Source organism: Acinetobacter thutiue, from assembly GCF_030385805.1.
GTDB lineage: Bacteria > Pseudomonadota > Gammaproteobacteria > Pseudomonadales > Moraxellaceae > Acinetobacter > Acinetobacter corruptisaponis.
Genome location: NZ_JAUDZE010000015.1, coordinates 1 through 46,515 on the forward strand (window position 1 = coordinate 1; position 46,515 = coordinate 46,515).

Below are 46,515 nucleotides of genomic sequence, written 5' to 3' on the forward strand. Positions count from 1 at the left end.
TCGGAGTCGCTGTCTGAGTCAGAGTCACTGTCAGAGTCTGAATCACTGTCGCTGTCAGAGTCTGAGTCGCTGTCGGAGTCTGAATCGCTGTCGGAATCGGAGTCGCTGTCAGAGTCGCTGTCGCTGTCTGAATCGGAGTCGCTGTCTGAGTCAGAGTCACTGTCAGAATCGGAGTCGCTGTCTGAGTCAGAGTCGCTGTCGGAATCGGAGTCGCTATCAGAGTCACTGTCAGAGTCGGAGTCACTGTCAGAATCGGAGTCGCTATCGGAATCGCTGTCTGAGTCTGAGTCGCTATCTGAGTCTGAATCACTGTCAGAATCGGAGTCACTGTCAGAATCGGAGTCACTGTCTGAGTCAGAGTCGCTGTCGCTATCTGAATCGCTGTCAGAGTCAGAGTCGCTGTCGGAATCGGAGTCACTGTCAGAATCGGAATCACTGTCGGAGTCTGAATCACTGTCGGTATCGGAGTCACTGTCGGAGTCTGAGTCACTGTCGGAGTCTGAGTCACTGTCGGAGTCGGAGTCGCTGTCAGAGTCGGAGTCACTGTCGGAATCGGAGTCGCTATCAGAGTCACTGTCAGAATCGGAGTCGCTGTCTGAGTCTGAATCACTGTCGCTATCTGAGTCAGAGTCACTGTCAGAATCGGAATCGCTGTCAGAGTCAGAGTCGCTGTCTGAATCGGAATCGCTGTCGGAGTCGGAATCACTGTCAGAGTCGGAGTCGCTGTCGGAGTCTGAATCACTGTCTGAATCAGAGTCACTGTCGGAGTCGCTGTCGCTGTCTGAATCGCTGTCTGAGTCTGAATCTGAATCACTGTCGGAATCTGAGTCGCTGTCAGAGTCTGAGTCACTGTCGGAGTCGGAATCACTGTCAGAGTCGGAGTCACTGTCGCTGTCTGAATCGGAGTCGCTGTCGGAATCAGAGTCACTGTCTGAATCGGAGTCGCTGTCAGAATCGGAGTCGCTGTCGGAATCGGAGTCACTGTCAGAGTCGGAATCTGAGTCTGAATCAGAGTCGCTGTCGCTATCTGAGTCTGAATCACTGTCAGAATCGGAGTCACTGTCAGAATCGGAGTCGCTGTCGGAGTCACTGTCAGAGTCGGAGTCGCTGTCGGAGTCAGAATCACTGTCGGAGTCAGAATCACTGTCGGAGTCACTGTCGCTGTCGGAGTCACTGTCGCTGTCGGAATCAGAGTCGCTATCTGAGTCAGAGTCGCTATCTGAGTCGGAGTCACTGTCGGAGTCTGAGTCGCTATCTGAATCAGAGTCACTGTCGGAGTCTGAGTCGCTGTCGGAATCGGAGTCACTGTCGGAATCGGAGTCGCTGTCAGAATCTGAATCACTGTCTGAGTCGGAGTCACTGTCAGAGTCTGAGTCACTGTCTGAATCGGAGTCACTGTCTGAATCGGAGTCACTGTCTGAATCTGAGTCACTGTCGCTATCTGAATCTGAGTCGCTATCAGAGTCACTGTCTGAGTCGGAGTCACTGTCGGAATCTGAATCACTGTCTGAATCGGAGTCGCTATCTGAGTCACTGTCTGAATCTGAGTCACTGTCTGAGTCGGAGTCACTGTCAGAATCGGAATCGCTGTCGGAGTCAGAGTCACTGTCTGAGTCGGAGTCGCTGTCGGAATCAGAGTCACTGTCTGAGTCAGAGTCACTGTCGCTGTCGCTGTCGCTGTCAGAGTCTGAATCGCTGTCGGAGTCTGAATCACTGTCAGAGTCTGAGTCACTGTCGGAATCTGAATCGGAATCACTGTCAGAGTCAGAATCGGAGTCGCTATCTGAGTCGGAGTCGCTGTCGCTATCGGAATCACTGTCAGAATCGGAGTCGCTGTCTGAGTCGGAGTCGCTGTCGGAATCAGAGTCACTGTCGGAATCGGAGTCGCTGTCTGAGTCAGAGTCACTGTCGCTATCTGAGTCAGAGTCACTGTCGGAATCAGAGTCACTGTCTGAGTCAGAGTCACTGTCGGAGTCAGAGTCACTGTCGCTATCTGAGTCAGAGTCGCTGTCTGAGTCGGAGTCGCTGTCGGAATCGGAGTCACTGTCGGAGTCTGAATCACTGTCAGAGTCGCTGTCTGAGTCGGAGTCACTGTCGCTATCTGAGTCAGAGTCGCTGTCGGAATCGGAGTCGCTGTCTGAGTCGGAGTCGCTGTCGCTATCTGAATCAGAGTCGCTGTCGCTATCTGAATCAGAGTCGCTGTCGGAATCTGAATCACTGTCAGAGTCGCTATCGGAATCTGAATCGGAGTCACTGTCAGAATCGGAGTCGCTGTCGGAGTCACTGTCGGAATCTGAATCGCTGTCGGAATCGGAGTCGCTGTCGCTATCTGAGTCGGAGTCGCTGTCGGAATCTGAATCACTGTCAGAGTCGCTATCGGAATCTGAGTCGGAGTCACTGTCTGAATCTGAGTCACTGTCTGAGTCAGAATCGGAGTCGCTATCTGAATCGGAGTCACTGTCAGAGTCGGAGTCACTGTCAGAATCGGAGTCGCTGTCTGAGTCCGAATCGCTGTCTGAGTCGCTGTCGGAATCAGAGTCGTTATCATTTGTTGGGACAGTGGCTGTTGCACTATCACCAATACCAGCATTACCTGTTAGATCAGTAAAACTACCATCTGGAATACTGACTGTTACACTGCCAGTGGTCCCTGGATTTCCGTTAGCAACCACGGTACCTGTCCAGCTACCGTCAGGTTGTTGAGTCAAGCCTGTAATTGTGCCGCCTGTTACCACCACATCACTTGGATCAAATCCCTGTACAGGCTCACTAAATGTAATCGTAACTTTACCTGTGGCTTCATCAATCGTAATGTTTGCGACTGGAGGTGTCGTGTCGGCTTCATTGTTATTATTAGATCCCGAACCACCTCCACCAGCGGCGGCAATCGCACCACCCGCAACCAGTGCCCCTCCCCACAATGCAGCGGAACTTAACCCCGCCGATGCTGCGGCACCTGTCAATGCTGGTGCTACGGCTGCTATTGGTTGCAATACCGCAGACTCAGCCAAAGCAGGCACAATCGCTGGAAGTTCTTCTAGAAAAACCGCATTTTCATCATCAAAATTATCTGCCGCCACATCGGAGTCTGCATCTGCATCCGCGTCGGCATCTGCGTCAGCATCCGCATCGGCCTCATTTTCTAAATCCTTAAACTGGGCCCATAATAATTGATTATCGTCACCCTGAAGTACAAGACTATTTTCCGTTGCTCCACCATTATCAAAGAAATTTTGAATAACAATAATTTCTCCATTTTTTAATAGTACAACCGCGTTTGAACCATCTCTTTTTACTTGAGCGATATCGTTAATCTCTACTTTTAGTAATACAACGACTGGTTCAGACGAGGATAGTTTAGTAATGTTATCCGTTGTATTTAAAAGCGTTTTATGGTTTTCCTTGGAAATAATTTGTATCTCAGACATGATATTATTCCTCATTATAATTTATTTGTTTTCAACCGTTTATCAATCATTTTATTGAGTTTTGGTTTGAGTTATTCTGTTTTTGCTTGTGATAGAGTTATCAACTCCACTCTAAAACAATTCAAAAAAATGTTAAATACATCACATAAAATCAAAATAATGTGCAAAAAACACATTGTAAAAAATGAGATTTAATTTTATGTTTTTAAATAATTTTTTTATTATCCAAATTATTATTTATTTTTTTTAGTTACATTTATACAGCAATAGTAATAAAAACAGTATTAAATCAAATTAAAAAAGCACCCAATTAAATGGATGCTTAATTTAAAGATATAATGAGCAAACATACATAATGATATTTACTCAACAGAGAATATAATATTAAAAATTATCAGGATTTTCTAAACGTTTCACTTCTTCACGTTTATTAGGATGATGTACAGTTGCCACACCATCATCCGATTTCTTATCCAGTAAAATTTCAGGATTATAAATCGTCAATGTTTCCCGACCCAAGGCATCCTCACCCACAATATATTTAAACCCACGGCGGTTCATCTTATTACATAGGCGTTGATAAACACCTTTAAGTCCTTGAGTTTCTTCATTTGGATTAAAATAAAATGCATTCATTACAGCGGGTAAACCCAATCCACAAACAACACCTGAAAGCAGTACACTAATAAAGGTATAACCAATCAGGATACTACTATAGGGACTCAACTGAGGAACATTTGCAACAGCAAGGATTAATGCCAGGGAGATCCCACCACGTACCCCACCCCATGAGAGAATGGTTAAACTGCCGTTGTAGCTTTTTTTGCGGAAAGATGGGAATAATGCAAAAGCTGAGAAGTTTGCTGCGAAACGAGATAAGTGCAGGATTAAAAAGGCAATAATACCGCCAATAATTAAATTGGCACTTAAATCCAGAATAAACAATTCCAAACCAATTAAGGTAAACAAGAAAGAGTTAATAATCCCTTCAACGGTATGCCAAAAATGATTAACTTCCTGAATCTCCTGCTCTTCCCTAAATTCCTGCCATTTATTACCGACGATCAAACCTCCAATAACACAGGCGATCGGAGCGGAGGCATGGGCGAATAAAGCCACCAAATATGAACCACTAGCCAATAATGCAGTGGTTAAAATGAGTGACTCCATCTCATGTTTACCACGTAATAAACGCAAGATTGCCAAACCAAAGCCAAAACCAATAATAACCGCGACAAGAATTTCATATAACAAGGTTTCAATTGTTGAAATCAGTGAAAAATGAGCACCTTGTAGAACCTTTAATAAGGTCATGAATAATGCAATACACATCGCATCATTAAATAGAGATTCACCCTCCAGTTTTACCATTAAGTGATGTGGTGCTTTAATCGAACTTAATACCCCCTTAACACCAATTGGGTCAGTTGCACCTAAAGCCGCGCCTAATAATAATAAAACTTCAATTGGTACTGGATATCCAACAGCCCATTGAAATAAATACAGTAATCCCGCATAAAATCCAGCACATAACACCAAGGCGATTGTTGCCAGAATACCAATTGGCTTCCAGTAGTTGCGTAAATCAGAAATCTTAAACTTTAATGCAGAGGAGGTTAGAATGAAACAAATGACACCATTGATTAAAAAGTCATAAAAATCAATTTCACGGACAGCAGATTCAATATTGTGAATATTAATGGTAATAAACTGGTTACCATTGAGTAAGCTTGCACCCCATTGCAAGATAAAAACGAAAATTGCCGAAACAATCGGTACCCCTATCGCCTGTGGAAAGCCAAGTATTCGTTTATTAAAAATGGTGGTGGCGATGGAAAGTGCAAAAATAACGGTTAATGCTTGCAGAAGAAAGAAATTGCCCATAACACCTCTTTATTTATATCAATCGCATACACGAAAGTATCTCGTTCAAAATTTATAACTTAAATTCAATTATGTATTTCAAGCTGCCAAGTCAGTCATAATAACTGAATTTTGAAAGGATTTTATCTATAAGTTTTTCATTTTATTCATATCACAATACAAACATATCAACACACTTGCCTAAAGTCTCTAACAATGACCCAACCCCATTCATTTACAATTTATCTTTTTAAATAAGGATGAAATACCTTTAAGCTACTTAAAGGTATCACACTGATTGATATCCCCCGATTTCAGTCCCAACTGGAACCAATGCATACGCTGCTCACTGGTACCATGTGTGAAACTGTCAGGAACAACCTGTCCTGTGGCACGTTTCTGCAAATAGTCATCACCAATCTTTTGGGCAGCATCCATCGCTTCCTCGATATCACCCTGCTCTAGAAATTGTGTACGCTGCTGGTTCTGATGTGCCCAGATTCCTGCAAAACAATCCGCCTGCAATTCCAAACGTACTGAAAGCTGGTTGCCCTGTGTCTGACTCATTTGTGAACGTGCCTGCTGCACCTGAGAGGAAATGCCCAACAGATTTTGAATATGATGTCCAACTTCATGTGCAATCACATAGGCCTGAGCAAAGTCACCCGCCTGATCCTGACGGGAAAGTTCTGTTTGGTTCTGTTCTCCAGAGATGCCCATTTGCTGGCGCATTTCTTTAAAGAATGAGGTATCAATATAGACTTTTTGGTCTGCTGGACAATAAAACGGTCCCATTGCAGCCTGGGCCGTACCGCAACCAGAGCGCACCACACCATTAAACAGCACCAATCTTGGTGGCTTATAGGACATGCCCAACTGTTGAAAGATAGGAGTCCAGGTATCTTCTGTATCTGCCAGAATAGTTCCGACAAAATTGCTGGCTTCTTTCTGGTCGGCAGTCAGGCTTTGTGGCGCACTGCCCTGTGAGGATTGCGCACTGGTCACAGCCTGGGTCGCCTGATAAGCCTGTTGGGGGTCAACCCCAAAAAACTTCCATGCAACAAAAGCAACAATAAGCCCCAGTATACTGATGCCGCCTGCTTTTGCCCCGCCACCACGACGGTCTTCAACATTGGTACTGATTCGACGACCTTTCCAGCGCATAGTGACCTCACATGATTATATTGTCCAAGATTTAAGCCGAAGCCTTTGACCACACTTTTTGAATCAGCCCAACAATGATCAGTACAATGGCACCTGCAACCAGACCAATACCCAAATTAATCAAGGTCGGTGTCAATGCGCCCATAATTGAACCAACGCTTGGAATCAGTTCCAAATGGTCTACCGTTTCTTCAGTAAAATGATGCAGCAATGGAATGGTATGGCTAATAATGCCACCACCAACCAAGAACATTGCAACCGTTCCAACAATGGAGAGTGTTTTCATCAACACAGGGGCAAAGGCCAGCAAACCACGCCCAATCTTATTTTTAAATTCAGATGCCTGTTGTGTTAAATATAACCCTAGATCATCAATCTTGACGATCATGGCAACAAAGCCATATACGCCAATGGTCATCACAATGGCAATGATACTTAATACAGTCACTTTAGTCATAAATGCTGCTGTTGCAACTGTACCTAACGAAATTACCACAATTTCAGCGGATAAAATAAAATCGGTACGAATCGCACCTTTCACTTTTTCTTTTTCAAACTTGACCAGATCAACTTCAACCTGTTGCAGGTTTTCACTCGCCTCTTCGGCTGTCTTGGCTTTTTTGTGGTACAGCATATGCACAACTTTTTCTACACCCTCATAACACAGGAATAGGCCACCAATCATCAGCAATGGATTAATCAACCACGGCGCAACCACACTGATTAAAAGTGCCAGTGGAACAAGAATCAACTTATTCACAAAAGAGCCTTTGGCGACACTCCAGACCACTGGCAATTCACGGTCAGAACGCACCCCACTTACTTGCTGGGCATTCAACGCCAGGTCATCCCCCAATACCCCAGCAGTTTTTTTGGCTGCCATTTTACTCATCACAGCAACATCATCTAAAACTGTCGCAATATCATCCAGCAGTAATAATAAACCACTCGCCATTTTTATGTCCTAGTTTGTATTTATGCGGCTATTGTAAAGTGGATTAAAGCCATTTTTATATTTATCTATTGAAAATTCTTTGCGTATTTTTTGTAGGCATGTTTTACAGAGATTACCCGCATTCCCGCAATATACCGTACAATATGCTGCATTAAATATTTATCAAATGACTGAATCTTGGAACATATCATGAGCAATGCTGATCAACGTCCAATAATTTTGACAGGCGACCGCCCTACTGGACAACTTCATCTTGGACACTTTGTTGGTTCATTACGCTCTCGTGTAGGCCTACAGGACAGCCATCATCAGCATCTTTTACTGGCCGATGCACAGGCCCTGACTGACAATGCCGATAATCCAGATAAAGTTCGCAACAACATCCTACAAGTGGCACTCGATTATCTGGCAGTGGGTATTGATCCAACCAAAACAACCATTTGTGTGCAGTCCTGTTTGCCTGCCCTGAACGAACTCACCATGCTTTACCTTAACTTTGTCACTGTGGCACGTCTGGAACGTAATCCAACGATCAAGTCAGAAATCCAGATGCGTGGTTTTGAACGTGACATCCCAGCAGGTTTCCTATGTTATCCAGTAGCTCAGGCGGCAGACATCACCGCATTCAAGGCAACTGTGGTGCCTGTGGGTGAAGACCAGATTCCAATGATTGAACAAACCAATGAAATCGTGCGCCGTATCAACCGTCAAATCGGACAGGATTTATTACCTGAATGTAAGGCGCTGTTATCCAATATGGGACGTTTGCCAGGTTTTGATGGCAAAGCCAAAATGTCTAAGTCATTGGGCAACACCATTGTCTTAAACGCTTCAGATAAAGACATCAAGAAAGCGGTCAATGCCATGTATACCGACCCAAATCACTTGCGTATTGAAGACCCAGGTCAGGTTGAGGGTAATATTGTATTTACCTATCTGGATGCCTTTGATCCAAACAAGGAAGAGGTTGAGGAACTCAAGGCGCATTACCGTCGTGGCGGTTTAGGTGATGGAACAGTTAAAAAACGTTTGGAGGGTGTGTTGAAAGAATTGATTACTCCTATTCGTGAACGTCGTGCAGAACTGGAAAAAGACCCTGACTACATCATGGACATACTCAAGCAAGGCACTGAGAAATGCCGTGACATTACCCAACAAACTTTGGATGAAGTAAAAGCGGGCTTGGGTTTATTTAAATTTTAATTTACGTTACTTTTACCATAAAAAAGCCCATATTTCTGGGCTTTTTATGATAAACTACTGATTTAAGTCTAATTTAGGAACTACTCAATAAAATTCACACCTAACAATTTTCGTCACTTATTAACATCTATTAACAGTAGGTAACATGAATACCTATGAACTTAGTCAAGTTTTTTTATATTATAGCTACGTAGATTAGAGAAAACTAATCTTATGACATTTCTCCTTTTCATCGGAACTGTTTTTTAACAGATTCGTTGTTCAACGCAATGACAACCCCAATCATTGCGTTTTTTTTCGCCTAAAAAATCCTACCTTTTTACAGGAATATACTCCACAGTGAAATAATCCCCATAAGGCTGAATTGGCATGAATTTAGGTTGAATTTAATACTCATTACATTTACTCTTATAACTGATTTATTTTTATAAAAATTTTATTAATTATCTCCACAAGAAATAAGAGTAATAGTGATGATATGGGATTTATTAACACATCCTTCAAATATTGTTTTTAGCATTTCGTTAATGCTATGCCTGTTTATTGGCGTACTTGAATTCATCTTGCTGCTGTTTGGGGGTAGCTCAAGTTTTCTCGAACAGTTTTTACCAGATAGCCTCACCGATGTAGACCATGCCGATGTCGGAGTGGATCATCCAGAGAATCTCTTTACCCAGTTATTGGAATGGCTGTATTTAGGCAAGGTTCCCTTACTGATCTGGCTCATTATTTTCTTAACTGTATATGCACTAACGGGCCTGATCATTCAGGATATCTTCTTCCACCTAACCGAACATTACCTGTCTGCATGGATTATTGCACCTGCCTGTGTGTTTCTGTGTATGCCTGTCGTACGTATCAGTGCTGCACTCATCGCCAGGATTATTCCCAAAGATGAAACCACGGTTATTTATAGTGAAGACCTGATCGGTAGGACAGCCCAAATCATTTTAGGGGATGCCAAACCCAACTCCCCTGCACAGGCCAAAGTGAAAGACCAGTTTGGTCAAACCCATTATGTTTTGGTTGAACCAGAACTCGACATTGTTTTTCAGCAAGGACAAGAGGTTATTTTGACGCAGAGAACCAAGATTGGTTTTCAGGCAATTTCGATTTAATTTTTATATTGATGATACGAGGGCATTTAAATGTTTAATTCAGCATTGACTGAAATTTTAATTATTACAGGTGTTATTTTTGCGGCACTGATTTTTATAGGGATTATTATTGCTCGCCTGTACACACGTTCCAGTAAGGAAGTGTCTTTTGTACGTACAGGTTTTGGTGGGGAGAAAGTGATTTTAAATGGCGGGGCAATTGTTCTGCCTGTATTGCATGAAATTATTCCTGTAAACATGAACACCTTGCGTCTGGAAGTCAAACGCGCTGCTGACCAGGCGCTGATTACCCGTGACCGTATGCGGGTGGATGTCATGGCTGAATTCTATGTTCGGGTAAAACCAACAGGTGAATCCATTGCAACTGCGGCACAAACGCTAGGTCGTAAAACCATGTCACCCCAAGAGTTGAAAGACTTGGTTGAAGGTAAGTTTGTTGACTCCCTACGTGCTGTTGCTGCTGAAATGGCGATGGAAGAACTGCATGAAAAACGTGTTGATTTCGTGCAGAAAGTTCAACAGGTGGTGTCAGAAGATTTGTCTAAAAATGGTCTGGAACTTGAAACGGTGTCATTGACTGGTTTGGATCAAACCAGCTTTAAATTTTTTAACCCACAAAATGCCTTTGATGCTGAAGGTTTAACCAAGCTGACCGAAACCATTGAAGACCGCCGTAAAAAGCGTAACGACATTGAACAGGATGCTGATCTGGCGATTCGTGCGAAGAATCTGCAAGCTGAACAGGCAAGACTACAAATTTCTCGTGAAGAGGAATATGCCAAGCTACAACAGGAACGTGAAATTTCAATTCGTAAAGCCGAACAAAGTGCTGAAATTGCAGCGCAGGAAGCAGCTAAAAAACGTGAAGCAGAAGAAGCCCGTATTGCTGCTGAACGTGAAGTTGAACTGAAACGGATTGCTTCCGCACGTGATGTGGAAAATGAGAATATCCAGAAAGCTCAGCTCATTCAAAAAGCGCAGGTTGAGCAGAAGAAAACCATTGAGCTTGCAGAGCAGGATCGTGCCATTGCGATTGCAGAAAAGTCCCGCGCTGAATCAGAAGCCAAAGCCCAAGCAGATAAAGCCCGTGCCGAAGCAGTAAAAGCCGAAGAAGAAGTTGTGACTGTGCGTGAAACACAACGTGCGGAACGTCAAAAAGCGGTTGAACTGGTTGCTGCTAAACAAACCGCTGAAAAAGAAGCAATTGCCATTACTGTTGCTGCCGATGCAGGTAAAAAAGCGGCTGCTGATGAAGCCGAGGCAATACGAATTGGTGCAGAAGCCGAGGCTGAAAAAGTACGTTTAAAAGCCAAAGGTGAAGCGGATGCTAAAATCCTGCTTGCTCAGGCGTTGGAGAAACAATATCAAGTCGATGCAGAGGGTGCCCGTGCAGTGAATGAGGCGGCCAATACCCTTTCTGCTGAACAGGTAGAAATGCAAATTCGTTTAGCCTTGCTCAAACACTTACCTGAAATTATCCGTGAAAGCGTTAAACCAATGGAAAATATTGATGATATCAAGATTTTACAGGTGAATGGTTTAAATGGTTTTGCAGGTGGTTCTGTATCAGGTGAAACAGTTGAAAATACCCAAACCTCTTTGTCTGATCAGGTTGTGAATAGCGCCCTACGCTACCGTTCACAAGCACCGTTAATTGATAGCTTAATGAATGAATTGGGCTTACAGGGTGGTGATATTAATGGTTTAACTCAAGGGTTGAAACCAAAAGCGGAGTAAGTGTTTAATATCCTCAAACTGAGATTTATTAAATGACAATAAAAAACCCCAATGACTTCATTGGGGTTTTTTAAGATTAAAATCTAACGTATTACGCCAAACCTTTCTCTTTTAAAACTTGTAGCATGGTTGAACCAAGCTCCGCAGGGCTACGAGTATAAGCCATGCCTGCTTTCTCAAATGCAGCGAATTTCTCTTCAGCAGTACCTTTACCACCAGAAATGATCGCACCCGCGTGACCCATACGCTTACCTTTAGGCGCAGTTACACCAGCGATATAACCTACAACTGGTTTAGTTACGTTAGATTTGATGAATTCAGCAGCTTCTTCTTCCGCTGTACCACCAATCTCACCGATCATAATGATTGCATCAGTGTCTGGATCGTCCTGGAACAATTGAAGCGCTTCAATCTGGTTCATACCTGGGATTGGGTCACCACCGATACCGATACAAGTAGACTGACCTAAACCAAGCTTGGTTGTTTGAGCAACAGCTTCATAAGTCAATGTACCAGAACGTGAGATAATACCAATACGACCTGGTTGGTGGATGTGACCAGGCATAATACCAATCTTACATTCACCTGGAGTGATCACGCCTGGGCAGTTAGGGCCAACTAAACGAGTACCGTTACCGTTAGTTTCCAAGTAGCGTTTTGCTTTTAGCATGTCGATGGTTGGAACACCTTCAGTAATCACAACGATTAGGCCAACACCTGAATCAACCGCTTCAACGATAGAGTCTAAAACGAATGGCGCTGGTACATAGATGACAGATGCATCAGCATTTGTTTCACGTACAGCATCTTTCATAGTGTTAAATACTGGCAAGTCAAGGTGAGTTGTACCACCTTTCCCTGGAGTCACACCACCCACAACTTTTGTACCGTAATCCAAAGCTTGTGCAGAGTGGAAAGTACCGTTTTTACCAGTAAAACCCTGTACCAATACTTTAGTGTCTTTATTAATTAATACGCTCATGATTGATACTCCCCTTACGCCTTAACTGCAGCTACAACTTTTTCTGCGGCATCAGATAAACCATTCGCAGAAATTAATTTCAAACCAGATTCATCAAGTAATTTCGCACCTAACTCAGCGTTGTTCCCTTCTAAACGAACAACCACTGGTACAGTGACGTTTACTTCCTGAACCGCTGCAATAATCGCTTCAGCAATCATGTCACAACGTACGATACCACCGAAGATGTTAATTAAAACACCTTGTACAGACGTATCAGCAAGGATGATTTTGAACGCTTCGATTACGCGTTCTTTGGTTGCACCGCCACCAACGTCAAGGAAGTTTGCAGGCTGACCACCATAAAGTTTGATGATGTCCATGGTTGCCATTGCAAGACCAGCACCGTTCACCATACAACCGATGTTACCTTCTAAAGCAACATAGTTAAGGTCAAATTCAGATGCTTTTAATTCACGCTCATTCTCTTGCGATTTGTCACGTAAAGCAGCAACTTCAGGTAAGCGATAAAGCGCATTAGAGTCGATACCAACTTTTGCATCTACACATAAAATCTCGCCATTTTCACGAACTGAAAGTGGATTAATTTCAAATAATGCAAAATCATTTTCTACGAATGCCTGGTAAGCAGCAGACATGATTTTTACAAATTGACCGATTTGCTTGTCTTTCAAACCTAAAGCAAACGCAACTTCACGTGCCTGGAATGGTTGTAAGCCAACGAGTGGATCAACTTCAACCTTGATAATTTTTTCTGGTGTTTCTTCTGCAACTTTCTCGATTTCTACACCGCCTTCGGTAGAAGCCATGAAAGTGATACGACGGCTAGAACGGTCTACAACCGCACCCAGGTAAAGCTCACGCTCAACTGGGTAAACGTCTTCAGCAACAATGATGCTGTTCACTGGCTGGCCATTTGCATCTGTTTGATACGTTACAAGACGAGTACCAATGATGTTGTTTGCAAATTCGATTACATCTTCTTTTGATTTTGCAACTTTAACACCACCAGCCTTACCACGACCACCAGCATGAACTTGCGCTTTCATTACAGCGAATTTACCACCAAGCTGTTCAAATGCAGCAACTGCCTCATCTGCATTTGTTGCCAAAATACCTTCTTGTACTGGCATGCCATATTTTTTTAATAACGCTTTAGCTTGATACTCATGTAAGTTCATTTAGTTACCTACTATGTTGTTTATTGTGATACAGCCTTAATATTCTTAAAACCAGACTGCTACATATTGAGTAAATGATTGCCTTATAAAACCAATCATCATCATTCAAAAAAAGTGTGGCGAACCACACTCAGAGGGTCGGTTGACATTTCAACCATGCTTGCGTTATCGGCTAAAACGACACAAGCAAGGCAGGAAACGCAGGCAATGGCGACTCCCTTGTCAAGTTTCATAACGAAGCTTGTGGATGTTTTAGCCATAACCCTTTGGGACAGTGACATTTTTTGCTGCTACTGCGTTATGTTTTACTTACTTAGATTACTAAGCTTCGCAAAACATGCCTTGTATCATCTAAAAAATGTCCTCTGTCGCAAGCATCTGTGAAATATCAACCGCCCCTCATTACTTACGCTTACGTTGAATGGCGTGGATTGCACGACCATCGACAGAAAGCGCTGCTTCATGTACAACTTCAGAGAATGTTGGGTGACCAAAAGTCATCAATTGTAAATCTTCAACAGAAGATACAAACTCAAGTGCGATCATACCTTGGTGTACGATATCAGATGCATTTGGACCTACAACGTGCATACCTAAAAGACGATCAGTTTTTGCATCGGCAACGAATTTAACAAAACCAGCCGTATCACCAGCAGCCAATGCACGACCATTTACCGCAAATGGGAACTGACCTGCTTTAACTTCGTGACCTTTTTCTTTAGCCTGTTCTTCAGTTAAACCGACCCAAGCCGCTTCTGGATGCGTGTAAATAACACTAATAATCGTATCATAATTCACTTGAGCAGCATGACCGTGAATACGCTCAACTGCCATTACGCCCTCTTCCATTGCCTTATGCGCAAGCATTGGACCGCGTACCAAGTCACCAATCGCATAAACACCTTCAACAGATGTTTGGCACTGATCATTAACATCAACCAAACCACGTTCAGTCAATTTAATGCCAGAATCTTCTGCCAATAAACCTTCCGCATACGCTTTACGGCCAACACAAACGATTAATTTATCAAAAACCTGTTCTTTGTCTTCGCCAGCTTGGTTATATTTAACCGTAACTTCGCGACCATTGGTTTCAGCACCAGAAACTTTGGCACCGATACGGATATCCAAACCTTGTTTCTTCAAGATTTTTTGATATTCCTTCGCCAATGCTTTATCAGCCATTGGTAAGAACGCATCTAATGCTTCAAACACAACAACTTCTGAACCAAGACGACGCCATACTGAACCAAGTTCTAGACCGATCACACCTGCACCGATCACACCAAGACGCTTAGGAACTTCTGCGAATTTCAACGCGCCAGTCGAATCAACAATTAAGTCTTCATCAACAGGAGCGACTGGAATATTGACAGGTACAGAACCCGTTGCAAGGATCACGTACTTCGGTTCTAAAACCTGTACATCACCTTCAAACGGTGTGAATTCTACTTTTTTACCTGCAAGTAATTTTCCAGTACCTTGTAACCACTCGATACCATTACCTTTCAGTAATTGAGCAACACCACCCGTCAATTGATCTACAACCTTGTCTTTACGTGCCAACAAAGTGTCTAGATCAAATTTAACTTCACCTGTGGTGATACCATGTTCAGCAAGTTCGTGAACGGTTGCTTCATAGCGGTGGGAAGAGTCAAGCAGTGCTTTAGATGGGATACAGCCCACATTTAGACAGGTACCACCTAAAGATGGCTTACCGTTGTGGATACGTTTTTCGATACAAGCGACTTTGAAACCAAGTTGTGCAGCACGGATCGCTGCCTCATAACCACCAGGTCCACCGCCAATGACAACAAGATCAAACTGTTGAGACATTTTTATCTCCAAAGTCCCATATAAAGGATCACTTTATATGGGAGATATATTTCTAGTATTAAAGGTCAAGAATGAGTTTAGCTGGTTCTTCCAACAATTCCTTGATCGTCACCAAGAAACCGACAGCTTCTTTACCATCGATTAAACGGTGGTCATAAGAAAGCGCTAAATACATCATTGGCAAGATTTCAACTTGCCCATTCACCGCCATAGGACGTTCCTGGATTTTATGCATACCCAAAATCGCAGTTTGTGGCTGGTTTAAAATAGGAGTTGAAAGCAATGAACCGAACGTACCACCATTGGTAATCGTGAATGTACCACCAGTCATTTCTTCAATTGACAACTTGCCTTCACGCGCTTTCGCAGCATAACCAGCAATGCCATTCTCAACTTCGGCATAGTTCATACGGTCAGTATCACGGAGAATTGGCACAACCAGACCGCGGTCAGAAGAAACTGCTACACCAATGTCGTAGAAACCGTGATAAACAATATCATCACCATCAATCGATGCATTTACCGCTGGGTAGCGTTTTAATGCTTCAGTCGCCGCCTTAACAAAGAAAGACATAAAGCCTAAACGCGCACCATGACGCTTTTCAAAAGCATCTTTATATTGCTTGCGCATTTCCATGATTGGCTTCATGTTCACTTCATTGAATGTTGTCAACATTGCTGTTTGCTGTGTAGCCGCCAATAAACGCTCAGCAACACGCTTACGCAAACGTGTCATTGGAACACGTTTTTCGATACGCTCGCCTACCGCCACGCTTAATGGCTGAACTGATGCAGCTGGTTTCGCCTGATGGCTTGCAACATCCTCTTTGGTGATGCGGCCACCACGACCTGTACCCTGTACATCAGCCGCATTAATACCTGTTTCTGACAATGCCTTACGAACAGCAGGAGCCTGATCCTGCACTGGCACAACTGGTGCTGCGCCCGCTTCAGTGTTTGCAACAGCCTGCTCCACCTGAGCAGGCGCTGCACTTTGCACGGCTTGAGTATCGGCAGCACCAGAAACAGCACCCGCCTCAAACTGTGCGATCACTTCGTCAGATAAAACGGTGTCACCTTCATTTTTGATGATTGCAACTAAACTACCGTCAGCTGGAGCAACCACTTCTAAAACAACTTTATCGGTTTCAATGTCACAGATCACTTCATCACGTGATACAGGTTCACCTACTTTCTTGTGCCAGGTTGCAATCGTACCGTCAGCAACTGACTCTGGAAATACCGGTGCTTTAATTTCGGTTGCCATTATTTAGAATCTCCTGATTGTTCAGCTTCAATTGCCAGTGCGTCATTGACGAGCTGAGCTTGTTGTTTTGCATGCAAGTATGGTGAGCCACAGGCAGGTGCGGCAGATGCTTCACGACCTGCATAGCTAATGCGAATTTGTTTACCAGATTTAAGAACATCTTCGTATAGACGAGGAACGATAAATAACCAGGCGCCCTGATTCTTCGGTTCTTCCTGTGCCCAGACAAGTTCCTGGATGTTTGGATACTGAGCCATCACTTCAGCCAAACGCTGTTCTGGGTATGGATACAACTGTTCGATACGAACAATCGCAATATGGTTTAAACCAAGCTCACGACGTTTTTCGAGTAAATCGTAATAAACCTTACCACCACACAGCACCAGACGGGTCACATCGGCCTTGTTGACTTGATCAATTTCATCAATCACGGTCTGGAATGAACCGTTTGCCAACTCATCCAAAGTTGAAGTCGCAAGCTTATGACGTAATAACGACTTTGGTGACATTACGATCATTGGCTTACGGATAGGACGAACCGCCTGACGGCGTAACGCATGGAAAATCTGTGCTGGGGTTGTCGGTGTCATCACCTGCATGTTGTCTTCAGCACATAACTGTAGGAAACGTTCCAAACGTGCAGATGAATGCTCTGGACCCTGACCTTCATAACCGTGTGGCAACAACATGGTGAGACCACAGACACGCTCCCACTTGGTTTCACCCGAAGCGATAAACTGGTCAATCACAACCTGTGCACAGTTTGCGAAGTCACCAAACTGGGCTTCCCAAACGATCAGGCTTTTTGGCAAGGTGGTTGAATAACCATATTCAAATGCAAGCACCGCCTCTTCTGACAATAAAGAATCATAAACCGCTGTACGTGGCTGGTTTTCCTTAATGTGGCAAAGTGGGATATAAACCGAACCATCCGCCTGATTGTGCAGTTTGGCATGACGGTGTGAGAATGTGCCACGACCAACGTCTTCACCCGTGATACGCACAAGGAAGCCATCATCCAGCAAGGTTGCATAAGCCAGAACCTCAGCCGCACCCCAGTTGAGTGGCATTTCACCCGTTTGCATTTTCAAACGGTCATCAATCACTTTCTGGACCTGACGCTGCAATACAAAACCTTCAGGTAATGTATTCATGATTCTGCCAAGTTCTTTTAAGCGGTCAATACTGACTGTGGTATCCCAAACATCAGTATATTCATGGCCCAGATAAGGAGACCAATCCACAAACATTTTCTTGTTTGGCTCAGTCACCAACGCGTTCGCCACATGGTTACCCGCTTCAAGGTCAGCACGGTAATCTTCAACCATTCTGTCCGCACTTGCGCGATCAAGAATTTGCTGCTGAACCAGTTGATCTGCATACAGCGTACGGGTGGTCGCTTTTTTATTAATGATCTGGTACATCAATGGCTGTGTTGCAGATGGTTCATCCGCCTCGTTATGGCCACGACGACGGTAACAGAACAAGTCAATCACAACATCTTTACGGAACTCATGACGGAAGTCATGTGCAATCTGGGTGGCAAAAATTACCGCTTCAGGATCATCTCCATTGACATGGAAAATCGGTGCCTGAATCATTTTTGCAATATCGGTACAATATTCAGTAGAGCGGGCATCACGTGGGTCTGATGTGGTAAAACCAACCTGGTTGTTCACGATAATATGAACAGTACCACCAACGGTATAACCACGGGTCTGTGACATCTGGAAAGTTTCCATGTTCACACCCTGACCAGCAAATGCCGCATCACCATGAACAATGAGTGGCAGCACATCATCACCGCCCACATCTTTACGGCGAACCTGACGCGCACGCACCGAACCTTCAACAACAGGTCCCACAATTTCAAGATGTGATGGGTTAAATGCCAACGCCAAATGCACTTCACCACCTGGTGTCATCACATTTGAAGAGAAGCCTTGGTGATACTTCACATCACCAGAACCTTTTTTGTGCAGGCTTTTGCCTTCAAACTCACCAAAAAGGTCGGCAGGGTTTTTACCCATAATGTTGACAAGCAGGTTAAGACGGCCACGGTGTGGCATCCCAATCACAACTTCTTTACAGCCCACACTACCTGCACGCTGAATGATTTCGTTGACCATTGGAATGAAAGACTCACCGCCTTCCACACCAAAACGCTTCGCGCCAACAAATTTATTACCTAAATATTTTTCTAGCCCCTCAGCAGCCGTTAAACGCTCAAGAAAACCTTTCTTCTGCTCGGCAGTGAAGTTGAATTTACCGCGTGCACCCTCTAAACGTTGTTGAATCCAGCGTTTTTCCTTGGTGTCAACGATGTGCATATACTCTGCACCAATTGATCCACAGTAGGTTGCCTCCATTGCCTCAACCATTTCAGACAATGTCGCTTCCGCTTTACCAATGGCAAGGTTACCCGTATTGAAAACCGTATCTAAATCAGACTTCGTTAAACCGTGGGCAGACAAATCCAAGTCTGGAACTTCTTCTCGTTTCGCAAGACCTAATGGATCAAGTTTGGCTTTTTGATGACCGCGGTTGCGGTAAGCGGCGATGAGTTGTAATACAGCAATCTGGCGACGCTCGTGTTCCGTGCTAACAGCACTTTGTACGACGGGTTGAACTCGGCTTGCATTACGGCCTAAGAGGAGGAATTGCTCGCGCACATTGCTATGTGGTTGATCACCTTTAGGGTATTTATCAAAATATTCACGCCAGTCCTCTGACACTGAGGTTGGGGACGTTAAGTACTGTTCGTAAAGCTCTTCAATATACGCTGCACTATCAGCGGAAAGTTCAGTGTCAAGACGCAATGCGTCAGCAACTTCTTGCATTTTTGGACCCATTTCCTATTGCAAAAAATAATACAGGTTGCCTTTTAAGCACACCCATGATTCATAGCGTCAAATTGGTAACAAGACACTACTACCCAAGATCATCCAACCTTGAGACATTATTACTACACATCAGGAGTATTCCCTTTGATGTAACAAATGAGCCATGCACCTTCAATTCAAAGCACATAACTCATTCTCATACTCGATAAAATCGAGCAATTTTTTGCAAATCATTTTAGAAAAATTAAATAAGTTTTTAACTTTTCTAAATTGACTTTACTCAAAGAAAACTGCATAAATTCACTGGATATTATCTAAAGATAACGTCAGGAATATGCTTATTTTTTGCTTTCCTTTGCTGGCTGAAATCCTATCATGTAATCAAGCTTGAATTGATTTTTTTGACACATACCATTCATAAACCAGCGAAATACACGTATTCAATTATATTCTAATATACCGCCCTTTTTCTAAAAATTGCACTTATATCGACCAAAGTTAAAGATTCTCTACAAATCTCGCACAAACACCACGCAGAGTGCCTAAAAATAAAGCAAATACCCGATTTATATTTATTTTTATTATTTGACTTAATCATAAATTTTATAAGAATCCCTCATATAGCTGGCAGCGGTTATTTAAGATTCATACAAATATCACTCCCCTATGTTTCCAACTTTATAAACAGCCGTATCCAAAATAAAAAACGGAAGCCTCTTTCGAAGCTTCCGTTTTTTGGTCAGAAAAGCGATTAGCCCGCCTGATCCAACAGCATGTTACGAATGTGACCAATTGCCTTGGTTGGGTTTAAACCTTTCGGGCAAACAGATACACAGTTCATGATGCCTTTACAGCGGAACAATGAGAATGGGTCATCTAAACGAGCCAAACGTTCCTGAGTTGCCGTATCACGAGAGTCAATGATAAAGCGGTATGCATTTAACAATGCAGATGGTCCAAGGAACTTGTCAGGGTTCCACCAGAATGATGGGCATGAAGTTGAACAACATGCACAAAGAATACATTCATATAGACCATCAAGATGTTCACGCTCTGCCTGAGACTGCAAACGCTCTTTTGGTGGCGCTGGCTGATTGTTAATCAGGAATGGCTGAATCTTGTTGTACTGGTCATAGAACTGGTTCATGTCTACAACCAAGTCTTTTACCACTGGCAAGCCAGGTAAAGGACGGATCACAATCTTCTCTGGCAAGTCGTTCAGGTTCCACAAACAAGCCAAGCCATTTTTACCATTGATGTTGACACCATCAGAACCACAGATGCCCTCACGGCATGAACGGCGGAACGTTAATGTCTCATCCTGTACTTTCAACGCAAGCAACGCATCAAGCAACATACGGTGCTTGTCGGTTAACTCAAGTTTAAACGTTTGCATGTACGGCGCTTTATCCTTATCAGGATCGTAGCGGTAGATTTCGAATGTACGAGTGCCTCTACTCATCTTTGTTCTCCCGATTAGAATGTACGTGGCTTAGGTTCGATTGCTTCAACCGTTAATGGGCTGAAACGAACTGGCTTATATTCAAGACGGTTGTCTGATGAATACCATAAAGTATGCTTCATCCACTCATCATCACGGCGGCCGTATGAATATGTTGGGTGATCAGGTGCCAACTCATAGTCAACCACTGTATGCGCACCACGACATTCCTTACGTGCAGCAGCAGAGATTAAGGTCGCTTTTGCAACTTCATACAAGTTTTCAACTTCCAATGCCTCAACACGTGCAGTGTTAAAGACTTTAGACTTGTCTTTCAAGTGAATGTTGCGAACACGTGGCTCAATCGCAAGAATCTCTTTTACACCTTTATCAAGCAATGCCTGAGTACGGAATACACCTGCGTGGTCTTGTACGATGTCACGGATTGCGTCTGCAACTTCCTGAGCATTTTCACCAGAAGTTGAGTCATCCAGCTTACGGATACGCGCCAAGGTTTTTTCCAACACATCATTTGGTAACGGTTGATAATCATCACCATGATGTTTAGTCACATAGTCAATGATCGTCTCACCCGCTGCTTTACCAAATACCACAAGGTCAAGCAATGAGTTGGTACCTAAACGGTTTGCACCATGTACAGATACGCAAGAACACTCACCAATCGCATAGAACCCTTTCACAGGTTTTACATAATCACGTGTACCTTTATAGGTATATTCTTTGGTGTCCTTGTCATAGTGAGCAGAGAATTCACCCTCTTCCACACCATGCGGCACAACAACTTGACCGTGCATATTGGTCGGAATACCGCCCATTTGATAATGGATGGTTGGTACAACAGGAATTGGCTCTTTGGTACAGTCAACGTTTGCGAACTTCTTACCAATCTCAAATACAGATGGCAGACGTTTCATAATTGTGTCAGCCCCCAAATGCGTCATATCCAACAGGATATGATCCGCTTTAGGACCACAACCACGCCCTTCCTTAATTTCCTGGTCCATAGAACGTGATACGAAATCACGCGGTGCCAAGTCTTTTAAAGTTGGTGCATAACGTTCCATGAACGGTTCGCCGTCTTTGTTACGAAGGATACCACCCTCACCACGACAACCTTCAGTCAACAATACACCTGCGCCCGCAACACCTGTTGGGTGGAATTGCCAGAACTCCATATCCTGTAATGGGATACCTGCACGGGCAGCCATACCAAGACCATCACCCGTGTTGATATAGGCATTGGTAGATGCACGGTAAACACGACCCGCACCACCAGTAGCAAACAATGTCGCTTTTGCCTGGAATACTGCAATGTTACCCGTTTCCTGATCGTATGCAGTCACACCGAGGACATCACCTTCTTCGTTACGGATCAAGTCAAGTGCAATCCATTCAACGAAGAACTCAGTCCCCATTTTCACATTGCTTTGATACAAGGTATGAAGCAATGCATGGCCCGTACGGTCAGCAGCAGCACAGGCACGTGGAACTGCTTTTTCACCATAGTTTGCAGAGTGACCACCGAATGGACGCTGATAGATCGTACCATCTTCATTACGGTCAAACGGCATGCCCAGATGTTCAAGTTCATACACGACTTTTGGTGCTTCACGACACATGAATTCACATGCATCCTGGTCACTTAACCAGTCACCACCTTTTACGGTATCGTAAAAGTGATAGTGCCAGTTATCTTCCTGCATATTACCTAACGACGCACCGATACCACCTTGAGCAGCAACGGTATGCGAGCGTGTTGGGAATACCTTGGTCAGTACCGCAACTTTTAAACCTGCTTGGGCAAGTTGGTAAGAAGCACGCATACCTGAACCACCACCACCTACGATCACTGCATCGAAAGTGAGGGTTTGAATATTTAAATAATTTTCTTTAGGGGTTGCCATGATCTGTTCCTATCAATTTGCCCAGAAAATCTGGATACCCCAGATTGCGTACACGAACACTGAAATAATGACGGCAGAAGTCAATACAAGGCGTAAACCTGAAGCTGATGGACCCATCTGACGAGTCGTTACATAATCAGTAAAGACTTGCCACATACCAATCCAGGCATGTGCAACCAGCGACAACACCGCCAACAAAGAAAAAATCTTCATTGGCAGAGTCAGCATAAAGCCAGCCCACTGTTCATAGCCAAATCCGCTGTTGCAGAGAATCCAGCCAAACAGAACAACAGTATAGGCAGCCAATACAACCGCACTCACACGCTGGATATACCAATCGCGAGAACCTGAACCTGTTAAACCTGTAGCACTTTTCATCAGAACATAATCCATACAAAGGCTGCGATAATACCAACCGCAGACAAGATCAATGCGATTGTAGCTGCGATGCGACCGCTCTGTAATTCTTCAGCAAAACCGAGGTCGGCAAGTAAATGCTTGATTCCTGCGATAAAGTGGAAAATTAATCCAGCTACAAATACCCATACGATGAAACGTACAATGATATTTCCGAAAACGACATTTTTAACGTAGTCAAATCCTTCTGGTGAAGATAAAGATTTATCCAAAATCCATAAAAGAACTGCGACCAATAAGAAAACGATCACACCTGATAAACGGTGCAGAATTGATGCAATAGCCACGGGTGATTTTAAGTTTACAGCTAAAACTTGACCCATGGACAAATTGACAGGTCTGTTGCTTTTCACAGCGGGCATCCTGTAAGTAGAAACTCCAACTGGAGTTTGTTTGAATTAATTCAAAGGAAAGCTGGCATTGTTAGGCAAGCACAGCTCATGCCTAACCTATAACGACACCGAATTATAAAACGTGAAATATCAAAATACAAACAATCAGCTTTCGCTTTAGTCGAAAAAAATAATAAATAAGAATCATTCACATACACAATATTTCCCAGATAAATTAAATTTTTGTCCAAATTCTTTTATCCAATTGTTTTATAAAAACAAAAATACAAAACTTTTTTTTATGAATAGTTCCAAGCTGGAAAAAATGCTTATTATTTATTTCAAAAAAAATATGTTTTTCTCAGTAAAACCCCATTAAATGAGTCGGCTTTAAGCATAGTCATAAATAATACCCCTCATTTATATATTAAATATAATTAACCACTAATCTATTATTCAGGCCTAATCCATATAAATACATCGATTTATTTTTAATCAATCAATCGCACCATAATGAACCACTTATGCCGTTATATATCAGCCTTTAAACTGTTTTTTGAACTATTATTTAACGCGAGACCATGAGATATATAGGGTTTTGGTGAGCTAAGCCCTTAATTTTACAGGCACCAAAATATCACCAGAGTAAAAATTTACTTACAATTGTACTGGTGCTTCATTTTTTTTATGCACCTGAAACATGATTTGACATATTATACTCGACCGATGCTGTGAATTTACTCAATTTTTTCTTTGATACTGAATGACTAATTGACTGTAGCAATGTCATTTTTTATCCCTAAGTATAATTGACAAAATTTTAGTAGCCACTAATCTTATAGCAAATTTTGACACCGTCTGATTCGCACATGACAAGATTAGGATTTCGAGTCAGATAATCATTCACCAGGACAGGAGATCTATTGAATGTCTGCAGCAACTGGCAAAAAAGCCGTATTACAGCTTGATGGCAAAGAAATTGAATTACCAATTTACAGCGGCACATTGGGCCCAGATGTAATTGACGTTAAAGATGTATTGGCATCGGGTCATTTTACTTTCGATCCTGGTTTTATGGCGACAGCTGCTTGCGAATCTAAGATCACATTCATTGATGGTGACAAAGGTGTATTATTGCACCGTGGTTATCCAATTGATCAATTAGCGACTCAAGCAGACTACCTCGAAACTTGCTATTTACTGTTAAATGGCGAGCTTCCAAATGCTGAACAAAAAGCGGAATTTGACGCTAAAGTACGCAACCACACCATGGTTCACGATCAGGTAAGCCGTTTCTTCAATGGTTTCCGTCGTGATGCGCATCCAATGGCTATAATGGTTGGTGTTGTTGGTGCGTTGTCTGCGTTCTATCACAATGGTTTGGATATCGAAGATATCAACCACCGTGAAATCACTGCAATTCGTCTTATCGCGAAAATTCCTACGCTTGCGGCGTGGAGCTACAAATACACGATTGGACAACCATTCATTTACCCACGTAACGACCTAAACTATGCAGAAAACTTCCTGCATATGATGTTTGCTACGCCTGCGGATCGTGACTATAAAGTTAATCCGATTTTGTCTAAAGCAATGGACCGTATCTTCACGCTTCATGCTGACCACGAACAAAATGCGTCTACATCTACTGTACGTCTTGCTGGTTCTACTGGTGCAAACCCATATGCATGTATCTCTTCAGGTATTTCTGCACTTTGGGGACCATCACACGGCGGTGCAAACGAAGCTGTACTGAAAATGTTGGCTGAAATCGGTAGCGTTGAAAACGTTGCTGAATTTATGGAAAAAGTAAAACGCAAAGAAGCGAAGCTTATGGGCTTTGGTCACCGTGTTTACAAAAACTTTGACCCACGTGCCAAAGTAATGAAAGAAACCTGTGATGAAGTGCTTGGTGCATTAGGTATCAATGACCCTCAACTTGCGCTTGCAATGGAACTTGAGCGTATCGCGCTTAGCGACCCATACTTCATTGAACGTAAACTTTATCCAAACGTGGACTTCTACTCAGGTATCATCCTAAAAGCGATTGGTATCCCTGTTGATATGTTTACGGTTATTTTTGCATTAGGCCGTACTGTTGGCTGGATCAGCCACTGGTTAGAAATGCACGCTTCCCCATATAAAATTGGCCGTCCTCGCCAACTTTATACAGGTGAAAAACAACGTGACATCAAACGTTAATTTTTAAGAAATTAATGTGAAAAAGCTGCCAAATGGCAGCTTTTTTTATTGCTTTCTAAAGCTCATCCTCTTCTAGGGCACGCAATAGGTTTGTACTGATCCCATCGGCACGCAGCCAGGCTAGTTCATAGCTTGCCTTGGCTAAAGCCAAGACACGTCGTTCAAACTCATCCCAGACCAGCTTTACCTGTGGGTGGGAAATTCCAAGTCCACTTTCCTGTGCCAAATGCTTATTTTTCTCACAGACTTTTAAAGCATGATACAGCTTACGTCCAGCACTTGCGCTTTCCAGAATACGAATATGCTTGCCGTGGATAAAACCCTCGACATGCTGGAGGCTAGCATTGGGCAACAATGGCACCAGAATCTGGTCAAGTTGTGCATCCAAACGCTTCCAGACCACCAACCGCTGTTCAGGCGTATAGGTGTTCCACTGGATCACCTCATGATTAAAACGGCGACATCCACGACACACCAGATCACCAAATACCGTTGAACAACGCCCTGCGCATGGGGTCAGTGATGGGATTCGACGATCATTACTCAAAACTTATTCCTCTAAAACCATATTAATTTTATGGTTTTCTCGCTTATTTTCAAATTTCACGCTAAAATATGCGCCTTGTTTTTCCTATCTTAATACATTTGGAGTTATCCATGAACGCTACTGTAGAACAGCTTGCACCTGTAGAACAGCAAGCGACCAATAATTGGGTTGTTGCGGCACTATATCAATTTAAAGAAGTTGCGGATGCAGCCGATCTGCAAAAACGTCTTCTGGACTTAGTGAATGGCATCAATTTATGTGGAACTCTGATTGTCGCTTCTGAAGGAATTAATGGTACCGTTGCTGGCGACCGTGCAGCAATTGACACGGTTCATCAATTCCTGTTAAACGAAGGCTTTGCCGCAATGGAATATAAGGAGTCTGCCAGCTCTGAAAAACCATTCCGCAAGATGAAGATTAAACTGAAGAATGAAATTGTTACCCTCGGTGTTGAGGTTAAGCCACGTGACCTGGTTGGTCATTATCTTGATCCAAAGGAATGGAACGAGCTGATTACCCGCGATGATGTGATTCTGGTGGATACCCGCAACGACTACGAATATAAGGCAGGTACATTCAAGGGCGCAATTGATCCTAAAACAGAAACATTCCGTGAATTTCCTGAATATGTAAAACAAAACCTTGAGCAGCACAAAGACAAGAAAATTGCCATGTTCTGTACAGGGGGTATCCGCTGTGAAAAATCCACTTCCCTCTTGTTACAGGAAGGCTTTAGTGAGGTTTACCACCTAAAGGGCGGTATCCTTAAATATCTGGAAGAAACACCTGCCGAGGAAAGCCTTTGGGAAGGTGAATGTTTTGTATTTGATGGCCGTACTGCCGTGACACACGGGGTTGAGGAAGGCGAGAATATCAAGTGTCATGCATGCGGCTGGCCTTTAACCAAAGAAGAAGCGGAATTGCCAAGCTATGAACACGGGGTTTCCTGTGTTTTCTGTATTGATAAAACCACAGAGAAACAGAAAGAGGGTTTCCGTATGCGTCAATCGCAAATTGCAGCGGCAAAACGTAAACGTCTATAAAAATTAAAAAAAACTGAAAGCCATAGTTCCACTATGGCTTTTTTATGATAATAATAAAATGATGTAACGATTAGACAATTGAGCATCATGATTAACCATTCTATGCTAAAAACAATAATCAAATGAACTATATAAGGGTATTATGGGACTTGAAGAATGGGTCTTGTCAGTCATGGAGAAGCTTGGATATTTAGGCATCGCTTTTTTGATGTTTCTGGATAACATTTTTCCTCCTATTCCTTCTGAAATTATTATGCCCTCTGCGGGTTATACCGCCTCCAAGGGGGATTTGAGCTTAATTGGCGTTATCATTGCTGGAAGCGCAGGCTCACTGATTGCGGCAATGATCCTTTATTGGATTGGCCGTAAAATTCCTGAACAGCGCTTATTCAGTTTTATAGAACATTACGGCAAATTCCTTAGAATCAAGGTTACTGACCTTGAAAAGGCCTTGGGCTGGTTTAACCAGCATGGGCATAAAATCGTTTTCTTTGGCCGTATGATTCCAGCGGTACGCTCGCTGATTAGTATCCCCGCAGGAATGAGCAAGATGCCTTTTGGCAAGTTCATGACTTACAGTGCCTTGGGAACGATCATCTGGACAACATTCCTGGCATTTTTAGGCTATCACTTCAGTGAAAACCAGGCCCTGATGTCTTTAATTATGCAGCGTGTTGGCTATATTATTTTGGCAGTTGTCATACTTTATATCATTTGGAAAATGGCTAAAAAACTTGGGCAGAAATCATAAAAAGACAAAAATTTCTCCTTTATTATTTATTCATTTCAGTTAAGGAAAAACCATGCAGCATGAGTTTTGGCATCAAAAATGGCAAAAAAATGAGATTGGCTTTCATCTCAACCAGCCTCACCCACTACTGGTTAAATATATGGGTTCCTTAAACCTCTCTCCAAACAGCCGTATTTTTATCCCACTCTGCGGTAAAAGTTTAGACATACATTGGCTTTTAGGTCAGGGCTATCATGTAGTGGGAATTGACCTGAGTCCAATTGCGATTCAGGACTTAATCTCAACGCTTGGCCTTTCCTTTACCGAAACACAGTCTGGAAATCTTAGCCACTTCCACCATCCACAAATTGACCTGTTTGTCAGTGATGTACTTGAATTGACAGTTGAACAGACAGGAAAGATTGATGCGATTTATGATCGGGCAGCCTTAGTCGCCCTGCCAGAAGAAATGCGAAGCCAATATGTCCAGCATCTCATTCAGATTGGTGGTGATGCGTCACAATTAGTGATTAGCTTTGAGTATGATCAATCCATGATGGCTGGTCCGCCTTTTTCCATTTCCACCCAACAGCTTCAAGACTACTATTCCAGTGAATATGACATAGAGCTACTCGATAGCCAAACTGAACTGCTCAAAGGAAAAGTGAATGCCCAGGAAAAAATTTGGCTGCTAAAGAAATAGCCTCATCTCAAAATAAAAAACGTCCATAAGGACGTTTAAATACTTAACCTGGCGTATATATGAGCCGCTATCATTACGGCGTCAAACCTGTCATCAAGCTGGTGTATGGTACATGAGATAAATCTCATTGAGGTTATCTGGAATTTCCTCAGCCAATTCATCCATCAACTGACCATTGCGACGGAAAGACTCCATTTGCGGATCTTCCTCATCAATGCCACTAAACACCATGATCGGCAAAGTCAAATCAACCAGTTGTTCTTCATATTCTGGCGTAAACCAGGCATCTTCGTTCAGGAACATGGCATCAACGAAACCGACACTCCAGTCACCTAAACTTGAATCCACATCGGCCTCTTCAATTTCAAATGGAAACTCAATTCCATTTTCATTAGCCAAATCCTGACGAATTGATTCCAGCCAGACTTTAATCTGTTCGATGATCTCACTCGGAACTTTCTTTTGATTGCTCTCGAACAGCTCATCCAGCCAACGGTCAAACTTTGGGCCAACAGCGATAGCACACAAAAAGCCATGAGTCGCCGCAAAATCTAAACCATATTCGTTTTGGTCACCGTCAAGATAATTACTTAACAAGTCTAAATCCAGGGTACTCATTTTTTATCCAGCTCTAAAGTTACATTTTCGACAGCATAACATTTTCAGACGCAAATTCTCAGCAATTTTGCCTAGTCTTCGTCATCAAGGTCATCATCGTCGAAATCGTAGTCAAAATCTTTTAATTCTCGTTCCAAACGACGCTGAGCCAACAGATCATCAATCAAACGGCGTTTTTCCAATGATTCCTTGGCACTGATTTTTCCTGATGATTCATCAAAACCAACATCATCATCGCCGTAGTTATCATCATCTAATTCAAAATCTGTAGAAGACACTAAGTACCTCTTATACGAAAAATATAAATGGGTCTAGCCGCTATTTATCTGTCTTAAACCACCTTGTCAAGTTTTATTTTATTTTTTTGCTATAAATCGGTGATTTGTACTTTTTTTCGGCGGTTTTTTTGTGTAATTATAATCCCAGGACAATACCAATCAAAAAAGTTCTGCAAAAAGGATGGACTGCTTGAAAAATTATGAATTAACCCCATATTCAAGAAACAGACGTGAAATCAATACTATTTTTTATTTAAAGCCAACGGATCAAATCCAGAACATTCTCCGTGAACTGTGCTATCATGCACGGTTTTTCACCGCCACAGATTCAACAAAAGAGTAAGCAAAGATGAGCGATATGAATTCCCCTACTTCGCAAGTAGCGGCTCTGATTAGCCGAGGCAAAGAACAAGGTTACTTAACTTACGCTGAGGTTAACGATCATCTACCAGACTCAATTACGGAAAGTGAGCAGATTGAAGACATCATCCAGATGCTTCAGGACGTTGGTATTCCTGTGCATGAACGTGCGCCTGAAACCGATGACACCATGTTTGGTGAATCTACCGAGGCTGCCGATGAGGTTGCCGAGGAAGAGGCTGCTGCCGTACTGGCATCGGTTGAAAGTGAACCAGGCCGTACCACAGACCCTGTACGCATGTACATGCGTGAAATGGGCACGGTTGAACTTCTTACGCGTGAAGGCGAGATCAGTATTGCAAAACGCATCGAGGAAGGTATCCGTGACGTTTTACACTCAATCGCTTACTGGCCAAATGCCGTGGAAGTCGTTTTAAAAGAATATAATGATTTTTTAACTGGCGAGCGTCGCCTTGCCGATATTCTTTCAGGCTATTTAGATCCTGAAACCGATGAGGATATTCCTGAAGTTCTTGAAGAAGAAGCGGAGCTTGAGGAAGATGAAAACGCGACTTCCACCACTAAGGAAGTCAAGCTTGATGATGATGACGAAGAGGAAGAGTCTGAGGGTGATGATGATTCTGAAGGTGATTCAGGTCCAGACCCTGAAGTGGCCAAAGTTCGTTTCTCGGAATTGGAAACTGCCTGGAACCAAACCAAATCTGTCATTGAAAAACATGGTCGCAATAGTGACGAGGCAAAAGCTGCACTAGAGTCTTTGGCTGCCGTGTTTATGATGTTCAAATTTACACCTCGCCTGTTTGACATCATTTCAGAAATGATTCGTGGTACCCATGACCAAATCCGTGCAAATGAACGTGAAATCATGCGTTATGCGGTGCGTCGTGGTCGTATGGATCGCAACCAGTTCCGTATGACGTTCCCAGAACAGGAATCAAACCCAGCCTGGCTGGATGAGCAGATTGCCAAGGCACCTGCTGAAATCAAGGGCCATCTGGAAAAAGTACGCCCTGACGTGTTGGCATTCCAGCAAAAGATTGCTGACATTGAAAAAGAACTGGATTTAAACGTTAAGGATATCAAGGATATTTCTAAACGTATGGCTGTTGGTGAAGCGAAAGCCCGCCGTGCCAAGAAAGAGATGGTTGAGGCCAACCTACGTTTGGTTATCTCGATTGCGAAGAAATATACCAACCGTGGCTTGCAGTTCCTTGACCTGATTCAGGAAGGCAACATCGGTTTGATGAAAGCGGTGGACAAGTTTGAATACCGTCGTGGTTACAAGTTCTCAACCTATGCAACCTGGTGGATTCGTCAGGCGATCACCCGTTCGATTGCGGATCAGGCGCGTACCATTCGTATTCCAGTACACATGATTGAAACCATTAACAAGATCAATCGTGTTTCCCGCCAGTTGCTTCAGGAAATGGGCCGTGAACCAACTCCTGAAGAGTTGGGCGAACGTCTGGAAATGGATGAGGTTAAAGTCCGTAAGGTGCTGAAAATCGCCAAAGAACCGATTTCGATGGAAACACCGATTGGTGATGATGAAGATTCGCATCTTGGTGACTTCATTGAGGACTCCAACATCACTTCTCCAGTAGATGCCGCAACCTCTGAAGGCTTAAAGGAAGCGACCCGCGAAGTGCTTGAGAACCTGACTGAACGTGAAGCGAAAGTGTTGAAAATGCGTTTTGGTATTGATATGCCAACTGACCATACCTTAGAGGAAGTGGGCAAGCAGTTTGACGTGACGCGTGAGCGTATTCGTCAGATTGAGGCGAAAGCACTGCGTAAACTACGTCACCCATCTCGTTCAGAGCACCTACGTTCATTCCTTGAAAATGACTAATGACTAGGGACAACCTGTATCAAGAGCAAAGCCATGCTCTTGTGCAGGGCTTGAAGTTAAACACTTCATCCCCATTTACTTAGTTAGATCATAAGCGCCTGCACTGATGCAGGCGTTTCAAATTAAGAGGTTACTCATGGTAGACCGCACTCCATCTCGCGAATTGCAAGAACATCTTTGGGTTTTCCCGATGGACTATCCAATCAAGTTGATTGGTCATGCTGGGGATGAACTTCGAGTGGCTGTTGTAGATATTTTGCAAAAGCACTTTCCTGAATTTGATGGTGACTCAGTCAAGGTACAGCCATCACGTACAGGAAAATACCACTCTTTAACCGCGCAGCTGCGCTTTGAAGAACTGGAACAGGTTCATGCCCTGTATGCTGATCTTGCCGCCTGTCCTTTAATCAAGACAGCACTGTAAATAGAAATCCAAAATACGAAAGTGTTTTGGATTTTTCTTTTAAGGAAATAAAAATGCAACACGTTGATGATGAGTTTTATGAACGGGCTGACCAGCACATTCAATTATCCAATGAACAAATCACTGATCAAATTGGTAAAGGTAAAGTCAGTGCTTCCATGCTTTATGCTACCTCACGCTTTAATGCGTGGATCAGTGCCTGTGGATGGAATACAGGTACAGAGTTAGAACAAGCAAAAGAAGAAACCATCCAATATTTTCTAGCCGAATATAGAAAAATGCTTGAAGAAAATCTGGATGATTATATTGAAAATTTTGATGAATATATGTCTATTGCTCCAGAATCTGAAAACATCAATTAGTTATACCAATCCTCATAAATAAATTAAATTTTTACATTTCCAAGAAGACGAACACAGTTCGTCCCTACACATATATCAGATTGAATTGTAGGGGAAAACTGTGTTTTCCTTTTCTAATAATTTTTTAATTTAATTTTACAGGTTGGTATTATTTCTATAACTAAAACCTCAAAGGAAGTTTATTGTGACGAGCCCTAGTAAACCCTCCTTAATTATCCGCTGTTTCAAAGATCTACAAGACTACAGCTCGCGCTTTGAAGCCATGAAAGACTTTACGGCGAATCGCGACGAAAGCACACCTGACGAGGTTTGGCTATTACAGCATCAGGATGTACTTACACAGGGTCAAGCAGGCAAGGCAGAACATATTCTCGTACAGAGCAACCTCCCTATCGTTCAAACAGACCGTGGAGGGCAAGTGACATGGCATGGACAGGGACAACTGGTCGCCTACTTCCTGTTTGATTTAAACCGCCTGAAATGGCATGTACGCACCTTGGTCAGCTTTGCTGAAAAGGCCATGATTGACCTGCTTCAACAATACAATATCCAGGCCTATGCAAAGCCTGATGCACCTGGCGTCTATGTGGACGGGCGTAAGATCGGCTCTCTTGGTTTTAAAATCCGTCGGGGACGCAGCTACCACGGTTTGGCCCTGAATGTTGACTGTGATCTGACAGGCTTCCAAACCATTAATCCTTGTGGATACGCAGGGTTGGAAATGGTACGCTTGCAAGACCTGCTTGAAGATTACCCAAGCTTTGAGCAACTCTGTCATGATTTTGTTTGTTATTTAAAAAATACGAATTTCTTTCATGACCCTGAAGTCAAATCTGAATAAACTACTTTTCAATTTTAGAGAAATAAATTAGAGTAATTACTCTAAATTTGCTTTTGCATAATTTTAACAAGGGATACGCAAGTGATTTCGACCAAAGCAGTGAAGCCCACTTTGCAATTTGCCTACGTAAAACTCATGATGGATGTTGTTGGTCGTGGTTTAGTAATGGCAAGCCAAGTGGACGATGAAGTACAACAGGAAGTTTCCAAGTTTCCTGTTGGCTTTATACTTTCAATGAATGTTTTTCCAAATGGACCTGCATTTGTTGCGCGAGTAACAGAAGAAAAACAGTTAGAGCTTCTCTCTAACTATAAAGGCAAGCCTGACTTAACCATCACGTTCAAGCATCTTACCCATGCATTTCTGGTTTTCTCGTTTCAGGAGAGCACTGCCCAGGCATTTGCCAATGACCGCATGATTGCCGATGGTGATGTATCCAGTGCAATCCGTCTTGTGCGTTGCCTGAACAAGATGGAAGCGTTGATCCTGCCTAAGCTGATCGCCAACCTTGCAGTCAAGCGCTATCCAGCTGAATTAACATTAAAAGAAAAATTCACTGGCGCAAAAAATATCTACCTCAAAGTCGCACAATCATATTTCAAACGGAGCGCATAACATGGCTAAGCCTTATTACGAATTTTTCTGTCCTGTAAAGGTAATTGCTGGTAATGCCGCGCTAGAGCATATCCCGTTTGAGCTTGCAACTTTAGGCGCAAAACGCCCAATGATCATTACCGATAAAGGTGTGCGCGCCAACGGTTTACTTGGTCCAATCGAGGCGGCATTCAGCACCACTGATGCCGTGATTGGCGCAATCTTTGATGATGTTCCACCAGATTCAAGCCTGGAAGTGGTACGTCAGGCAGCGGAACTTTACCGTAAGCAAAACTGTGATGCGATTATTGCGATTGGTGGCGGTTCAGTGATTGACACCTCTAAGGCAACCAACATCCTTGTGTCTGAGGGTGGCAATGACCTGCTTCAATACTCTGGTGCGCATAATCTTCCAAAACCATTAAAGCCATTCTTCGTAATTCCAACCACGTCTGGTACAGGCTCTGAAGTCACCATGGTTGCCGTGGTATCAGATACCCAGCGTAATGTGAAGCTGGCATTTGCATCCTACTACTTGATGCCTCATGCTGCGATTCTTGACCCACGCATGACCTTGACTTTGCCACCACACTTAACCGCAATGACTGGAATGGATGCACTCACGCACTGTGTTGAGGCATACACCTGTTTAGCAGCGAATCCATTAAGTGATGCCTATGCAAGTGCAGGAATCAAGAAGATCAGTGAAAACCTGTTCAAGGTGCTGGACAACCCTAGTGATGCCCAAGGCCGTTTAGAGTTGGCACAGGCTTCGACCATGGCGGGTATTGCGTTCTCCAACTCAATGGTTGGTCTGGTTCACTCACTTGGCCATGCCCTAGGTGCGGTGGCTCACCTGCCCCACGGTTTATGCATGAACCTATTCCTGCCATATGTGCTTGAATATAACAAAGAGATCAATGGCGATAAAATTGGTGAATTATTACTGCCACTTGCAGGTGCAGACATTTATGCACAAACACCTGCCAGCCAGCGTGCGGATAAGGCGATTGCAACCATTTTAACCATGCGTGACCGCCTATTCAGCCTCACCAAGCTACCACGTACCCTGCGTGAAACAGGTAAGGTAACTGAAGCGCAGTTGGATGAAGTGGCTGAGAAAGCATTAAATGATGGTTCTATCATTTACAATCCGAAAGAGGCAAGTTTGCAGGATCTACGTGCAATTCTACAAAAAGCTTGGTAATTCATTTATTTAGATAAAAAATTATCATGTATGGGCCCTGATCTGAACCAATGATCGGGGCTTTTTTCATTTCAATGAATTTTTATTCATCTGTTTCTCTGCACAACTGGCAAAAAAATTGCTAAAAAAAGCGTAAAAGTACTGACAATGTTCATCAATTTACGATAGATTGGCGAACTTCTTTTTTTCTATAGGGGGGATCGTTTTCGTCTCAAACGATCCTTAAACCATAGCTGATCCTTGATCAACGATTATGAGGATAACGCCGTTGACAAATATCTCTGGGACTCCATCGGTAGCTAAGCTGCAAAAAACGCTAGGTCTCTGGCACATTATCATTATTGGCTTAGCCTACATTCAACCCATGACTTTGTTTGACACTTTCGGACTGGTATCGGAAGAAAGTCATCATCATGTTCCGACCTCCTATATTGTTGCCCTAATTGCAATTTTATTCACGTCGATCAGTTATGGTCACATGATTCGTCGTTACCCATCATCAGGGTCGGCTTATACCTATGCACAAAAATCCATCCATCCCAATGTGGGCTTTATGGTGGGCTGGTCATCATGGCTGGACTATCTGCTGTCACCAATGGTCAATATCATTCTGGCAGGCATCTATCTTGACGCATTATTCCCGAATGTAAACCACTGGGTCTGGGTGATTGTTCTGACCGCCTTTATGACTGGCATCAACCTACGTGGTGCACGTTTTGTGGCGAACTTTAACAGCCTGATTGTCCTCGTCCAGCTTATCGTGATTGCTGTATTCACCTATCTGGTCTATAGCAAACTACAGATGGGATATAATGCTGAAGGTCCAATTACCGCAGAAACCCGTTACCAGCTCTGGAGCCTGGAACCATTCTGGAATGACCTGACTTCTGTAGGGGCATTGATTACAGGTGCAACCCTGCTGTGCTTCTCGTTTACGGGCTTTGACTCGCTCAGCTCACTGGCAGAAGAAACCAAGGACACTGAAAAGACGCTGCCTAAAGCGATTTTCCTGACCGCATTATTTGCAGGTATTGTGTTTATTATCAGTACCTACTTTATGCAAATCTACTTCCCGAATGATCCTAAAACTTATTTTGAGGACGTCGCCGCAACCCAACCTGACATCCTGTTACTGGTGGGTGGCTCGTTATTCCAGTCCTATGTGCTTGCCTTTGCGATTGTGACGGTCATGGCATCAGGGATTTCTGCCCATGCAGGTGTATCACGCTTAATGTATGTGATGGGTCGGGACGGTGTCATCAACAAGAAAATCTTTGGCCATATCAGCCCTAAAACCTTTACGCCATCCTATAACATTCTGATTGTTGGATTGGTGGCATTAAGTGCGGGTTTCATGAGTCTGGATGTGGTGATTTCCATGATCAGTTTTGGTGCCCTGATTGCGTTCACATTTGTGAACCTGTCCGTGATTTCACGTTATGCCTTACGTGATGGCCGTACCAAGAACTTCAAGGACATTGTGAGCTTTGTGATTATTCCGCTCTTGGGCTTTCTCAGCGTTTTTGCTATGTGGCTTGAAATTGAAGACACGGCATTGAAATATGGCTTATGGTGGGCAATGTTCGGTATTTTATACCTTGGTTATAAAACCAAAGGCTTTAAATACAATGCCCCTCAGCATAATGAGTTTGATGACCGTTAAACTGGTTAAAATAGAAAAGGCGCTCAATGCGCCTTTTTTACCGCCTTAAAAAAGCTTAGCCATGTAGCTTTTCAACAATTGATTTCACCCGTTGTGCGTATAGCTTGGCAGTTTCCAAATCCCCTGCTGGAATTTCATCGACGCCTGCATCTGATGGGGACTGAACCAATAACCCCACTGAACCACCCAAGTTGTTTATATCTTCACGTGTAGCAGCCTTGGTGTTGGCTGGAAGCAAACCCAAACTTACCCAGATCCCCCCATGCTGTGAAGCCAGAGTTTGCAATTGAATAAGGGTAACCTGCTTGTCTCCATTCAGGCTTGCACTATTGGTGAAACCTGCAAACACCTTGTCCTGCCAGCCACGTGTAAACCAGATTTTTGAGGACGCATCGGCAAACTTCTTAAACTGCCAAGGTGTGGCAGCCATGTAGGTTGGTGCCCCAAAGACAATGCCCTGCACATCATTTAAGGTTTGCCAGTCCTGCTCTGCAATATCACCATTTTGGTCAATTTCGATTAAAGATGCCTCAATGGTTTGAGCAAAGGTTTCAGCAATGACTTTGGTGTGACCATAACCAGAAAAGTAAACAACTGCGATTTTTGACATGGGAATATCCTAAATTTTTCAAAACTTCGATTTAATGATATATTTTAGAAACTAGGTGTCAATTAGTTACCAATTGGTAACTAGGGTTATAAAATGGGAAATTTGAGGATTCCAGACATGAATCAGGCATTAAAATATGATATTTATCAGCAACATTGTCCTGCCAGATTATTTTTTGAAAAAATTGCGGACAAGTGGGTATTGTTGATCATCAATACCCTTTCCCAGGAAACCCAGCACTTCAATTTATTGAAAAAGAACATTCAGGGGATTTCCCCCAAAGTCCTTTCACAAAAACTGAAAATGCTTGAACGCGATGGCTTTATTGAAAGGCGGGTACAAAACACCTCTCCCATCCGTGTCGATTATTCATTAACCTTGTTAGGGATTGAAGTGGCGAAAATGGCATATCAACTGAAAGACTGGGCGGAAAGCAATATTGAGCAGGTGATCTCGGCCCAGCAACGTTTTGATGCCACACAACAACAAGAAATGTGAGGTTCAATATGTATCCACAGCCTTTAATTGCCGTTGCAGATGTTGAAAAAACCAGTCAGTGGTATCAAACAATACTCGGCTTGCAAAGCGGTCACGGCGGCAAGGAATATGAACAGTTGCTGTTTGAACAACGCATGGTGCTACAGCTACACCAATGGCAGGCACATGAGCATCCGCATATTGGCAAGCCTGAACGAATTGTTGGAAATGGTGTGTTGTTGTGGTTTGAGAGTGCTCACTTTGATCAGCTTGTTGATAAATTACAAGCCCATCAAGTCGAGATTTTAGAGGGGCCTAAATACAATCCCAATGCAAATCATCGGGAGATTTGGTTTAAAGATCCAAACGGTTATACCCTAGTTGTGGCAAGTCCCTATGGTGATATATAAAAACTTTTGGCAATCAGGTCAGTGCATTAAACCCCTGCTGCCGCCAAGCTTCATAGACGATCACCGCGGTTGCGTTGGAAAGGTTCAGGCTTCTTGAATTTTCAGCCATTGGTAAACGAATCCAGTTTTCCTGCGGGAACATCAGCCGCACCTGTTCAGGCAAGCCACGGGTTTCAGGTCCCATCAGCAAGGCGACAGGACGATTTAAATCCACTGTATGTGGTGTGGCAGAACCTTTGGTGGTCAATGGAAAAATATCATTGATGCCAATACCCTTTGCCTTTAAATCGGCGAGGCAAAGTTCGATGTTGTCCCAAATCTGCATTCTTGCCCATTCGTGATAATCTAGGCCTGCACGTTTCAGTTTCTTATCATCCAGTTCAAAGCCCAAAGGCTTGATCAAATGGAGTTGCGCACCTGTATTGGCACATAAACGAATGATATTGCCTGTGTTGGCAGGAATTTCAGGTTCGTATAGGACAACATGAATCACTTGTTTCTCTCACTTTGTCAGGGCGCAATCATGCACCCTACAACCATTGTAACTGTTCACGCAGACTCACCACTTCACCAATAATGGTTAAAGTTGGTGCCACGATATGATGTTCAGACACTTTGGCTGCAATATCCGCCAATGTACCCACCAGCACTTTCTGCTCAGGCGTTGTACCTTTGGAAATCAGGGCAACAGGCATACTTGGACGTTGACCATGAGCAATCAGTTGCTCACAAATCCGTTCCAAGCCCACCAAGCCCATGTACAACACCAAGGTCTGATTTTCATACACCAGTTCATTCCAGGGTAATTCTGGTGAACCCTCTTTTAAGTGCCCAGTCAGGAAACGAACACTTTGTGCATAATCACGATGGGTCAGCGGAATCCCTGCATATGCAGAACAACCTGATGCGGCGGTAATTCCAGGCACAACCTGAAAAGTGACACTGGCTTCAACCAGTTCCTGAATTTCTTCACCACCACGTCCAAAGATAAAGGGATCACCACCTTTCAGGCGGCAAACGCGTTTACCCTTTTGTGCATACTCCACCAATAAGGCATTAATACCCTCTTGTGGAACAGAATGATTGGAGCGTGCCTTACCGACATAAATCTTTTCCGCATCACGGCGGCAGAGTTCCAGAATCGGCGCAGACACCAAGCGGTCATAAATCACCACATCCGCCTGCTGCATCAAGCGTAACGCTTTTAAAGTCAACAGCTCAGGATCACCAGGTCCAGCACCAACCAGATAAACTTCACCTTTTGGAGCCATCCATTCAGTCAACGCCTGCTGGATCAAATCATTCGCCACATCCAGATTGTCATTGAACACCTGCTCCTTTAATGGGCTGGCATACAGGTTCTCCCAAAAGATACGGCGTTCATCTGGATTGGAAATCTTTTCCTTGACCTGTTTACGCCAAAGACCTGAAAACTCAGCCAGTTTACCCATACCATGCGGCACAATTGTTTCAATCTGGGTACGAAGTTGTCTGGATAAAACAGGCGATGCGCCATTGGATGCTACTGAAACCACCAAAGGCGAACGGTCAATAATCGCGGGAACCATGAAACGGCAATGTGGAATATCATCCACACTATTCACTAAAATATTGCGCTGCTCACATTGTTCAAAGACTGCCTTATTCACTTCAGGCTGATCGGTTGCGGCAATCACCAAACGATAGCGTGTGGCAAGAATACTTTCAGAAAAAACAGCCTGAATATATTGCCCCATTGATTTGTAAACAAGCTGGTATAACTCAGGCTCAATCTCAGGCGCAATCACATCGACAATCGCACCTGCCTTCACTAATAAACTTGCTTTACGGTAGGCAATATGCCCACCGCCAACAATCAGACAACGTTGCTGCTGCAACTTTAAAGAGATTGGGAAAATTTCCACGATATGCCTCTAAATTTTAAATCTGATTGGGCTAAAGCAAAAACTATGCACAAAATGGATGCACAGTTTAATCAATATAGCTTGCACCGCCCATATATGGACGTAAAACCTCTGGAACCTCAATTGAACCATCAGCACGCTGATAGTTTTCCATCACTGCAAGCAAGGTACGACCCACCGCCAGACCTGAACCATTCAAGGTATGCACCAATTCGATCTTCTTTTGATCAACACGGTAGCGCGCTTTCATGCGACGTGCCTGAAAATCGCCCATATTTGAGCAGCTTGAGATTTCACGGTAAGTATTCTGGCTTGGTACCCACACTTCCAGGTCATAGGTCTTGGTTGAACCAAAGCCCATGTCACCACCACAGAGCAAAATCTTGCGGTAAGGTAAACCCAATGCCTGCAAAATGCCCTCTGCATGTGCTGTCAGCTCTTCCAGTGCCTGCATTGAGTGCTCTGGTTTCACGATTTGCACCATTTCAACCTTGTCAAACTGATGCTGGCGAATCAGGCCACGAGTATCACGCCCGTAAGAACCTGCTTCACTACGGAAACATGGGGTATGCGCTGCATATTTCAGTGGTAAACGGTCAGCATCCAAGATTTCGTCACGCACAAAGTTGGTGACAGGCACTTCTGCGGTTGGGATCAGGTAATACTCTTTCTCACCTTGAAGCTTGAACAAATCTTCTTCAAACTTAGGCAACTGCCCTGTACCACGTAAGCTATCTGCATTGACTAGATAAGGTACATAAGCTTCAGTATAACCATTTTTAAGCGTATGCGTATCCAGCATAAACTGGGTTAGCGCACGTTGTAAACGCGCTAAAGGACCTTTCAATACACTAAAACGTGAACCTGTCAGCTTGGTTGCGGTTTCAAACTCAAGACCACCCATCCATTCACCAAGATCGGTATGGTCCTTGATCTCAAAATCAAACTGGCGCGGTGTGCCCCATTTTAAGATTTCAAGGTTGTCACTCTCATCCTTCCCTTCAGGCACAGATTCATCTGGCAGGTTTGGAATGGCAAGTGACTTCTGCTCAAGCTCAGTTTGCAGCTCAGCCAAAGCCACTTCAGCAGCCTTGATCTCATCACCAATGGCAGCCATACGTGCCATGATCTCAGATGCATCACCACCCGATTTCTTGATTTGACCGACCTGTTTGGCACCAGCATTACGCTCTGCCTGCAAGTTTTCAGCCTTGGACTGTAAATCTTTACGGCGCGCTTCTAAATCCGCCCATTCCTGAACATCAAGCTGAATACCACGTTTTGCCAAAGCGGCATTGACCGCTTCAATATTATTTCTGAGTAATTTTGGGTCGATCATAATCAATCATGAATAGAAAAAAACTGGCTATAGTGTAAGGCTTTAACTTGAAAAAATACAGTAATAGACAACAAAGACTCAGCATCCACACACGATATGTCGATGCTGAATACTGGCTAAACAGGCTCTTTCGGCAGACTTGGCAGATATTGCGGCTTAATAAACTGTTTGGCGGCATAATATGGCAGGGTCAGCTCGCTCATCCCCTCGGCGTACGAAGCCAACTCATACAGCGGATAGACAAACACTATCCCATTGACACCATAATAATAGTTGTCACTGACCTGCAACTGCTCTTTCTTGATGTTATGGTCCTCCAGCCAATTCTGATTCGAGGCATATAACTCATCGCGTAGTTTTTGGTTCATGTCAGGTTTAACCAATTCACCTACAGTAATGTGTTTTTTATTGGACAGGTCAAAGTTGACAAATTCCTGATGCGACATGCCATGTGCCGCCCCCGCAGGGTAACTATAGGTCTGAATTGCAAAAGTTGCCAAATTATAGTTTTGCCCCACAAAACGTACATAGGTGCTACTTTCACTAAGCGAGGGTTCATCAGCTGGCACCTTGACTTTCTGGTCTGCAATATTGGCAAAGGCATTCGGCTCTGCCTTTTTCATACGATTGATAAAATATTCATCAATCCATTTTTGGTTGGTCTCGACCGTTTGCAGGTCATAACTGGTACAGCCATCTTCCAGACACAACTTTTGTTTAGGAATCTTGACCGCCACAACTTTGGCCTGAATCAATGGAATATCGACTTTTTCAGCAGTAGCTGCCGATTGTTCCTTTTTAGGTTGGCAGCCAGCCAGTGCAATGACCGTAAGTATTGGAATGAGTGGAATCAATTGTGATCTTTTTACTATTTTCATCGCCATGCAAGTCTCCAGAATTTTTCTTCACTATACAAAGCCTTGTACCTAGATGAAATTAAGAAATGTATCTATATCGCCAGCCAGTAAGCTATACCTTTTTTTTCATATTAATCCAGTTACAGTGAAAACCTAACGGCACACGGACTCCCAACTCTATTTCAGCCTGAACACTCGTCTCTACGCCATTCACTTTAAGTATCACCACTTTTGAAGCTTCACCGTGTATGTGGTGTAAATATGTCATTAAATGACCCTGTCCCTCAGCACTTTGAGAGTGCTCAGGTACGAATGTCACCTCACTGATGGCCCATTGCTGACCAAAATCATAATTGAGACAGGTTTGTAAAACCAAATCATGGATTTTCAAAACATTAAATAACCCATCTTGTGGAAAGCCCAAAGTGTATAAATAACGGTAGGGACTTCCGATATAACGCTCGTCAATTTTTGGAAATTCCTGGATGCCAGTATCCACAACAATCCTATGGATGCTGTTTAAACTTGAATCAATCGTCCAGCGTTCTAGTATGCCATACTGATCTTCATAAGCTGCATGTTGGGAATGTTCAAAATCATTTTGATGCACCAAAACATCCAATACAATTTGGTTTTTATTGTCCCGATAAGCATTTGCGGCATGGAAAACAAAACAGGGATCAACATTGATCCAGCGGATTTTTTCAGCCTGTCCATACTTCGCTAAAATACCAATACGCGCCTGATGTTGTTCATTCCATTGATAAGGCACACTCTTGCCTGTAAATAACCGAGTGAGGGAAAATGTGAGAGGAAAATCAAAAACAATTACTTCCTGCTCTGTAATGAGGCAATCATGAATCATCGGACCATGCTGTAACGGAATTTGAGTCACATGGATCAATTCACCCTGCTCATCAATCACTTGATAATAGGCATTTTTACGATCGAGGGCATCGTAACAAATCGCATGTAAGTGCCCCGTTTTCTGATCCTTACGAGGATGTGCGGTAAAAGGCAGATCCGCATCACTGTTAAAAAGCTGATAACGTTCCGAATTTAACTCATAATCCATGCAGATTGGAAAAGCACCCGCCTCAATCACCGCCCACAGCTTTCCAGCATGCTTGAAGATATTTGTATTGATCACATCATGGGCACCCCGTCTATATCCCTGTACACATTGCTGGTTTTTATATTTCTGCACTGTATCTGTTGCAATCATTTTGCTTTTAAACCAGACAGCCTCTCCATTTTGCAGTTTCAGCCCATGAACCATACCATCACCCATATACCATTCAAACAATGTTGGTTTTTTGACATAGATTGGATTTGAACCAATTCGCAGTAACAAACCATGCAAGTGCTTTGGGATTTCTCCATTCACTTTAAAGCTTGAAATCTCTGCTTCATTTACAGGTCGGTATACCATTTTTTGATAAATATCTTTCTCATTCCGCTGGGCATGGCGCCTTAAAAACAAACCGATAATCCTAATCATTTTTTGTTTTAGAATATTTTTCAGCGATTTCAATGCTGTCATTTTGGGATAGCAATTCATTTGTTTATGATCAGCCAAATCTTTCATTTTATTTAAAATATTCTTGAATTATGATTTAAGGATAAAACAAACCATCTTTTAAATCCAATAAACTTTAGGGCAGATAAATAATGCAAGTATCAAGGTTTTATTAATTTCATCTTATCATTAAAAAAGCAACCCATAGGTTGCTTTCCACTCATCCACAATCATTTACTGGTCAATAATATCTGTACCTTTTGGCGGTTCAAAGTTAAAGACCGACGCTGGAATAGCTGGATTCACCTTAATATTGCTAAAACGCACATAAGTGGTTTGGCCCAAGGAATCCTGCAACACCATCAAGTTCGGCGCCTTATTGGCACCAAAGCTAATGGTTAGGCTTTGGAATGCGCCATCATCCTGTTTTGGGTACAAGGTATAGTACAGCTTGGTTCGGTCAGGCTGGGTGACACGGTAAGAATCCATAATCTGGTTGGTATTGCCTGACAATAATAGCGCAGGAGTATTGGCCACCTGATCATCCAGACTTTGGCGTACCGCCTGCTGTAAATCTGGATCATAAATCCAGACCACCTTGCCTGTGGTCACAATGGTTTGTTTCGCGGGACTGGTGGTTTCCCAATAGAATTTTCCAGGACGCTCAACTTTCATCACACCTTTAAAGGTCTGATTCATGTGCTGGGCTGTTAAGCCTTTTTTCTGTACAGTTTTATTATTGGTGGTCTTGGTGCTTTGTTCAAAATCTGCGGTCAGTCGTTGCAGGCCAGCCAACTGCTGTACCAGACTGCTGGTTGCCTGCTGAGCCGATGCAGCCACAGGTGCGGCAAACACCTGACTTCCCACAACAGGGGCAAGCGTGATGGCACTTAATGTTGCGGCATAAGCTATTTTTTTTACGAAATTCATAAAATGAACCTTCTATCAGATTTCTACTGTTATGACGACATCTTACTGTTTTTGATCACGAAAAAAATGAAGAAATACACAGGTTTTGTGTGTTTCGTGTCGCAAAGTCCTGCATTATGTATGAAGTTTCTGCCTTTATGTAGAGATTGTAAGTATAAAAAACCGCTTTTTACTCAATAATCCGATATTCATGATACCTGTCTTATAAACCTCGGCATAGGGATCAATGTGGATTGTGAATGGCATGCTATATTTATGTGAACACACAGTGATTCATACAAATATATATCATGAAAAGCCTTGCCTTTCTCCATCGTAATGATACCCGATTTGCCATTGGTGACTTCTATCCTGCACTATCCGTATTTTCCTATCATGAACTCGGCAACACCACTTCCCCATTTTTACTTCTGGATCATCTGGGACCAGGTCGTTTAGCACCAAAAAGTAATAAAAAAGGCGTGAATCAGCATCCCCACCGTGGTTTTGAAACTGTGACTTTGGTTTTTGCAGGTGAATTGCAACATCAGGATTCAACAGGTGCTGGCGGGATCATTAAAGCTGGTGATGTGCAGTGGATGACCGCTGCTTCAGGGGTAGAGCATATCGAGCAGTTTAGCCCCGAATTTCGTGAACGGGGTGGCAACTTTGAGATGGTGCAATTGTGGGTCAACCTGCCAGCCAAAGACAAGATGTCGGCACCACGTTATCAGGGTTTGACTGACCACGCTATTCCTAAAATCTTATTGGAAAACGATGCAGGTTATGTTCGGGTCATTGCTGGCGAGTTTCACAATACACAAGGGATTGCACAGACATTTACACCCATGAATGTGCTTGATCTACATTTGAAAAAAGGACATCAGATGATACTTCCAGCCAGTCAAGGTGACACAACGCTGGTTTATTTGCGTAGAGGCAAAGTTCGGTTTGCGACTGATGAAGACCTTTTAGAAGAACAAGGAATGGCAGTTATGTCAGCCTTAGGTACAGATGTTGAAATCACGGCACTGGAAAATTGCGATGTACTATTTCTATCTGCCCAGCCCCTACATGAACCCATCAATGGTCATGGCCCTTTTGTCATGAACACCTATGATGAAATTCTACAGGCCTATGACGATATTAAGACAGGGAGATTTGGAAAGAACTCCAGCTAAATCTTAAGTGTTGAAAAACGCCATGCATAAAAAAACCCGCTCAAATGAACTGCACCCCGAAAGTTGGACATAAATCCACTACTAGGGGTGTAACTCATGAGCAGGTTGAAACGTACTGTTGAGTTTAAGTTGGAAGTGGTTAACCACTTCTTTCATACAAATGATGGACAAC

The 46,515-nt window shown here is 43.3% G+C and carries 40 protein-coding genes and 2 pseudogenes; 18 read left to right on the top strand and 24 right to left on the bottom strand.

The window, feature by feature from the left end:
* Window positions 1-2,572: pseudogene (locus QTA56_RS17535) on the bottom strand (hypothetical protein); the annotation flags it as partial.
* A gap of 260 nt (window positions 2,573-2,832) precedes the next feature.
* Between QTA56_RS17535 and QTA56_RS17540 the strand changes: the two are divergent.
* A complete protein-coding gene (locus QTA56_RS17540) occupies window positions 2,833-3,174 on the top strand; it encodes a hypothetical protein (RefSeq protein WP_267982222.1) in 342 nt (113 codons plus the stop codon).
* A gap of 2 nt (window positions 3,175-3,176) precedes the next feature.
* Here QTA56_RS17540 and QTA56_RS18290 read toward each other — a convergent pair.
* The 4 genes and pseudogenes from QTA56_RS18290 to QTA56_RS17555 form a co-directional block, all read right to left on the bottom strand.
* Window positions 3,177-3,443: pseudogene (locus QTA56_RS18290) on the bottom strand (BapA/Bap/LapF family prefix-like domain-containing protein); the annotation flags it as partial.
* A 369-nt stretch (window positions 3,444-3,812) separates the two neighbouring features.
* Window positions 3,813-5,312 (bottom strand): cation:proton antiporter, encoded by a 1,500-nt coding sequence (locus QTA56_RS17545; protein ID WP_267982223.1) that lies wholly within the window; start codon window positions 5,310-5,312, stop codon window positions 3,813-3,815.
* Between the two features lie 255 nt (window positions 5,313-5,567).
* Complete coding sequence (gene ypfJ / locus QTA56_RS17550; RefSeq protein WP_267982224.1) at window positions 5,568-6,455, bottom strand: KPN_02809 family neutral zinc metallopeptidase; 888 nt, start codon at window positions 6,453-6,455, stop codon at window positions 5,568-5,570.
* Between the two features lie 31 nt (window positions 6,456-6,486).
* Window positions 6,487-7,410: a DUF808 domain-containing protein gene (locus QTA56_RS17555; RefSeq protein WP_267982225.1), complete on the bottom strand. Its 924-nt coding sequence runs from the start codon at window positions 7,408-7,410 to the stop codon at window positions 6,487-6,489.
* 189 nt (window positions 7,411-7,599) lie between these two features.
* Between QTA56_RS17555 and trpS the strand changes: the two genes are divergently transcribed.
* The 3 genes from trpS (at window position 7,600) to QTA56_RS17570 (ending at window position 11,468) form a co-directional block, all read left to right on the top strand.
* On the top strand, window positions 7,600-8,613 hold the full coding sequence (gene trpS / locus QTA56_RS17560) for a tryptophan--tRNA ligase (RefSeq protein WP_262450451.1): 1,014 nt from the start codon (window positions 7,600-7,602) through the stop codon (window positions 8,611-8,613).
* 473 nt (window positions 8,614-9,086) lie between these two features.
* Window positions 9,087-9,731: a YqiJ family protein gene (locus QTA56_RS17565; protein ID WP_267982226.1), complete on the top strand. Its 645-nt coding sequence runs from the start codon at window positions 9,087-9,089 to the stop codon at window positions 9,729-9,731.
* A 30-nt stretch (window positions 9,732-9,761) separates the two neighbouring features.
* The gene (locus QTA56_RS17570; protein ID WP_267982227.1) at window positions 9,762-11,468 is read left to right on the top strand and encodes a flotillin family protein; all 1,707 of its coding nucleotides are present in this window, start codon (window positions 9,762-9,764) and stop codon (window positions 11,466-11,468) included.
* Between the two features lie 91 nt (window positions 11,469-11,559).
* On the opposite strand, the gene sucD is transcribed toward QTA56_RS17570, so the two are convergent.
* The 9 genes from sucD to sdhC form a co-directional block, all read right to left on the bottom strand.
* Window positions 11,560-12,450: a succinate--CoA ligase subunit alpha gene (gene sucD / locus QTA56_RS17575; RefSeq protein ID WP_267982228.1), complete on the bottom strand. Its 891-nt coding sequence runs from the start codon at window positions 12,448-12,450 to the stop codon at window positions 11,560-11,562.
* Between the two features lie 14 nt (window positions 12,451-12,464).
* Window positions 12,465-13,631: an ADP-forming succinate--CoA ligase subunit beta gene (gene sucC, locus QTA56_RS17580; RefSeq protein WP_004674927.1), complete on the bottom strand. Its 1,167-nt coding sequence runs from the start codon at window positions 13,629-13,631 to the stop codon at window positions 12,465-12,467.
* A 402-nt stretch (window positions 13,632-14,033) separates the two neighbouring features.
* Complete coding sequence (gene lpdA, locus QTA56_RS17585) at window positions 14,034-15,467, bottom strand: dihydrolipoyl dehydrogenase (RefSeq protein WP_267982229.1); 1,434 nt, start codon at window positions 15,465-15,467, stop codon at window positions 14,034-14,036.
* Window positions 15,468-15,525: 58 nt separating this feature from the next.
* Window positions 15,526-16,734 carry a 2-oxoglutarate dehydrogenase complex dihydrolipoyllysine-residue succinyltransferase gene (gene odhB / locus QTA56_RS17590; protein WP_267982230.1) on the bottom strand — a complete coding sequence of 403 codons (1,209 nt, stop codon included), beginning with the start codon at window positions 16,732-16,734 and terminating at the stop codon, window positions 15,526-15,528.
* Window positions 16,734-19,574, bottom strand: a complete 2,841-nt coding sequence (locus tag QTA56_RS17595) for a 2-oxoglutarate dehydrogenase E1 component (RefSeq protein ID WP_267982231.1) — start codon at window positions 19,572-19,574, stop codon at window positions 16,734-16,736. Before QTA56_RS17595 ends, odhB begins: the two co-directional genes overlap by 1 nt.
* A 754-nt stretch (window positions 19,575-20,328) precedes the next feature.
* Entirely contained in the window at window positions 20,329-21,039 is a 711-nt protein-coding gene (locus QTA56_RS17605; RefSeq protein WP_004755939.1) for a succinate dehydrogenase iron-sulfur subunit, read from the bottom strand.
* A 14-nt stretch (window positions 21,040-21,053) separates the two neighbouring features.
* Window positions 21,054-22,943, bottom strand: coding sequence for a succinate dehydrogenase flavoprotein subunit (gene sdhA, locus QTA56_RS17610; RefSeq protein WP_267982232.1), 1,890 nt, complete (start codon window positions 22,941-22,943; stop codon window positions 21,054-21,056).
* A gap of 12 nt (window positions 22,944-22,955) precedes the next feature.
* Entirely contained in the window at window positions 22,956-23,321 is a 366-nt protein-coding gene (gene sdhD / locus QTA56_RS17615) for a succinate dehydrogenase, hydrophobic membrane anchor protein (protein ID WP_004652198.1), read from the bottom strand.
* Window positions 23,321-23,722 carry a succinate dehydrogenase, cytochrome b556 subunit gene (gene sdhC, locus QTA56_RS17620; RefSeq protein ID WP_004681507.1) on the bottom strand — a complete coding sequence of 134 codons (402 nt, stop codon included), beginning with the start codon at window positions 23,720-23,722 and terminating at the stop codon, window positions 23,321-23,323. Before sdhC ends, sdhD begins: the two co-directional genes overlap by 1 nt.
* A gap of 897 nt (window positions 23,723-24,619) precedes the next feature.
* Between sdhC and gltA the strand changes: the two genes are divergently transcribed.
* Window positions 24,620-25,894, top strand: coding sequence for a citrate synthase (gene gltA, locus QTA56_RS17625; protein WP_004674939.1), 1,275 nt, complete (start codon window positions 24,620-24,622; stop codon window positions 25,892-25,894).
* A 55-nt stretch (window positions 25,895-25,949) separates the two neighbouring features.
* Here gltA and QTA56_RS17630 read toward each other — a convergent pair whose 3' ends face one another.
* Window positions 25,950-26,441 carry a DUF1289 domain-containing protein gene (locus QTA56_RS17630; RefSeq protein ID WP_267982233.1) on the bottom strand — a complete coding sequence of 164 codons (492 nt, stop codon included), beginning with the start codon at window positions 26,439-26,441 and terminating at the stop codon, window positions 25,950-25,952.
* 110 nt (window positions 26,442-26,551) lie between these two features.
* Between QTA56_RS17630 and trhO the strand changes: the two genes are divergently transcribed.
* The 3 genes from trhO to tmpT all read left to right on the top strand — a co-directional run bounded on the left by trhO (window position 26,552) and on the right by tmpT (window position 28,917).
* The gene (gene trhO, locus QTA56_RS17635; protein WP_267982234.1) at window positions 26,552-27,484 is read left to right on the top strand and encodes an oxygen-dependent tRNA uridine(34) hydroxylase TrhO; all 933 of its coding nucleotides are present in this window, start codon (window positions 26,552-26,554) and stop codon (window positions 27,482-27,484) included.
* Between the two features lie 142 nt (window positions 27,485-27,626).
* A complete protein-coding gene (locus tag QTA56_RS17640; protein WP_267982235.1) occupies window positions 27,627-28,235 on the top strand; it encodes a DedA family protein in 609 nt (202 codons plus the stop codon).
* Between the two features lie 52 nt (window positions 28,236-28,287).
* The gene (tmpT, locus tag QTA56_RS17645) at window positions 28,288-28,917 is read left to right on the top strand and encodes a thiopurine S-methyltransferase (protein WP_267982236.1); all 630 of its coding nucleotides are present in this window, start codon (window positions 28,288-28,290) and stop codon (window positions 28,915-28,917) included.
* 93 nt (window positions 28,918-29,010) lie between these two features.
* Here tmpT and QTA56_RS17650 read toward each other — a convergent pair whose 3' ends face one another.
* Window positions 29,011-29,535, bottom strand: coding sequence for a YecA/YgfB family protein (locus QTA56_RS17650; protein ID WP_267982237.1), 525 nt, complete (start codon window positions 29,533-29,535; stop codon window positions 29,011-29,013).
* A 71-nt stretch (window positions 29,536-29,606) separates the two neighbouring features.
* Window positions 29,607-29,813 (bottom strand): PA3496 family putative envelope integrity protein, encoded by a 207-nt coding sequence (locus QTA56_RS17655; protein ID WP_004908399.1) that lies wholly within the window; start codon window positions 29,811-29,813, stop codon window positions 29,607-29,609.
* Between the two features lie 349 nt (window positions 29,814-30,162).
* Here QTA56_RS17655 and rpoD point away from each other — a divergent pair, with 349 nt between their 5' ends.
* The 7 genes from rpoD (at window position 30,163) to QTA56_RS17690 (ending at window position 37,137) form a co-directional block, all read left to right on the top strand.
* Entirely contained in the window at window positions 30,163-32,046 is a 1,884-nt protein-coding gene (gene rpoD, locus QTA56_RS17660; RefSeq protein WP_267982238.1) for an RNA polymerase sigma factor RpoD, read from the top strand.
* Between the two features lie 136 nt (window positions 32,047-32,182).
* On the top strand, window positions 32,183-32,470 hold the full coding sequence (locus QTA56_RS17665) for a YbeD family protein (protein WP_267982239.1): 288 nt from the start codon (window positions 32,183-32,185) through the stop codon (window positions 32,468-32,470).
* Between the two features lie 53 nt (window positions 32,471-32,523).
* Window positions 32,524-32,832: a DUF3144 domain-containing protein gene (locus QTA56_RS17670; RefSeq protein ID WP_267982240.1), complete on the top strand. Its 309-nt coding sequence runs from the start codon at window positions 32,524-32,526 to the stop codon at window positions 32,830-32,832.
* 184 nt (window positions 32,833-33,016) lie between these two features.
* The gene (gene lipB / locus QTA56_RS17675; RefSeq protein WP_267982241.1) at window positions 33,017-33,673 is read left to right on the top strand and encodes a lipoyl(octanoyl) transferase LipB; all 657 of its coding nucleotides are present in this window, start codon (window positions 33,017-33,019) and stop codon (window positions 33,671-33,673) included.
* 81 nt (window positions 33,674-33,754) lie between these two features.
* Window positions 33,755-34,288, top strand: a complete 534-nt coding sequence (locus QTA56_RS17680; RefSeq protein WP_267982242.1) for a hypothetical protein — start codon at window positions 33,755-33,757, stop codon at window positions 34,286-34,288.
* A 1-nt stretch (window position 34,289) separates the two neighbouring features.
* Complete coding sequence (locus QTA56_RS17685) at window positions 34,290-35,474, top strand: iron-containing alcohol dehydrogenase (protein WP_267982243.1); 1,185 nt, start codon at window positions 34,290-34,292, stop codon at window positions 35,472-35,474.
* 253 nt (window positions 35,475-35,727) lie between these two features.
* Complete coding sequence (locus tag QTA56_RS17690) at window positions 35,728-37,137, top strand: APC family permease (protein WP_267982244.1); 1,410 nt, start codon at window positions 35,728-35,730, stop codon at window positions 37,135-37,137.
* Between the two features lie 55 nt (window positions 37,138-37,192).
* On the opposite strand, the gene QTA56_RS17695 is transcribed toward QTA56_RS17690, so the two are convergent.
* Window positions 37,193-37,753, bottom strand: coding sequence for a flavodoxin family protein (locus tag QTA56_RS17695; protein ID WP_267982253.1), 561 nt, complete (start codon window positions 37,751-37,753; stop codon window positions 37,193-37,195).
* A 111-nt stretch (window positions 37,754-37,864) separates the two neighbouring features.
* Here QTA56_RS17695 and QTA56_RS17700 point away from each other — a divergent pair, with 111 nt between their 5' ends.
* Both QTA56_RS17700 and QTA56_RS17705 read left to right on the top strand, forming a co-directional pair.
* Complete coding sequence (locus QTA56_RS17700) at window positions 37,865-38,245, top strand: winged helix-turn-helix transcriptional regulator (protein WP_267982245.1); 381 nt, start codon at window positions 37,865-37,867, stop codon at window positions 38,243-38,245.
* 8 nt (window positions 38,246-38,253) lie between these two features.
* Entirely contained in the window at window positions 38,254-38,634 is a 381-nt protein-coding gene (locus tag QTA56_RS17705; RefSeq protein WP_267982246.1) for a VOC family protein, read from the top strand.
* A 13-nt stretch (window positions 38,635-38,647) separates the two neighbouring features.
* Here the strand turns inward: QTA56_RS17705 and QTA56_RS17710 are convergent, their stop codons facing one another.
* The 6 genes from QTA56_RS17710 to lolA all read right to left on the bottom strand — a co-directional run bounded on the left by QTA56_RS17710 (window position 38,648) and on the right by lolA (window position 45,183).
* Window positions 38,648-39,127 carry a tRNA (cytidine(34)-2'-O)-methyltransferase gene (locus tag QTA56_RS17710; RefSeq protein ID WP_267982247.1) on the bottom strand — a complete coding sequence of 160 codons (480 nt, stop codon included), beginning with the start codon at window positions 39,125-39,127 and terminating at the stop codon, window positions 38,648-38,650.
* 37 nt (window positions 39,128-39,164) lie between these two features.
* On the bottom strand, window positions 39,165-40,538 hold the full coding sequence (gene cysG / locus QTA56_RS17715; RefSeq protein ID WP_267982248.1) for a siroheme synthase CysG: 1,374 nt from the start codon (window positions 40,536-40,538) through the stop codon (window positions 39,165-39,167).
* A 67-nt stretch (window positions 40,539-40,605) separates the two neighbouring features.
* Window positions 40,606-41,877, bottom strand: coding sequence for a serine--tRNA ligase (gene serS, locus QTA56_RS17720; protein ID WP_267982249.1), 1,272 nt, complete (start codon window positions 41,875-41,877; stop codon window positions 40,606-40,608).
* Window positions 41,878-41,993: 116 nt separating this feature from the next.
* Window positions 41,994-42,755: a DUF3298 domain-containing protein gene (locus tag QTA56_RS17725; RefSeq protein ID WP_267982254.1), complete on the bottom strand. Its 762-nt coding sequence runs from the start codon at window positions 42,753-42,755 to the stop codon at window positions 41,994-41,996.
* 91 nt (window positions 42,756-42,846) lie between these two features.
* On the bottom strand, window positions 42,847-44,322 hold the full coding sequence (locus tag QTA56_RS17730) for a carotenoid oxygenase family protein (RefSeq protein WP_267982250.1): 1,476 nt from the start codon (window positions 44,320-44,322) through the stop codon (window positions 42,847-42,849).
* Window positions 44,323-44,487: 165 nt separating this feature from the next.
* Entirely contained in the window at window positions 44,488-45,183 is a 696-nt protein-coding gene (gene lolA, locus QTA56_RS17735; protein ID WP_267982251.1) for an outer membrane lipoprotein periplasmic chaperone LolA, read from the bottom strand.
* 290 nt (window positions 45,184-45,473) lie between these two features.
* On the opposite strand from lolA, the gene QTA56_RS17740 reads away from it, so the two are divergent.
* On the top strand, window positions 45,474-46,343 hold the full coding sequence (locus tag QTA56_RS17740) for a pirin family protein (protein ID WP_267982252.1): 870 nt from the start codon (window positions 45,474-45,476) through the stop codon (window positions 46,341-46,343).
* The last annotated feature ends 172 nt before the right edge of the window (window positions 46,344-46,515 follow it).

Coding starts and splice junctions, on each gene's coding strand:
- rpoD (WP_267982238.1), top strand. CDS start 30,163: ATGAGCGATATGAATTCCCCTACTTCGCAAGTAGCGGCTCTGATTAGC.
- QTA56_RS17595 (WP_267982231.1), bottom strand. CDS start 19,574: ATGCAAGAAGTTGCTGACGCATTGCGTCTTGACACTGAACTTTCCGCT.
- sucD (WP_267982228.1), bottom strand. CDS start 12,450: ATGAGCGTATTAATTAATAAAGACACTAAAGTATTGGTACAGGGTTTT.
- sucC (WP_004674927.1), bottom strand. CDS start 13,631: ATGAACTTACATGAGTATCAAGCTAAAGCGTTATTAAAAAAATATGGC.
- QTA56_RS17670 (WP_267982240.1), top strand. CDS start 32,524: ATGCAACACGTTGATGATGAGTTTTATGAACGGGCTGACCAGCACATT.
- lpdA (WP_267982229.1), bottom strand. CDS start 15,467: ATGTCTCAACAGTTTGATCTTGTTGTCATTGGCGGTGGACCTGGTGGT.
- QTA56_RS17565 (WP_267982226.1), top strand. CDS start 9,087: ATGATATGGGATTTATTAACACATCCTTCAAATATTGTTTTTAGCATT.
- QTA56_RS17570 (WP_267982227.1), top strand. CDS start 9,762: ATGTTTAATTCAGCATTGACTGAAATTTTAATTATTACAGGTGTTATT.
- QTA56_RS17640 (WP_267982235.1), top strand. CDS start 27,627: ATGGGACTTGAAGAATGGGTCTTGTCAGTCATGGAGAAGCTTGGATAT.
- serS (WP_267982249.1), bottom strand. CDS start 41,877: ATGATCGACCCAAAATTACTCAGAAATAATATTGAAGCGGTCAATGCC.
- QTA56_RS17700 (WP_267982245.1), top strand. CDS start 37,865: ATGAATCAGGCATTAAAATATGATATTTATCAGCAACATTGTCCTGCC.
- tmpT (WP_267982236.1), top strand. CDS start 28,288: ATGCAGCATGAGTTTTGGCATCAAAAATGGCAAAAAAATGAGATTGGC.
- QTA56_RS17740 (WP_267982252.1), top strand. CDS start 45,474: ATGAAAAGCCTTGCCTTTCTCCATCGTAATGATACCCGATTTGCCATT.
- QTA56_RS17730 (WP_267982250.1), bottom strand. CDS start 44,322: ATGAAAGATTTGGCTGATCATAAACAAATGAATTGCTATCCCAAAATG.
- sdhA (WP_267982232.1), bottom strand. CDS start 22,943: ATGGCAACCCCTAAAGAAAATTATTTAAATATTCAAACCCTCACTTTC.
- QTA56_RS17545 (WP_267982223.1), bottom strand. CDS start 5,312: ATGGGCAATTTCTTTCTTCTGCAAGCATTAACCGTTATTTTTGCACTT.
- trhO (WP_267982234.1), top strand. CDS start 26,552: ATGAACGCTACTGTAGAACAGCTTGCACCTGTAGAACAGCAAGCGACC.
- QTA56_RS17705 (WP_267982246.1), top strand. CDS start 38,254: ATGTATCCACAGCCTTTAATTGCCGTTGCAGATGTTGAAAAAACCAGT.
- QTA56_RS17725 (WP_267982254.1), bottom strand. CDS start 42,755: ATGAAAATAGTAAAAAGATCACAATTGATTCCACTCATTCCAATACTT.
- QTA56_RS17605 (WP_004755939.1), bottom strand. CDS start 21,039: ATGAGTAGAGGCACTCGTACATTCGAAATCTACCGCTACGATCCTGAT.
- QTA56_RS17690 (WP_267982244.1), top strand. CDS start 35,728: ATGAGGATAACGCCGTTGACAAATATCTCTGGGACTCCATCGGTAGCT.
- QTA56_RS17665 (WP_267982239.1), top strand. CDS start 32,183: ATGGTAGACCGCACTCCATCTCGCGAATTGCAAGAACATCTTTGGGTT.
- odhB (WP_267982230.1), bottom strand. CDS start 16,734: ATGGCAACCGAAATTAAAGCACCGGTATTTCCAGAGTCAGTTGCTGAC.
- QTA56_RS17650 (WP_267982237.1), bottom strand. CDS start 29,535: ATGAGTACCCTGGATTTAGACTTGTTAAGTAATTATCTTGACGGTGAC.
- QTA56_RS17555 (WP_267982225.1), bottom strand. CDS start 7,410: ATGGCGAGTGGTTTATTATTACTGCTGGATGATATTGCGACAGTTTTA.
- gltA (WP_004674939.1), top strand. CDS start 24,620: ATGTCTGCAGCAACTGGCAAAAAAGCCGTATTACAGCTTGATGGCAAA.
- sdhC (WP_004681507.1), bottom strand. CDS start 23,722: ATGCCCGCTGTGAAAAGCAACAGACCTGTCAATTTGTCCATGGGTCAA.
- sdhD (WP_004652198.1), bottom strand. CDS start 23,321: ATGAAAAGTGCTACAGGTTTAACAGGTTCAGGTTCTCGCGATTGGTAT.
- lolA (WP_267982251.1), bottom strand. CDS start 45,183: ATGAATTTCGTAAAAAAAATAGCTTATGCCGCAACATTAAGTGCCATC.
- ypfJ (WP_267982224.1), bottom strand. CDS start 6,455: ATGCGCTGGAAAGGTCGTCGAATCAGTACCAATGTTGAAGACCGTCGT.
- trpS (WP_262450451.1), top strand. CDS start 7,600: ATGAGCAATGCTGATCAACGTCCAATAATTTTGACAGGCGACCGCCCT.
- QTA56_RS17685 (WP_267982243.1), top strand. CDS start 34,290: ATGGCTAAGCCTTATTACGAATTTTTCTGTCCTGTAAAGGTAATTGCT.